This is a genomic window from Pseudomonas sp. NFACC10-1, assembly GCF_900119195.1.
Taxonomy (GTDB): Bacteria; Pseudomonadota; Gammaproteobacteria; order Pseudomonadales; family Pseudomonadaceae; genus Aquipseudomonas; species Aquipseudomonas cerasi.
This window is the reverse complement of the sequence record NZ_FPJB01000013.1, coordinates 1-50,883: the sequence shown is the minus strand read 5'-3', so window position 1 is coordinate 50,883 and position 50,883 is coordinate 1. Positions and strand designations below refer to the sequence as shown.

The 50,883-nt window shown below is 57.9% G+C and carries 49 protein-coding genes; 19 read left to right on the top strand and 30 right to left on the bottom strand.

The window, feature by feature from the left end; all coding sequences use genetic code 11:
* The 7 genes from BT119_RS25910 to BT119_RS25880 all read right to left on the bottom strand — a co-directional run.
* Positions 1–261: PAAR domain-containing protein (locus tag BT119_RS25910; RefSeq protein ID WP_072367154.1), on the bottom strand; the 261-nt coding region annotated here is incomplete at its 3' end.
* Positions 258–1,937, bottom strand: a complete 1,680-nt coding sequence (locus tag BT119_RS25905; RefSeq protein ID WP_175550611.1) for a type VI lipase adapter Tla3 domain-containing protein — start codon at positions 1,935–1,937, stop codon at positions 258–260. The genes BT119_RS25910 and BT119_RS25905, both read right to left, overlap by 4 nt.
* Entirely contained in the window at positions 1,934–3,994 is a 2,061-nt protein-coding gene (locus tag BT119_RS25900) for a T6SS effector phospholipase Tle3 domain-containing protein (protein WP_072367150.1), read from the bottom strand. The genes BT119_RS25905 and BT119_RS25900 overlap by 4 nt, the downstream gene beginning before the upstream one ends.
* Complete coding sequence (locus BT119_RS25895; protein ID WP_072367148.1) at positions 3,991–6,552, bottom strand: type VI secretion system Vgr family protein; 2,562 nt, start codon at positions 6,550–6,552, stop codon at positions 3,991–3,993. Before BT119_RS25895 ends, BT119_RS25900 begins: the two co-directional genes overlap by 4 nt.
* A 312-nt stretch (positions 6,553–6,864) precedes the next feature.
* Positions 6,865–7,197: a hypothetical protein gene (locus BT119_RS25890; protein WP_044310423.1), complete on the bottom strand. Its 333-nt coding sequence runs from the start codon at positions 7,195–7,197 to the stop codon at positions 6,865–6,867.
* Between the two features lie 28 nt (positions 7,198–7,225).
* The gene (locus BT119_RS25885; RefSeq protein WP_003363979.1) at positions 7,226–8,776 is read right to left on the bottom strand and encodes an AmpG family muropeptide MFS transporter; all 1,551 of its coding nucleotides are present in this window, start codon (positions 8,774–8,776) and stop codon (positions 7,226–7,228) included.
* Positions 8,777–8,830: 54 nt separating this feature from the next.
* The gene (locus BT119_RS25880) at positions 8,831–9,187 is read right to left on the bottom strand and encodes an MGMT family protein (RefSeq protein WP_003431434.1); all 357 of its coding nucleotides are present in this window, start codon (positions 9,185–9,187) and stop codon (positions 8,831–8,833) included.
* 159 nt (positions 9,188–9,346) lie between these two features.
* Between BT119_RS25880 and BT119_RS25875 the strand changes: the two genes are divergently transcribed.
* Complete coding sequence (locus tag BT119_RS25875; protein WP_003431433.1) at positions 9,347–10,354, top strand: DUF481 domain-containing protein; 1,008 nt, start codon at positions 9,347–9,349, stop codon at positions 10,352–10,354.
* 54 nt (positions 10,355–10,408) lie between these two features.
* Here BT119_RS25875 and BT119_RS25870 read toward each other — a convergent pair whose 3' ends face one another.
* Positions 10,409–11,167: an SDR family oxidoreductase gene (locus BT119_RS25870; protein ID WP_003413327.1), complete on the bottom strand. Its 759-nt coding sequence runs from the start codon at positions 11,165–11,167 to the stop codon at positions 10,409–10,411.
* 277 nt (positions 11,168–11,444) lie between these two features.
* Here BT119_RS25870 and BT119_RS25865 point away from each other — a divergent pair, with 277 nt between their 5' ends.
* From BT119_RS25865 to groL, 3 genes are all read left to right on the top strand, one after another.
* Positions 11,445–11,939 (top strand): FxsA family protein, encoded by a 495-nt coding sequence (locus BT119_RS25865; protein ID WP_060708239.1) that lies wholly within the window; start codon positions 11,445–11,447, stop codon positions 11,937–11,939.
* Positions 11,940–12,195: 256 nt separating this feature from the next.
* Positions 12,196–12,489: a co-chaperone GroES gene (locus BT119_RS25860; protein ID WP_003304675.1), complete on the top strand. Its 294-nt coding sequence runs from the start codon at positions 12,196–12,198 to the stop codon at positions 12,487–12,489.
* A 49-nt stretch (positions 12,490–12,538) separates the two neighbouring features.
* Complete coding sequence (gene groL / locus BT119_RS25855) at positions 12,539–14,182, top strand: chaperonin GroEL (RefSeq protein ID WP_002555022.1); 1,644 nt, start codon at positions 12,539–12,541, stop codon at positions 14,180–14,182.
* Positions 14,183–14,264: 82 nt separating this feature from the next.
* Here groL and BT119_RS25850 read toward each other — a convergent pair whose 3' ends face one another.
* On the bottom strand, positions 14,265–15,005 hold the full coding sequence (locus BT119_RS25850) for a phosphatase PAP2 family protein (protein WP_003363961.1): 741 nt from the start codon (positions 15,003–15,005) through the stop codon (positions 14,265–14,267).
* A gap of 177 nt (positions 15,006–15,182) precedes the next feature.
* Here BT119_RS25850 and colR point away from each other — a divergent pair, with 177 nt between their 5' ends.
* The 5 genes from colR to BT119_RS25825 all read left to right on the top strand — a co-directional run bounded on the left by colR (position 15,183) and on the right by BT119_RS25825 (position 18,977).
* Positions 15,183–15,866 carry a two-component system response regulator ColR gene (gene colR / locus BT119_RS25845; RefSeq protein ID WP_002555020.1) on the top strand — a complete coding sequence of 228 codons (684 nt, stop codon included), beginning with the start codon at positions 15,183–15,185 and terminating at the stop codon, positions 15,864–15,866.
* Positions 15,856–17,145 carry a sensor histidine kinase gene (locus BT119_RS25840; protein ID WP_003431432.1) on the top strand — a complete coding sequence of 430 codons (1,290 nt, stop codon included), beginning with the start codon at positions 15,856–15,858 and terminating at the stop codon, positions 17,143–17,145. The genes colR and BT119_RS25840 overlap by 11 nt, the downstream gene beginning before the upstream one ends.
* Before the next feature lie 200 nt (positions 17,146–17,345).
* Entirely contained in the window at positions 17,346–18,026 is a 681-nt protein-coding gene (locus tag BT119_RS25835; RefSeq protein ID WP_003405955.1) for a class I SAM-dependent methyltransferase, read from the top strand.
* A 4-nt stretch (positions 18,027–18,030) separates the two neighbouring features.
* Positions 18,031–18,753, top strand: coding sequence for a lipopolysaccharide kinase InaA family protein (locus BT119_RS25830; RefSeq protein ID WP_003363955.1), 723 nt, complete (start codon positions 18,031–18,033; stop codon positions 18,751–18,753).
* Entirely contained in the window at positions 18,750–18,977 is a 228-nt protein-coding gene (locus tag BT119_RS25825) for a hypothetical protein (RefSeq protein ID WP_003363953.1), read from the top strand. The genes BT119_RS25830 and BT119_RS25825 overlap by 4 nt, the downstream gene beginning before the upstream one ends.
* A 20-nt stretch (positions 18,978–18,997) precedes the next feature.
* On the opposite strand, the gene BT119_RS25820 is transcribed toward BT119_RS25825, so the two are convergent.
* From BT119_RS25820 to BT119_RS25810, 3 genes are all read right to left on the bottom strand, one after another.
* Complete coding sequence (locus BT119_RS25820; RefSeq protein ID WP_072367146.1) at positions 18,998–20,104, bottom strand: DUF1513 domain-containing protein; 1,107 nt, start codon at positions 20,102–20,104, stop codon at positions 18,998–19,000.
* A 16-nt stretch (positions 20,105–20,120) separates the two neighbouring features.
* Positions 20,121–21,185 (bottom strand): imelysin family protein, encoded by a 1,065-nt coding sequence (locus BT119_RS25815; protein WP_072367145.1) that lies wholly within the window; start codon positions 21,183–21,185, stop codon positions 20,121–20,123.
* A 61-nt stretch (positions 21,186–21,246) separates the two neighbouring features.
* Positions 21,247–22,674 carry a di-heme oxidoreductase family protein gene (locus BT119_RS25810; protein ID WP_003363947.1) on the bottom strand — a complete coding sequence of 476 codons (1,428 nt, stop codon included), beginning with the start codon at positions 22,672–22,674 and terminating at the stop codon, positions 21,247–21,249.
* 209 nt (positions 22,675–22,883) lie between these two features.
* On the opposite strand from BT119_RS25810, the gene BT119_RS25805 reads away from it, so the two are divergent.
* Positions 22,884–23,513, top strand: a complete 630-nt coding sequence (locus tag BT119_RS25805; protein ID WP_003363945.1) for a pyridoxamine 5'-phosphate oxidase family protein — start codon at positions 22,884–22,886, stop codon at positions 23,511–23,513.
* Positions 23,514–23,556: 43 nt separating this feature from the next.
* Here BT119_RS25805 and BT119_RS27620 read toward each other — a convergent pair whose 3' ends face one another.
* From BT119_RS27620 to BT119_RS25770, 7 genes are all read right to left on the bottom strand, one after another.
* Positions 23,557–24,444 carry a DUF6708 domain-containing protein gene (locus BT119_RS27620; RefSeq protein ID WP_332307438.1) on the bottom strand — a complete coding sequence of 296 codons (888 nt, stop codon included), beginning with the start codon at positions 24,442–24,444 and terminating at the stop codon, positions 23,557–23,559.
* Positions 24,445–24,595: 151 nt separating this feature from the next.
* Positions 24,596–28,066: a toxin VasX gene (locus tag BT119_RS25795; protein WP_032609158.1), complete on the bottom strand. Its 3,471-nt coding sequence runs from the start codon at positions 28,064–28,066 to the stop codon at positions 24,596–24,598.
* Positions 28,063–28,950: a DUF4123 domain-containing protein gene (locus tag BT119_RS25790; RefSeq protein WP_003431424.1), complete on the bottom strand. Its 888-nt coding sequence runs from the start codon at positions 28,948–28,950 to the stop codon at positions 28,063–28,065. Before BT119_RS25790 ends, BT119_RS25795 begins: the two co-directional genes overlap by 4 nt.
* Positions 28,951–29,142: 192 nt before the next feature.
* Entirely contained in the window at positions 29,143–30,501 is a 1,359-nt protein-coding gene (locus BT119_RS25785; RefSeq protein WP_003431423.1) for an imelysin family protein, read from the bottom strand.
* A gap of 179 nt (positions 30,502–30,680) precedes the next feature.
* Positions 30,681–32,732, bottom strand: coding sequence for a putative bifunctional diguanylate cyclase/phosphodiesterase (locus BT119_RS25780; RefSeq protein ID WP_044310414.1), 2,052 nt, complete (start codon positions 32,730–32,732; stop codon positions 30,681–30,683).
* A gap of 403 nt (positions 32,733–33,135) precedes the next feature.
* On the bottom strand, positions 33,136–33,717 hold the full coding sequence (sodB, locus tag BT119_RS25775; RefSeq protein WP_003313497.1) for a superoxide dismutase [Fe]: 582 nt from the start codon (positions 33,715–33,717) through the stop codon (positions 33,136–33,138).
* Positions 33,718–33,909: 192 nt separating this feature from the next.
* Entirely contained in the window at positions 33,910–34,512 is a 603-nt protein-coding gene (locus BT119_RS25770; RefSeq protein ID WP_072367143.1) for a LysE/ArgO family amino acid transporter, read from the bottom strand.
* A 94-nt stretch (positions 34,513–34,606) separates the two neighbouring features.
* Between BT119_RS25770 and BT119_RS25765 the strand changes: the two genes are divergently transcribed.
* The 3 genes from BT119_RS25765 to BT119_RS25755 all read left to right on the top strand — a co-directional run bounded on the left by BT119_RS25765 (position 34,607) and on the right by BT119_RS25755 (position 37,523).
* A complete protein-coding gene (locus BT119_RS25765; protein ID WP_072367142.1) occupies positions 34,607–35,506 on the top strand; it encodes a LysR family transcriptional regulator ArgP in 900 nt (299 codons plus the stop codon).
* A gap of 74 nt (positions 35,507–35,580) precedes the next feature.
* Positions 35,581–36,573, top strand: coding sequence for an NAD-dependent epimerase/dehydratase family protein (locus tag BT119_RS25760; protein WP_003363927.1), 993 nt, complete (start codon positions 35,581–35,583; stop codon positions 36,571–36,573).
* A gap of 98 nt (positions 36,574–36,671) precedes the next feature.
* On the top strand, positions 36,672–37,523 hold the full coding sequence (locus BT119_RS25755) for a hypothetical protein (protein ID WP_003363925.1): 852 nt from the start codon (positions 36,672–36,674) through the stop codon (positions 37,521–37,523).
* A gap of 126 nt (positions 37,524–37,649) precedes the next feature.
* Here the strand turns inward: BT119_RS25755 and BT119_RS25750 are convergent, their stop codons facing one another.
* Genes BT119_RS25750 through BT119_RS25740 form a run of 3 tightly spaced genes read right to left on the bottom strand, consistent with a single transcriptional unit; the run spans position 37,650 to position 40,230 of the window.
* A complete protein-coding gene (locus BT119_RS25750) occupies positions 37,650–38,699 on the bottom strand; it encodes an alkene reductase (RefSeq protein ID WP_003431417.1) in 1,050 nt (349 codons plus the stop codon).
* Positions 38,700–38,720: 21 nt separating this feature from the next.
* Positions 38,721–39,887 (bottom strand): MFS transporter, encoded by a 1,167-nt coding sequence (locus BT119_RS25745; protein WP_003431415.1) that lies wholly within the window; start codon positions 39,885–39,887, stop codon positions 38,721–38,723.
* Positions 39,888–39,915: 28 nt separating this feature from the next.
* Positions 39,916–40,230, bottom strand: coding sequence for an ArsR/SmtB family transcription factor (locus BT119_RS25740; protein ID WP_003363918.1), 315 nt, complete (start codon positions 40,228–40,230; stop codon positions 39,916–39,918).
* Positions 40,231–40,394: 164 nt separating this feature from the next.
* Here BT119_RS25740 and BT119_RS25735 point away from each other — a divergent pair, with 164 nt between their 5' ends.
* On the top strand, positions 40,395–40,994 hold the full coding sequence (locus tag BT119_RS25735; protein ID WP_003363917.1) for an acyl carrier protein phosphodiesterase: 600 nt from the start codon (positions 40,395–40,397) through the stop codon (positions 40,992–40,994).
* Here BT119_RS25735 and BT119_RS25730 read toward each other — a convergent pair.
* Together BT119_RS25730 and olsB are read right to left on the bottom strand one after the other, a co-directional pair.
* A complete protein-coding gene (locus BT119_RS25730) occupies positions 40,952–41,746 on the bottom strand; it encodes a lysophospholipid acyltransferase family protein (RefSeq protein WP_046719031.1) in 795 nt (264 codons plus the stop codon). The genes BT119_RS25735 and BT119_RS25730 overlap by 43 nt on opposite strands.
* Entirely contained in the window at positions 41,746–42,501 is a 756-nt protein-coding gene (gene olsB, locus BT119_RS25725; RefSeq protein ID WP_003363913.1) for an L-ornithine N(alpha)-acyltransferase, read from the bottom strand. The genes BT119_RS25730 and olsB overlap by 1 nt, the downstream gene beginning before the upstream one ends.
* Before the next feature lie 234 nt (positions 42,502–42,735).
* Between olsB and BT119_RS25720 the strand changes: the two genes are divergently transcribed.
* The 4 genes from BT119_RS25720 (at position 42,736) to BT119_RS25705 (ending at position 45,998) form a co-directional block, all read left to right on the top strand.
* Entirely contained in the window at positions 42,736–43,842 is a 1,107-nt protein-coding gene (locus BT119_RS25720; RefSeq protein WP_072367141.1) for a serine hydrolase domain-containing protein, read from the top strand.
* Positions 43,839–44,168 (top strand): hypothetical protein, encoded by a 330-nt coding sequence (locus BT119_RS25715; RefSeq protein ID WP_003363909.1) that lies wholly within the window; start codon positions 43,839–43,841, stop codon positions 44,166–44,168. Before BT119_RS25720 ends, BT119_RS25715 begins: the two co-directional genes overlap by 4 nt.
* A gap of 89 nt (positions 44,169–44,257) precedes the next feature.
* Positions 44,258–44,839 (top strand): YceI family protein, encoded by a 582-nt coding sequence (locus BT119_RS25710; protein WP_011268811.1) that lies wholly within the window; start codon positions 44,258–44,260, stop codon positions 44,837–44,839.
* 1 nt (position 44,840) lies between these two features.
* A complete protein-coding gene (locus tag BT119_RS25705; protein WP_003431405.1) occupies positions 44,841–45,998 on the top strand; it encodes a phospholipase D-like domain-containing protein in 1,158 nt (385 codons plus the stop codon).
* A gap of 41 nt (positions 45,999–46,039) precedes the next feature.
* Here the strand turns inward: BT119_RS25705 and BT119_RS25700 are convergent, their stop codons facing one another.
* Positions 46,040–46,273: a DUF6124 family protein gene (locus tag BT119_RS25700; RefSeq protein WP_003313478.1), complete on the bottom strand. Its 234-nt coding sequence runs from the start codon at positions 46,271–46,273 to the stop codon at positions 46,040–46,042.
* Between the two features lie 432 nt (positions 46,274–46,705).
* Here BT119_RS25700 and BT119_RS25695 point away from each other — a divergent pair, with 432 nt between their 5' ends.
* Positions 46,706–47,191 carry a hypothetical protein gene (locus BT119_RS25695; RefSeq protein WP_003431403.1) on the top strand — a complete coding sequence of 162 codons (486 nt, stop codon included), beginning with the start codon at positions 46,706–46,708 and terminating at the stop codon, positions 47,189–47,191.
* A 76-nt stretch (positions 47,192–47,267) separates the two neighbouring features.
* On the opposite strand, the gene BT119_RS25690 is transcribed toward BT119_RS25695, so the two are convergent.
* From BT119_RS25690 to BT119_RS25670, 5 genes are all read right to left on the bottom strand, one after another.
* Positions 47,268–47,708: a type VI secretion system amidase immunity protein Tai4 gene (locus BT119_RS25690; protein ID WP_046719034.1), complete on the bottom strand. Its 441-nt coding sequence runs from the start codon at positions 47,706–47,708 to the stop codon at positions 47,268–47,270.
* 28 nt (positions 47,709–47,736) lie between these two features.
* Positions 47,737–48,171, bottom strand: a complete 435-nt coding sequence (locus BT119_RS25685; RefSeq protein ID WP_004416293.1) for a type VI secretion system amidase immunity protein Tai4 — start codon at positions 48,169–48,171, stop codon at positions 47,737–47,739.
* Positions 48,168–48,671, bottom strand: a complete 504-nt coding sequence (locus BT119_RS25680) for a type VI secretion system amidase effector protein Tae4 (RefSeq protein WP_011268807.1) — start codon at positions 48,669–48,671, stop codon at positions 48,168–48,170. Before BT119_RS25680 ends, BT119_RS25685 begins: the two co-directional genes overlap by 4 nt.
* A gap of 50 nt (positions 48,672–48,721) precedes the next feature.
* Positions 48,722–49,210: an Hcp family type VI secretion system effector gene (locus BT119_RS25675; RefSeq protein WP_003313472.1), complete on the bottom strand. Its 489-nt coding sequence runs from the start codon at positions 49,208–49,210 to the stop codon at positions 48,722–48,724.
* A gap of 263 nt (positions 49,211–49,473) precedes the next feature.
* The coding region (locus tag BT119_RS25670) for an RHS repeat-associated core domain-containing protein (protein WP_139271383.1) at positions 49,474–50,883 on the bottom strand (1,410 nt) is incomplete at its 5' end.

The window sequence follows — 50,883 nt, the reverse complement described above, 5'->3', positions numbered from 1 at the left end:
TCGCACATTCATGGCGTGGCTGGCCACACCCTGACAGCCGCACGCCAGTCGGTGGCCGTGCAGGACCACCGGTATGCCGTTCAGTTTTCGGGTGGGGTGGCCTTCGATAAAGGCGAACTCTCCTGAATGAAGCGGGCAGGTGGCTTTGTCGCCCAGCACGGCCGGAGGCTTGCCGTTGAGGGTGTGGGTGCCTGCCAGTTGGCAGGACACCACTCGGCCACCACTGCTGGTGGCGTCGCCCAGGCAGACGGGATAACTCACTCCGCAGGTGCCCCGCCGGTTGGCGAGCCGAAGGTGAACGGGTCTGCGCCGCGGTTCTGGCTGTTCTTCGCTTTGCGGGCTTCATCGGGCGGGCGGACCATTTGTACGGTCAGGCTGCCATCGGTGCCGGCGTAGACCACGGCACTGACGCCGCCATCCTTGTAACTGGCGATGGTCGCCAGATTGATCTCGACCAGCGCACCACTGACCCCGGTATTGCCCAGACGGCGGCCGATGTCGTAGCCCTCTTCGACATTGCCCAGCTCAAGACCGTGGCCGTCCTTGTTCAGGTCGTGCAGGGCGTTGTTCAGGGCGATTTCCGCTTCCGGGTTGTTGGTGCTGTCGTAGAACACCCGCACAGGTTTCTGACCATCTGGCAAAGTATCCAGCGCCTGCACCCAGGCGGCTTGCAACGCTTTGGCTTGCAAGGCCGGTTTCAGACGCTTGCCGTTTTCATCCTGCATGGGCGCCTTGACCGGGCGGTGCAGATAGCCGAGTACCGGCGCAGCATCGAACTCCTTGACCTGATGCTGACCCCAACGGATTGGCAGCCAGGGGGAGGGCTCGAAGTTGCCAGGGCCGCGATTGCTGATGGTCTTCCAGAGGGTGGGGAGCTGGGATTGCCAGTAGGCGGTGGACATGGTGCTCGGGGCATCCGGTACCTTGGGATTATAGGTGCCTGCTCCTGCTTCATACAGATTCTTGTCACGCTCCCAGTAAAAAGCCCACAGCTTGCCCAGATCGCTACTTTTGTTTTGATTGTCATCTGAATCGTTAGTCGCATAGGGACGGATGTAGTGATCCACTCGATCCGATCGAGTAACCAGCAGGCCGGTCATGCTTTCAAATACCGTTGGAACTACTTGAGCGTTTTTTGGCATGCCCGGAGTACCTGCAACGCGTAATCCGTTTCGCGTGACATCACCGTCTTCACTTACTATTAGCGCTTGAGGTACTTGCAGGTTGTCCTCAAAAAAACTGAATAAACGGTTAAGTATTTTTTGAGCGTGAGTAGTGTTTTCAGCGTCTTGCCACAAGAATAACGTCACACCTAAAGTAGCGGCGTTGCGCCCGTTGAGAATGTTGTCGGCGGCACCTGTGTCTGATGGTTGTTTTGGGGGGGCAATTGCAAACGTCGGGATGGGCCAATATGGCACAGCCACATCTGCAGAATGTTGGAAGGCTACGCGTATATTGATGTCTCTAGTAGTCTCGCGTGAACTCAGACCGGGATTGTAGTCCTTTGCATCTGACGAGTATATTGAAACGAAATTGCTATTTTTTTTAACGATCTCTCGCCAGATTGACGATTGATGCCAGCCATGTACTGCCATTCCTACCCCCCGGATTTCCAAGGCGTAATTTCGTTTTTGAGTGGCCTGTTGATCTGATATCTGTGCTGCAACGTTGGATTTGTATGCCGCCAGTTCGACTTTTTCATGAGCAACGGCTTTGCCCCACCAGTGACCACTGTAGGTCAGCAGCACAGTGCCAAAAATAGCCGCAATGCCCCAGCGCGTTACCGAGTGTATGTCACGGAGTTCCATGTTGTTTTCCTGTGCGTTTAAATAGACTAGCAGGACAAATCCTATCCAGAGGGAAAGCAGTATTCCTATTATCCAGATATACGGCTTCAGCTTGGGTCGTATCAAGGCTTTCCTTGGGTACGCCGTCATTTAGAGACTCCCTTAATCTGAGAGCCTGTGAGTAAGGATGGCGGTGTTAATGGTACTAGCTCTGGCGGGGGGAATATGCCTCGTTCGTAGTAAGCATTACTGGCTTTCACCAATGCCTGAGCTTCGTCGCTAAGTTTTATCCAGCCAGGCAGTTTCTCAACAACTTCAAATTTCTTCTTGTCCATCTTCCAATCCGCAATCGCCACCAGTACATCACGCATCGCCGGGTCGTCCAGGCATTTCGCCTGACCAATCGCGATATCCATCGCCGTTACCCATTGATGGTTTTCCGGGCTTCGCAACAGGCCCGAGTGATAGCTATTGAAGTCCAGCACCTCGGTCGAATTGCTTTCATCCATGAACTCACGTATTTCGTCCGGCGTGTCCTCGCGCAGTATCTCGTAAGTATCCGAAGGCCTTGGTGCGCCGTCGCCTGTCAGTCTTCGCTTGATTATGATGCGGGTCTGTTGACCTGGCGCTTTGCCCATATTCCATTGGGCAAGCTCTCGCTCTAGGTCTATCGATCCTGTGTGGTTGCGCACAAAGTGCCATCTGAGCTTGGCCCTTGGGTTGCCCACGGCATTGGCTTTGTTAGCGTCATCGGGCCTGTCACGCCCTGATTTGTTCTGATCGCCCTTGTAATTCTCCTCCTCCCCGCCAAACATAGCGGGGGCGTGTGGTGGATACAGTTGTTCAGCGTTGATCAGTATCCTATGCCCTTCTTCTGTAGGGCCTTTCGAAAGGAGCCCTGCGAACCAACTGTCGCCGGCATAGCGAGATTCGTTTTTGGCGCGCAACAGGTCATAGCCTGGAGGCTTTCCAACCATGACCGGAGAATCGTCACGGTAGCGCTTGGTCCACATGCGTTGATAAAAGCGCACGGCCTTCAATTCAGCCATAGGGTTGCGAGTACTGTCTTTGCCATGGATGTCCCACACCCCAAACGTGCCGATGCCTCTTACGTCATCCAGTGCAACGGTGGTGTCGTCCGGGCAGAAATACAGGTATACCTTGCCGCGGTTATCACGCTCAGGGAATACCGTCAGGTTACCGACTTTGCCCTTGTCTTTGCGCGTACCTTGTGTCGGTGACCACTGCGGGCCGCTTCTTCCGCAGTAGGTTGCGGGGTTGCACAGGTCTGAAAGCGGCGGCTGGGTGTGGGGTGCCTGAGTCACCTGTGCCACGATGCGAATCAGTGTGGTTAGCGTGTCTTGATCTTTGGGGGTGACTTCCGGGAACAGGCAGTAGGGCGTGTCCACCATGATGATGGTGTCCGCGCAACGATGCCCCCCGTCCACCAGCAGTGCTTGCGCCAGCAGGGTAATCAACGTGCCTTGGCTATGCGCCATGATCGTGATGGTTTCGTCGGGAGACACCCTGCGTATCTCCTTGACCATCATCGCGAGCCGGTGAGCAGCCAGCACGTAATAACGTCGATGTGGGTTATCCCCCAGAAAATGTGTGTTGGGTAGCGTCTTTCGGGCAATCTTAAGGCGCATGGTGAGTGGCAGGCCCTTGTCATACATTTCCAGCAGGTTATTGGTGGCATTGACAAAATAACCACCGGCCTTGCCAAAATGCCGATCCAGGCGATTACCCTGTATGTCCTGATACTGGTCACGCAGTTTAGTGGGGGCGTTGTTCTTGTCCCGGCTGATTTCGCTGGGGTCGGCCCGATATCCCCAATAAAAGGGAATCAGCAGGCTGCGCGTTTTCGGGTCGTCAGTATCACGTCTGTAAAGATGGGTGTCTGGGTCGTCGAGTAGCTGTTTATCTTGATCTTCCAGTTGTTGTTTGGCTCTGAGTTTTTTTTTCGCGATGTCGTACTCAGCCCCGTATCGCCCCGGCACCAGATCCGGCCGGTCCAGTCGCTCATTCACCCCCTGACACAACCCGCTCTCCACCATGCTGTACGACGCCCCCGGGTCATTCACACCGTGCAGAAAGATCACTACGCCTGGCAAATCGCCGGGCACTTCCATTTTGCAGGTGGTGTTGAGGTTGGGGATCAGGCGTGTGTTGCCTTGGGCAACGGCGTATTCATCGGCGCCGTTCATTGCGCACCTCCTTTCGGGGTGCCGCTGCGCAGTGCCGATACTTGCGCCTGATGCATCATTTCGCGTTCCACGCGCTCGGTCAGTCCGTCTGCGTTCGTCATTCCTTTCACCAGGCTGCCATCTTCCAGTTTGATTTCATACGAGTGATCCGCTGCTGCCCGCGGGCTTTGTTCGCTGTGGCCGGGGTAGTGGAAGGTGACCTGCTGGGCGGCGGGGTCGCGGCCGAAAGAGGGGATAGCAGCGCTGTCGGTCTTGGGGCCGATCCAGTCGTGTTCGCTGGCGTGCACGGTGACTTTGCCCTGTGAGCCGATCTCGACGCCGCCGCCAATCTTGATGTAACTGCCGTCATCGGCGACCAGGCGGATGGTCGGCGCGGTGATGACCACTTCGCCTTCGACGGCCGAGACGTGCAGGTTTTTCTGGGCATTGAGGGCGATGTCGTCTTCCTGCGCTTGCACCAGCACCTTGCCGCGGTTGGCGATGGCGCTGATGCCTGCATCCTGAGCGAAGGCCGACAGCCCTTTGCCTGCTTGCAGGTGCATGGCCGCGCCGCTGGTCAATTGCAGGTTGTCCTGCGCAGTGGTGTCGTGATTTTCACCCGCATAGTGAACCTGCGAGCGTGGTGTGGCGCTGGCAATGCCGGCGGCAGCGGTCATGGCCAGTACCGGGTCGCCCAGGCCGTTATTGTCCGGCGCGGGCCATTGGTCGAGCGACTGGCGCAAGGCTTCCATACCTTTGACATCCACCGCCTGACTGCCACGTGCGGCTGCGGTTTCGCCGAGGGATTTGAACAGCTCGCCGCACTCGGCCAGCAGTTTGAGCAGCTCTTCGCGATCCAGCTGTGAGCCTTTTGCGTCGGTACGCGCATAGGTGGTCAGCAACATGCCTTGCGCGGCACGCAGGGCGATGGCGGCATCGGTGCGCAGTTCTGCGCCGTTGCCGCGTGGCTGAGCGGTGCCGTCAGTACGCGGATCGGTCAGTTTGCCCAGGTTGAGGGCAGTGGCCTGATGGGTCGTGCCCATGCGTGCGCGCAGCGAGCCCGGCGTGTCATCGAACAGCAGTTCGTTGAAGCCGCTGCCTTTGTGTTCCTGGGTGCGGATCCCCGACAGCGTGCGGTTGCCGGGCAGCCCCGAGGCCTTGCTGAAGCGTGGCGGCAGATTAATGTTGTTGTAGAGTACCGACGTCACCAGAGGCCGGTCGATATCGCCCGCCAGAAAGGTCACCAGCACTTCCTGGCCGATGCGTGGCATGAACTGATGCCCGAAGCCGCTACCGGCACTGGGCATCGCCACTCTTAACCAGGTGGTGCCTTGCGGTAGGCTGTCGCCGCGCTGCCAGTGGAACCTGACCTGTATCCGCGCCAGTTCATCAGTGAACACTTCCTCACCTTCCGGCCCGACCACGATGGCGCTCAGAGGGCCCGGAATGCTCGGGCGCGGGACGGTGATCGGATGACGGTAGGGGATTTTGTGGCGAATGCACACGAACTCGTTTGTGTAGCCCGCGCCTTCGTCCGACAGGTAATTGTTGCTGCCCTCATGCTTGACCGATATCAGCAGAAAACTGCGATCTTCAGCAGAGCCGCGGTCATGATCAAAATGTTGGGTCAGTTCAAAGGTGTGGCCAGGGTACATGGCGCGGCAGTTACTGTTGCCGGTGAATGTCTTGCCCTGAACTTCAATGGCCTCCAGACGCTGACGTACCAGGCGTTCACCGTCATTGAAGGTGCCGTGGCTGTAGTGATCGAGCACGTCATACACTTCATACGAATCGACGTTGCCCTGCTCGTTGAGACTCGGCATGCCAACCGGCAGCGAATTGCGCGGCTGCTTGTAATCGAAAGTCTGAATGGACATGCGCCCCGACTGCAGGCGTCGATGGCTGCGCCATTCGGTAATCGAATCCGCTGTCTCGGTAACGGATGCACTGTGATAACGAATGGTGGGCTGTTGCGGCAGGGGCGAGAGGTCACGCGAGTGATCAAGAATGATCAGCGTGTGCTTTTCCTGATTGTGATCGAAATAGAAGAACAACCCTTCGTGTTCCAGCAAGCGCAATACAAAGGTCAGATCGCTTTCACGGTACTGGGTGATGTAACTGTGTGTCTTGAGTGGCTGGCTGAGTTGAAACTCGAAATCGGGCAACGCGCCATAGACCGCAAATACCGTTCGGATAACGGCTTCGATGGTCTGTTCCTGAAATATGCGCGAGTCGACGCGTCGCGAGAGCATCCACAGCCAGGGGCTCAGTGTTGCGCTGTAACGTGCCAGACCGCCGTCGCTGCCTTCCAGGCTGAAGGCATTGATATAGCCATTGATGAAGCGCGACTCGCCGGTGGCCAGCTCTATTGCCAGTTGTGCAGGCTGGCCGATCTGCGATTTGAGCTCCAGGCCGGCATCGCGGCTGATCATCGACAACTCGAAACTGAACAGCTCGGACAGGCTTTCAGTGCCGGAAAAACGTTCCAGCAGGAGTTCCTGTTCGTCACGGGCAACGGTCGTCAGTTTGATCAGACGACGGTTTTGTGGCGCAAATAGCGCCGTTAGATCCTTTAACATTGTTGCTCCGTTATATAAAACCAGCCGCTCGTTCCGGGCGAGAGTGCTGATATAGAGAGGTGGGTGAGTCTATAGACTTCTTTCCGGGGGCACACAGTTAAATTGCAAAGGGCCATTACCGGGCGACATTACTCTTGATGCCGCAGTGAGGTAGTGAGGAATGGCTAGCAATGTCGTCGGCCAATTCATAAGGAGCTGTAGTGCGTTTCTTACGGCTTAATGAGAGACGCCACGAGGAAAGACTGTAAGGGGAGGGCGCGCGATACGAAAAAAGCCCTGGCGCGTGAGCGTCAGGGCTTTTTTAGTCGGCGATTACTGCAGGCTTATATTGGCCAGCGTAACGATAATGCCGATTGCCGCGACGACGGCGGCGACTGCGTTGATCGAGAACACCGTGCGTAGGGTTGTGGAGAGTCTCCACGGTTTTACGGCGAATGCATAAATCATCAGAAAGATGATCGCGAAGATTTCAACCTGCGCGAGCAACACTACGGCGCTGCCAAACGCCATTGATCCGGAGAGGGCATCAGCATCTCGCGACAGATAATATGTCAGCAGGGTGCCGATGATGGGCAGCCAGATCCCCAGGCTGATAAGGATCAGGGGGACGGGGTTGAAAGCGCGTGCTTTGTTTTCGGTGTCCAATGTTGTTCCTTGAAGGGTTAGCCAGGGCTCAGGGCTTGTCGATAACGGAAGCCTCTTGAGGCGGCTCGGTCTTCGCCGTGCGTATCTCTCGGTTCCATTGCAGGATGATCATCACCAGCGTCGGAATGCCCAGCAGCGCGGTGATCAGGAAGAAGTTGTGGTAGCCGTACTTTTCCACCACCACACCGGAATAGCCGCCCAGCAGGCGCGGTAGCAGCAGCATGATGGAGCTGAGCAAGGCGTATTGCGTGGCGGAGAACTTCAGGTTGGTGAGGCTCGACAGGTAGGCGACGAACGCCGATGTCGCCAGCCCGGAACTGAGGTTGTCCAGCGAGATGGTGAGGATCAGCATCTTCACGTTCGGGCCCATGTCCGCCAGCAACAGGAACAGGATGTTGGTCGAGGCTGAGGTCAGGCCGCCGATGAACAGGATCGGCATGATGCCGAAGCGCACGATCAGCAGTCCGCCGATACCGGCCCCCAGCAGGGTCATGATCAGGCCGAAGATTTTGCTGACGCTGGCGATCTGGTCCTTGGTAAAGCCCTGATCGATGTAGAACACGTTGGCCATGACGCCCATCACCGTGTCCGACATCCGGTAGGTCGCGATCAGGCCCAGCAACAGCAGCGCCTGCCAGCGGTAGCGCATGATGAAATCGTTGATCGGGGTGAGTACCGGTGCGAGTCCGCGGCGACCCATCGAGGACAGGCAGGCGATGGTCAGGAGCGTGTAGAGAATCGCGCGTAAAAACGCCCGGTCTTCCAGCAACAGGTCCATCCAGCTGGTGCCGTTGAACAGCACGCTGGCGAAGTCGGTATTGTAAAGTTGGGTAAACATCGCCGGTACGGAGACCAGTAGCACAATCAGCACGAACACCGAGGCCAACTGGTGCGTAAAGCCATAGCGCGCTGCCGACAGCTGGGTGCGCAGCGGCACCGGCGGCTCGCGCATGATCAGTGTGGTGACCAGGGCGGGCAGCATCAGCAGACCGAACAGCACATAAGTACCGGTCCACGCCGAATGCTTGTAGGCAAAGCCCGTCGAGCCGAAGCCCTCGGCGAAATACAGTGCACCCGCGGTCGCCAGCAGTGCAGCGACCCGGTAGCCGGACATGTAGCTGGCGGCGAGTGCAGCCTGTTGCGTGTCCTGGGCAATTTCCAGGCGATAGGCATCAATGGCGATGTCTTGCGTTGCGGAGGCGAAGGCCACCACTACGGCAATTGCGATCAGCCAGGACAAATGCTTCTGCGGATCACAGAAGCCCATGCCGATCAGGCCGAGAATCACCAGGCTCTGTGCCAGCACCAGCCAGGAGCGACGTCGCCCGAGTTTGCCGAGCAGGGGCAGACGCCATTGGTCGAGCAATGGCGACCAGACCCATTTGAAGGCGTAGGCAAGGCCGATCAGGCTCGCATAGCCGATGGTCTCGCGCGCGACACCGGCTTCGCGCAACCACACGGACAATGTCGAAAAGACCAGCATATAAGGCATGCCCGCAGCGAATCCGAGCAGCAGTAACACTAATGTCGACGGGCTGGCATATGCGGCGAGCGCGGCGCGCCAGGTTTTACGGGGCATGGGCTGGAATCTGCCTCAGGTTACGAAAACAAAGGGCGCACTCTAACCGCTGTGCTATAGGGGACGCCAGCCATGGCGCTGCATATCAACCCGATTATTCACAATGGTCACACCCTCGGCGCGTAAACGTGCCCGTTGTTCGTCACCGGAAACGCTGCCGGGCGGCAGACTGAGCCGACCACCGGCGCCCAAAACCCGGTGCCAGGGCAGGGAAGAACCGTCCGGCAACTGGCTCAACGTACGTCCCACCCAGCGTGCAGCTCGGCCCAGGCCCGCCAGTTCGGCGAGTTGCCCGTAGGCGACTACTTTGCCTTCCGGTATCTGCGCCATCGTCAGGTAGAGGGCGGTGCGTCGCGCCTCGCTCGGCGATTGTCCTGCCGGGTAAAGTAATGTTAAGTCCGGGTCTGCCACGCGATAATCCTGTATAAAAACGATATTGATTGTCGTTCAGTGAACTTTTGGTTGTCCGGGCTGTCAGTTACCACCGTGCTTGGTGGTACATGGATCGTCCCGTCACCTCCCCCGCAGGAAAATGCCCGATTCCCGCCTTACAGAGCCTAGTTATCGCTTATGTTGTCCAGAACCCTGTTGTGCCTTGCAATCACTGCTGTTTCCACTCCATTGCTTGCCGATACCGTCTGGTTGAAGAATGGCGACCGCCTGACCGGCACAATCAAGGTGTTCGACGGCGGCAAGTTGCTGCTGCAGACCGAATACGGCGGCGCTATCGCGCTGGACTGGAAACAGGTCAAGACCCTGAAAAGCGATCAGCCATTGCTGGTCAAGCAGGATGAGCATGGCGGCGAAGTCTCCAATTCGCTGCAGGCTGCGGATGACGGCAAGGTCGTGCTGGCCAATGGCGATGCGCCCAAGACCGTCGATCTGGCAAGTATCCATCAGATCATCAAGCCCAAGCCGGTTATCACTGATCTTGTCTGGAAAGGCAACATCGATGCGGCGCTGGATTTCCAGCAGGCCGAAAACGATACCAATGATTACAACGTGGCCTTCAAGACCTCGGCTCGCCATGGCGACTGGCGTCACAACGCCAAGGGCGATTACAACCGCGAGACCACCGACGATGTGGTTGGCACTGACAACTGGAGCGCCGAGTACTCGCTGGACCGCTTCCTGACCGAGAAATTCTTCTGGGACGGCCGCGTCAGCTACAAACGCGACAAGGTCGAGGATCTGTCTCGTCAGCGCGTCGTAGGTACCGGTCCAGGTTACCAGCTGTGGGATGACGAACTGGGTGCATTCAAGGTCGGTGCGCTGCTTAACCGTACCGATTTCGAGTTCTCCAACGACGAGAAGGAAAACTTCTATTCCGTTGCCGGCACCTGGGATTACAACCGCTACCTGATTGGCAAAAAGGTCGAATTCTTCACCAACGGCGAGCTGGGCAAGCCGCTGAGCTCCGTTGCCGATTACTCGCTGGATGTCGAGGCGGGGCTGCGCTACAAGGTGACCGACTGGGCGTCGCTTAACCTGAAAGCCGAGAAGAACGTCATCAGTGGTTCGAGCAATGGCGATGTCGACAAGACGCGCTACACCGCTGGCTTCGGCGTAAGCTGGTAAGCGAAGGGCGGGCAGCGCACACCCTGTGCGTCGCCCGCTGCTTTTACGCGCTGACTAGATTCGCATTGCGCCATCCAGCTCAAGGATGCGTCCGCTGAAATAATCATTCTCCAGAATATAAGCCACCGAGTGTGCAATCTCGTCGGGCCTGCCCATGCGCTTGAGCGGGATGGCCGAGGTCATTTTCTCAAGCGCTTCGGGGCGCATGCTGCCGGTCATTTCGGTTTCAATGAACCCCGGCGCCACACCTGCCACACGGATACCGTAGCGGGCCAGTTCCCTTGCCCAGGTAACCGTCGCAGCCGCCACGCCAGCCTTGGCTGCCGAGTAGTTGGTCTGTCCGATATTGCCCGCACGTGAAATCGACGAGATATTGATGATCGCGCCCTGACTCTTCTGCTCGATCATTTTCGCCGCCACTTCGCGGGTGCAGAGGAAGACGCCGGTCAGGTTGACGTCAATCACCGCCTGCCATTGCGCAAGGCTCAGTTTGGTCATCTCGCCATCCTTGACCTTGACCAGCAGGCCGTCACGCAGAATACCGGCGTTGTTGACCAGGCCATGAATGGCGCCGAAATCCTCGGCGACCTTGCTGACCGTGTCGACGACCTGTTCTTCATTGGCAACATTGCACAGATAAGCGCGAGCCTTGACCCCGAGTGCCTCACAGGCGGCGACAGCCTGATCGAGTTTCTCCTGATTGAGGTCCAACAGCGCCAGATTGGCGCCTTTGCCGGCCAGGTATTCGGCCATGGCTCTGCCCAGCCCCTGGCAGCCGCCGGTGATGATTATCAGCTTGTCTTTCAATTCCATATGCGTGCCCAATCACAGTTGATCGTTTCCATGGCATCACTGGCGGGTTGCGAGTGCTTATGCCATAGCCAGAGCACGTTATAGGCTGTTTTTGCGCGTTCGTCTCGGGTGGGCCGCCAGCCCTGAAATACACCGATACACGTTTGTGAAGGCCTGGTTCAGCTCACTTGTGCGCATAATTTAGCGGTAAGCCAGATGCAGGGAGCTTGAATTAACGACCTTCTGACATCACATACGGTCTACTCGGAAGGCATTCTTCCCTTGAGGAACTCATTTGATGCGTGTTTTTTTGCTGCTGTTTCTATTATTCCCGGTACTTGAGCTGTTTCTGCTGGTTCGTGTCGGGATGTCCATCGGCTTTCTCTGGACGTTCCTGCTGGTCGTCGCGACGTCGATGCTCGGCTTGTTCGTGATGCGCGTGGCCGGTTTCGCGACGGCGCTGCGAGCCCGCGAAAGCCTGGCGCGTGGCGAGTTGCCTGCGCAGGAAATGCTCGAAGGCCTGATGGTTGCCGTGGGCGGCGGCCTGCTGCTGTTGCCTGGTTTCATCAGCGACATTCTGGGTGTGATCTGCCTGCTGCCGATCACCCGTCGTCTGCTGATCAACAAGGTCCGCCAGCGCGCCCAGGATCAGGCCATGCGTCAGCGTGCCTTCGCCGATGATTTGCAGACACCTGCCAATCAGGGTGCTTCGAGTCATCGCCCGACGGCGATTCACAAGCCTACCCGCGAGCCCGACGTCATCGAAGGCGAGTTCGAGCATCGCGACAAGTAATCTTCCACACCCCCCGGCAGCGCGGCACCTCAGGGTGCCGCGTTCGTTTTGACCAGCCGGTTCGGGCGTAAAAAATTTCTACCCAAGACTTGTAATCACTTTGCTCGCCCTTATGTATGGGTCACCGCAAGGTTTCTGGCCTGAAGGCCAGACCGTATTCTGCGGTTCGCGCGTCGAACCGTAACCGGCAAGTCCGGATTTAAACCGGCCGGTGCACTCACCGGACGATCAAACAAACATAATCAGGAGATCGACAATGAAGCTTCGTCCTCTGCATGACCGCGTCGTCATCCGTCGCAGTGAAGAAGAAACGAAAACTGCCGGCGGTATCGTTCTGCCAGGTTCGGCTGCTGAAAAGCCTAACCGCGGCGAGATCGTTGCTGTGGGTACCGGCCGCGTGCTGGACAACGGCGAAGTACGTGCGCTGGCTGTGAAAGTGGGTGACAAGGTTGTGTTCGGCCCTTATTCCGGCAGCAACACAGTGAAAGTAGACGGCGAAGACCTGCTGGTGATGAGCGAGAACGAGATTCTTGCTGTCGTCGAAGGCTGAGTGCTCCCGCTGACTTCCGTTACTACTAAGTATTCAAGGAATAATGATCATGGCTGCTAAAGAAGTTAAATTCGGCGATTCTGGCCGCAAAAAAATGCTCGCCGGTGTAAACGTCCTGGCTGACGCAGTTAAAGCGACCCTGGGCCCTAAAGGCCGCAACGTTATCATCGAGAAAAGCTTTGGCGCTCCGCTGATCACCAAAGACGGTGTTTCGGTTGCCAAGGAAATCGAGCTTAAAGACCGTTTCGAAAACATGGGTGCGCAGCTGGTCAAAGACGTTGCCTCCCGTGCCAACGATGATGCAGGCGACGGTACCACTACCGCTACCGTTCTGGCTCAAGCCATCGTCAACGAAGGCCTGAAGGCCGTCGCTGCCGGCATGAACCCGATGGACCTCAAGCGCGGCATCGACAAGGCGACCATCGCCATTGTTGCCGAGCTGAAGAAGCTGTCCAAGCCATGCACCGACACCAAGGCTATTGCCCAGGTCGGCACCATCTCGGCCAACTCCGATCACTCCATCGGCGACATCATTGCTGAAGCCATGGAAAAAGTGACCAAAGACGGCGTTATCACCGTTGAAGAAGGTTCGGGTCTGGAAAACGAGCTGTCTGTTGTAGAAGGCATGCAGTTTGACCGTGGTTACCTGTCCCCGTACTTCATCAACAAGCCGGACACCATGGTTGCCGAGCTGGACAGCCCGCTGCTGTTGCTGGTCGACAAGAAGATCTCCAACATTCGCGAAATGCTGCCGGTTCTGGAAGCAGTCGCCAAGGCTGGCCGTCCTCTGCTGATCGTTGCCGAAGACGTTGAAGGCGAAGCGCTGGCCACCCTGGTTGTCAACAACATGCGCGGTATCGTGAAAGTTGCAGCCGTCAAGGCTCCAGGTTTCGGCGATCGTCGCAAGGCCATGCTGCAGGACATCGCTGTTCTGACTGGCGGTACCGTTATCTCCGAAGAGATCGGCCTGAGCCTGGAAACCACTACCCTGGAACACCTGGGTAATGCCAAGCGCGTCATCCTGAACAAGGAAAACACCACCATCATCGATGGTGCTGGCGTGAAAACCGATATCGACTCGCGTATCTCCCAGATCCGTCAGCAAATCGGCGACACCAGCTCGGACTACGATAAGGAAAAACTGCAAGAGCGCCTGGCCAAGCTGTCTGGCGGCGTTGCAGTGATCAAGGTCGGTGCCGGTTCCGAAGTCGAGATGAAAGAGAAGAAAGCCCGCGTTGAAGACGCCCTGCACGCAACCCGCGCAGCCGTTGAAGAAGGCGTGGTACCTGGCGGTGGCGTGGCACTGGTTCGCTCCCTGCAGGCTATCGAAGGTCTGAAAGGCGACAACGCTGATCAGGACGTCGGTATCGCTCTGCTGCGTCGTGCAGTCGAAGCGCCTCTGCGCCAGATCGTTGCCAACTCCGGTGACGAGCCAAGCGTTGTTGTTGACAAGGTCAAGCAGGGTTCGGGTAACTTCGGTTACAACGCTGCTTCCGGCGAATACGGCGACATGATCGAAATGGGTATCCTTGACCCGGCCAAAGTGACTCGCTCTGCTCTGCAGGCCGCGTCCTCCATCGCCAGCTTGATGATCACCACCGAAGCGATGATCGCTGACGTGCCTGAAGACAAGCCAGCAGGCGGCGGCATGCCGGACATGGGCGGCATGGGTGGTATGGGCGGCATGATGTAAGCCGGCTTTACCCCTTAAGCTACACCCATAAAGAACCCCGCCTTGTGCGGGGTTTTTTTATGACCTTTCTGTGCCGGACCAATCAGTGCGTCGGTTGTATGTTGCTGTTCGCGAGGCCCTTGGGTTCGGGACGATAAAGCACGAAGTAATAAACCCCCAGGCAGATCAGCCAGCAGAACACTGCGGTCCAGATGTTATGGGAAAAGAAGTGCGCACCTTGCAGCATTCGCCCGACAGAGAAAACAGTTCCCAGGCCAAACGCCAGAGCCAGACCCATCTTCGCCATCCGTGGGCGACGGTCGCGAAGGGCGAAGAACAGTGCGAACAGGGTAAAGCCGGTCGCCGCATGCCCGCCCGGCCAGCAGCGTCCCGGTTTATCGGTCGCAGGGCGTGGGCTCAACAGTTCGCTGTAGGTTTCCTGACCACCGAATTCTTTCAGGCTCCAGGGGCATTGCACTGAAGTCACCACTTTCACCGGGGTAACGAAGGCGGTGGAAAGCGCCATGGACAGCACCAGGCAACCCAACTCTCTGCGCCACGGGATCAGGCGTTCTACCTTGAAGGACGCCGCGAAGCCGATCATGGCCAAAGCGCCGAATACCATGACCAGCTGTTTGGCGCGGTCGTGGAGAACGTCTTCGAGAAAATAACTGTGCCTGCCGATGAACTGCCCGCTGACGGGATCGAAGGCCAGCTTGGCGATGTCCATGTCCAGTGACGTCAGTTCCAGCAGCATGAGGATCAGCGCCACGGCAATGGGGATACCCAGGTAAATCCACGGGTTGATCGAACGGGAGTAGGGTGGGGCGACGGTTTTCGACATATCGAATCCAGATCGGTGAAAGGCATGCCGCGATCATTGTGTGCGACGGTTTGTCTCAAAGTGTGTCATGTGCTTTGTAAATCATAGGTGAAAAAATCGTCATGCCATATCGGCGCTGGCCCTGACGCTCACTTCGTCTTAAGCTGCGCCAGCCCAAACTGCATATGAGAGTGCGTTATGCGAATTCTTCTGGTTGAAGACAACCGCGACATCCTGGCGAACATGGCCGATTACCTGGGCATGAAAGGCTATACCGTCGACTGCGCTCAGGATGGCCTCTCAGGACTGCACCTGGCAGCCACCGAGCATTACGACCTGATTGTCCTCGACATCATGCTGCCGGGCATCGACGGCTACACGCTGTGCAAGCGTCTGCGCGAAGATGCCCGTCGCGATACCCCGGTCATCATGCTGACCGCACGTGACCAGCTGGACGACCGTCTGCAAGGCTTCCGCTCCGGCGCTGATGACTACCTGCTCAAGCCGTTCGCCTTGTCCGAGCTGGCCGCGCGCATCGAAGCGGTGTTGCGCCGTGCCCAGGGCGGCGGACGGCGTACCTTGCAGGTCGCCGATCTGGTCTATGACCTTGACACCCTCGAGGTGACACGTGAGGGGCGCATGCTCAAGCTCAACCCGGTCGGGCTCAAGCTGCTCGCCGTGCTGATGCAGAAGAGCCCGCATGTACTGCGCCGCGAGATTCTGGAAGAAGCCCTGTGGGGCGACGATTGCCCGGACAGCGACAGCCTGCGCAGCCATGTGCACCAGTTGCGTCAGGTGATCGACAAACCGTTTGGCAAACCGCTGTTGCAGACCGTGCATGGCGTGGGCTATCGCTTGGCCGAGGGCCGGGATGGAGTTTAAACAGAGTCTTGCCCAACGGATCATCATTGCCTTTGCATTGATGAGTGCACTGGTCGCCGGGTCGTTCGCCATCGGAATCATTTCCACCGTTCACCTGGTCGAAGAAAAGCTGATTTCCGCCGGCCTCGGGGGTGACCTCAACCGCCTGATGCTGATGGACAGTGTCAGCGACTGGAGCCACCGGCCCAAGCCCGACCAGTTGTTCTACTTCAGCAATGGTCCGGGTGACTTCGACCTGCCCAAGGACATTCGTCACCTCGAGCCAGGCTTCCACGAGGTGTTCCGTGGGCCGTTGTCCTACCACGCCATGATCGAGGTGGTGGATGGCCGGCATTACGCCCTGTTGCAGGATCAGAGCGATTTTGAAGAGCGTGAGCGGGTGCTGTTCGCCGTCGTGCTGGTCGGTTTCGTTCTGGCCTTGGCGCTGGCGGTGTTTCTGGGTTGGGTGCTGGCGCGCCGGGTCATGGCGCCTGTCGTACGTCTGGCCCGGCAGGTTCGCCACCGTGACCAGCTGCTTGGGCTGGCACCGCCATTGGCGCCCGACTATGCCGCTGACGAAGTCGGCGAGTTGGCGGTGGCCTTCGATGCAACATTGGGTCGCTTGCGGCAGGCGCTGATTCGTGAGCGTATGTTTACCAGCGACGTGAGTCATGAACTGCGTACGCCGTTGATGGTGCTGGCCAGCTCTTGTGAGCTGCTGCTGGAAAACCCTGCGCTCGATCTGCGCGGCCGTCGTCAGGTCGAGCGTATCGGCCGCGCCTGCGAAGAAATGCGTGATCTGGTGCAAACCTTCCTCATGCTCGCGCGCACCCAGCGCGAAGACCCGGCCATGACGCCCAAGGCCACGCTGGTCGGGGTGGCCGAGCAATTGATCTCCCAGTGGCGTGACCCGATAGAGAGCAAGGGGCTGCAGTTGACCTACACGCCGCCTGCCGATGACCAGCTGTCCGATATTCGTTACAACGCGACCTTCCTGCATGCCGTGATGGGCAACCTGCTGCGCAACGCGCTGCATTACACCGATCACGGATTCATTGCGCTGACCCTGCACGCTGAAAGCTTCACCGTGGAGGACAGTGGCGTGGGCATTCCCGAGGAAAAACGCGAGGCGATGTTCGAGCCTTTCGTACGCGGCAACGAGCAGCGCGGAGAGGGGCTGGGCCTCGGGCTGTCACTGGTGCAGCGCATTTGCACCAATCAGGGATGGAGCGTCGATCTCACGCCTATGGAACCCCATGGTTGCCGGTTCAAGGTGACGCTCAACGTGGTCAAACCCTGACCTTCCTCTCGAGTAGACCGGCCTTATTGGGTAGCGGCCAATTGACTGCACTTCGTCGATTGGCCACACACTGCCTCTAACTCTCTGTAAAATCTCGAAACACCTGACGTTAAAAGGTAACATTTTTTTCACATTCAGATGACCTGACGGTGACGGCGGTGCCTTTAGTTTGGCCCCCATCAACATCAGGAGCTGCTCTCATGAGCGATCGCATCGAACTCGAGTTTTCCCGAAAGTACGACAAGACACATGCCCGCCAGTACCTGGAAAAGCATCAGGACGGTATCTGGCGCAAGCTGTCGCATCATCGCGATGAACAGCTGGCGAGAAAGGCTCTGCACATGGCCGGGGACCCGGGCCTGGTGCTGGACCTGCCTTGTGGTGCGGGACGCTTCTGGCCATTGTTGGCCGAGAAGCCGAACCGCTCGATCATCGGTGCCGATAACTCCGCAGACATGCTCAGTACCGCCTGTGCCTCGCAGCCGGCAGACGTTGTAAAAAGGGTACAACCTTTGCAGACATCTGCCTTTGCCATCGACCTGCCTGATAACGCAGTAGACAGCATCTTCTGCATGCGCTTGTTGCACCATGTTGGTCAGTCCAGCGACCGGATGGCTCTACTGCGCGAGTTTCAACGCGTAACCCGTGACAGCGTGATCGTCTCCCTCTGGGTGGATGGCAATTTCAAGGCATGGAAGCGTGCGCGTCTGGAGAACAAGCGTCAGCAGAAAACTGGGCGGGAAAGTTACCAGAATCGTTTTGTGTTACCTGTTGTTACCGCAGAAACCGAATTTGAGCAGGCAGGATTTCGCATTCAGAACCGAATGGATTTCCTGCCCATGTACGCCATGTGGCGAGTCTATGTCCTACGTAAAAGGTAAAAAGATGGGTTTGCAGTCCGTGAAAGAACCAGTTGTGAACCCGATCCAGAATGAGTTCGATCAGTTCTGGAGCCAGCGTGGCGAATGGGTTGAAGAACCCAATGTGCGTCGCGGTGGAGAGAGTGGTGTGCAGCGGCTGGTCATGGACGATGGGCAGACCCTCTATGCCAAACGTCAGACAGGTCACATCTACCGTAGCCTGCTGCACCCGCTGGGCCGACCTACCGTGCTGCGTGAGCGCGAGGCGCTTGAGGGGCTTCGCAAGCTTGGCGTCGTCGTCCCCGAAGTGGTGTTTTGCGGTGCCGAGCGGGGCGAGGACAATGCCTGGCGGGCGTTGCTGGTGACGGTGGCGCTGGAGGGCTTCGAGGAAATTGAAAAATGGCAGGCTGCCGGAGGGCGCGAGCGCCATGGCGAGCTGTTCTATGAGCGCGTGCTCAAGGAAGTGGCAGACACTCTGGCCCGCATGCACCTTGGCCGCTGGCAGCACAGCTGTCTGTACATCAAGCACATTTTCGTGCGGGTGACAGGGGACGGGCCGGACGCCAACGTCGAGGTCGCCTTGCTCGATCTCGAAAAGGGCCGTCGTCGCCTTACCGCGCAAGGCGCAGCCCAACACGATATGAAACAGCTACGACGCCATTCGTCATTCAGCGCTGCAGACTGGCAGAAGTTGATCTACTTTTATCAAGCAGCGTTTGGCAGCTCTATCAAAGGTTTAGAGTCATGAAGCTAGAAATGGCAAGAGGTCTGTTTATCTTCGGTGCGCTGGCAGTTGCCACCGTCGCCGTGGCGGCGCTTGAACAACCGTCCACCCGCATACTTACCACGCAGCATGGCGAGGGCTACTGCCCACTGCCACGCGTGGCGAAGAGTCTGGTGAACGTACAGCCGGACCACGACCTTTTGCTGTTCATGTACAGCCTGGCGCAGGGTACCGGGGTTAAAAACTGAAGCCCTCACAGGCCCGGTATCTAACCCACCTCAGCCAGGTGAAGATGGTTGTCCCACAGCCCGGCCGGCAGGTCCAATGGCTGGGCCAGCAGCTGCGCCTTGCGGCAATCATAAAATCGGCAGCGTCCCTGGCCTGAGGTCACGACAAAGCCATCGGTCACAGCCCCCACGCCCGCGCAGTCCGGCAAGGGCGCATCCAGTTTCAATGCGCCACTGTCCAGATCCCAGATAAAGAAGCGGTTGCCGCGGGGTGCCGTCAGGGCCACCAGTCGCAGCTCGCTGTGTACTGCGACGCTGGCGGTGTAGTGGGCCATCGCGCGCAATTGCTCCTCTGCCACCGGAAACGCCTGGAATGGCTGGCCTGGACGCTTGATTGCCAGCAGCTCGGCCAACTCGTGGCTGTCGCCCATGAACTGCTGACCCGCGACGATGGTGCCATCGCTGGCGATGCCCATGTGGCGTACGCTGTTCATCTGTTGGGAAAGCGCTTCCTTGCTGAGCAAGGTGCCGTCACGCTGCATGATGACCAGGCTGGGTTGCATGGCATCGAGGTTCATCTCTACCCGACTTTCCGCTTCGGTGCGAATGCCGCCATTGGCGATCACCAGCGTTTCACCGTCCGGCATCCACGAGACCTGGTGCGGACCGATGCCATGCGTGGGGATCTCGGCCCAGTGCACCAGGCGCTCGTCAACGAAGCGGTAGACGCCCAATAAGCCGCGGCCTGGGTCACGGGTGTCGTTTTCCGTCGCATACAGCCATTCGCCGTCGCGATGGATCACCGCATGGCCGTAGAAGTGGCGGTCAGGCTGCGAAACGATGGTTTGCAGCAAGCGGCCATCGCGCAGATCGATCAGGTAGCTTTCAGTGCCAGGACGACGGGCGATGAACACCGCGAGTGGCAGGTCGGGATGATTGATGATGTCGTGGCAGCGCTGGCCCACCTGGGTCGCGAATACCTGCGTCCCGTCGAGCCTGAAACCCACCGCATAGTGCTTGCCGTCGCCATCGTCGCGAGCGGAAAGCAACAAGGGGCGTGTGTTCTTTTGCCGGAACAGTGTCCAGCCACCCAGCGTGCAGGCGCTGCGCAGAAGACTGCCGAGCGCCATGGCCTGACGTCGCAACATCACATGTACCTCTTGATCAATCGCCGTCGTTGGCGTTGAAACCCAACTGAATGCCGAGTGCCTTGGCCAGCTCGCCTTCGTGCAGGCGGTGCACGGCGTTCAGGCTGTCGTAAAACGCATTGAGTTGCTGGCGTCCTCCATCCGTGGCCAGCAGGTCGGCCAGTGGCGGCTTGAGTTCCGACAGCAATTTTCGGCTGTTAGCGTAGGCGGCGTCGATTTTGTCGGCCAGCGGTTTCTGCTCGGCGGGCAGCAGGCTGCGCAATCCCTTGTTGTCGACACCGGTCCACACCGTTTCGGCGCTGATCAGGCTGGCTTCCAGGCTGCTGAGCGACGACTTGCTGCGCCACGCATCTGCCTGGAATGGCTGCGGCTGCCCCTTGCTCTGACGACCCAGTGGCGTGCCAAGTTTCTTCTTCAGGCTGTCGAGCGCGGTGACCTGAACCCGCAGCAATTCGGCAATCGCCTCGTGGGAGTCGGCGTAGCGCTGATTGGGGAACTTGCTCAGTTGCGCGAGCATGCCGTCGGTGCTGTTCCAGCTGTTGAAGATTTCTTCGGCAAGCAGCTTTTGGCGCTCACCGATGGCCATCAGCAGCGGGCAGTAGCGCGCTTTCTGCTCGGCATTGGCCATGTCGATGTCAGCGTCGAAGAGGATGTATTCGTAGGCGGACAAACCCTGCACCACGACACTGGCCTTGGACAGTTCCTGAGCGGTGATCTGTGGCTGTGCAGTCACCAGTTGCTCGACCTGACGGCCCACCAGGTTTTTCTTGTCCGGCCAGAACTGTATTTGCCAGGCGCGGTTGCCTTCGGCCAGAGGACCGATCAACAGCGGTTGCAACTCTGCCCAGGTCTTCTGTGCTTTCAGAAAGTCGGCGCGAGCTGTGGCCAGATCAGTCTTGCCCTGGCAGAACGCCAATGCGCTGGCTGCCAACTGACGATCAGCCTCCACCCAACGGCTGTAAGTCGGCAGGATGACCTGTTTGGCAATCGCTGCGGACGTCACGGCCTGAGGATCGGATGGCGAGCAGGCACCCAAGGCAAGTGCCGCAAGGCTGGTCAGCAACAACTTGGGTCGGAACATGTCCGGCTCCTTATTTTTGAAAGGGCGATGTTTGAACAGGAAGATTCTGCAAAGGGCGCAATCATAACGAATTCAGGAAGGCCAGCAGCGCTTCACGTTGCTGTGCGTCAAAAGCCAGAACCTGGCGCTTTGCCGCCTGGGCTTCGCCGCCGTGCCAGAGTATCGCCTCAAGCACATTACGTGCGCGACCGTCGTGCAACAGTTGGGTGTGTCCGCTTACCGTGCCGGTCAGGCCCAGCCCCCACAAGGGCGGGGTGCGCCACTCACTTCCGCTGGCCTGGAACTCGGTACGGTTATCGGCCAGCCCTTCGCCCATGTCGTGCAGCAGCAAGTCGCTGTACGGGCGAATCTCCTGATTGGCCAGCTCAGGCTCGGCGGCGTCGCTACGGGTTTTGAAAGAGGGGGTGTGGCATTGCTGGCAGCCCGCCTGGAAAAACAGGTTCTTGCCTGCCAGCACCTGCGGGTCGTCGACCTTGCGACGTGCTGGAACAGCCAGGTTGCGGGTGTAGAACTCCACCAGACGCAGGATGTTGTCGCTGACTTCCGGTTCGCCATCCGGACCATTGCCATTGGGCGCGGCCAGGCAATCGGTCTGGGCCGGCGTGCAGTCATCGAAAGGCCGCAGGCTGGTGGTCAGCCCCATGTCGCCGGAAAACGCGTGCACGTTCTGCTGGTTGAGGTTCGGCTGTCCGGCTTTCCAGCCAAACCTGCCCATCACTACTTTTTGCCGAGCATCATCCCAGACCCAGTTGGGACGTCCCGAGATGCCATCGGCGTTCTTGTCATCGGGGTCGGCATTGGCAAGGATGGCCTCATCGGCAATGGCCTCGAGCAAGCCCAGGCCGATCATCGGCGGAGCTACGCGTGCCGAGATGTGCGTATCGGGGTGCATGGGGCCGTAGCCCAGCTGGGTAATCCTGAGGGTCGGCTGGCGCAGCTCGACTGAGGTGCCATCGCGAAATTCGACCGTTAGCGCATCGTACTCGACCCGCACCTTGCCCTCGGGCGCTACGCCGGGGTTCGACATGTCCTGCAATTGCCCGCCGTAAACCGGTTCGGGCAGCACACCGTTGCGCTTTATAAGGTCGGCATAGGCCGGGTCATCAGGAATCGACAGCCTGACCAGCATCGACACGGCATTGCTGTCGCCAGCTTCCGGCGGATGGCCGCGACCGTCCTTGATATGGCAGTTCTGGCAGGCATTGGTGTTGAACAACGGCCCAAGCCCGTCGCGAGCCGTGGTAGTCGAGGGCGCAATCACCCACGGGCTGCGGAAAAAGCTGTTGCCGACACTGAAGTCCAGCCGCCGCACGGGGGACAGATTGGCCGAGGGCATGGAGAAAGCGTTCTGATCGCTCTTCCTGACGGTGGCGCTGCCAGCGGACAAGGCTTCTCCCGGCTCGGCGTGCGTGAAACGCGGGGCGTCATCGCATGCGCTCAGGACCAGGGTCGTGAGCAAGGCAAGGGATAGACGGAGCCGCGTAATCATAGACATCCTGCAACGGGGCGAAAAATCGGGGCGTGCAAGCTTAGCAGCCTCGTGCGGTTTGAATAAGAGGGATTATCGTTTGCCTGCTCTGACGTAATGCGTTGTTACGAATCTCTGAGGCTGGTCTGGTCCCGGCATTTTTGCCTATGCTGAACATGTCGAAGTTGACAGCACACACGCAGATAAAACACCCAGCAGAGACCACATCAATGGATAACCCGGAAAACAGCGCGTTCGTGACCACCACCGAGGCACTGGAAGCGCTCTATGGCCCGATTGCTCCTCCTTCCATGACCAAGGAAGTCGACCATATTCACGCGGTTTACCGGCCCTTCATCGAGTCGGCACCCTTTGTTGTGCTGGCCTCTGCCGGGCCTGACGGCCTTGATGCGTCCCCGCGTGGTGATCAGGCGGGCTTCGTGCATATCGAGGACAACAAGACGCTTTATCTGCCTGACCGGCGCGGCAACAACCGCATCGACACCTTGCGCAATATCATCAGCGACCCACGTGTCGCGTTGCTGTTCCTCATCCCTGGCGTGGGCGAGACCTTGCGGGTCAACGGAACAGCGCAGATATCGGTTCAGCCCGAACTGTTGTCGCGTTTCGAGGTGAACGGCCAACTGCCCAAGTCGGTGCTGCGCATCTCCGTGACCAGCGTGTACTTCCAATGCAGCAGGGCAACCATCAGGTCCGGTTTATGGGATGCAGCCCGGCACATCGAACGCAGCGCGCTGCCGACTGCCGGGCAAATACTAAAAGCGGTTTCGGCCGAGCAGATCGATGGTGACGCCTATGACAAGGCTTTGCCGGGACGCATTGCGGATACGTTGTATTGATCATGGCTGATACCGTATTGCGCCTCTTGTGGTCATGTCTTGATCAGACACCGGTTTTGCTCTGATTTTTTTCCTTCTCAAGAAAGTAGTCGAAGATACTCATACCCTTGCGAAGACTTTTGCGGACTTCTTCACTTTCCTTGATCAGCTCGGCGCTAGGAGATTGCCATTGTTCGCGGGGCAGGGGTTTGGACCAGTCCTGTACTGCTTTGGGAAATGCCGTTTTCGGCAGTTGCTTGACCCAGCTGGCGACGTGGCAGGGCAACGTCCAGCCGCTGAAAAACTGGATCAGCAGAAAGCCGAACAGGTAGCGCAAGCAGCCGTGGTCAAGCAGATAGTCACGGCGACACATGTGGAAAAACGCCACAGTGCCTTCCTCCAGGTCAGTGCCCATCATGGGCTTTCGCAGGGCGCTCGGGCCTTCTTCCATGTAGGCGCGGATCGCTTCCCACTCGCTGACTGCCATACCAAGCGTGGAAGTAGGCAACGTGAGCCACATCACCTGGCCGTCCGAGGCGTCTATGAAGCCGATCATCAGAGCGAATTTCTGCTGAGTGCCGTATTGCGTTGCAACTGTGCTGCTGCTGACGCAGGCAATAACTTCTTCCCACGGGATGAACCGGGGTGGCTGGCCGCGCTTGGCGACATAGGCCACCTCGCGACGCTGGCGATTGAAGCGGATTGGGGGAGTGGAGATTTGGTGAATAGCTTGAAGTAAAAATAAGCTGTAGCTGCTTATCAAAAATGAAAAGAACCCCCAGATAGGCCAATTAGGTGAAAAGGCGGTGACTACGATTTCGAACACCGGGCGCCCAGTGTTTATATGATCAAGGGCTCCGAGCCCAAGACATATCGTGAAAATGAACAAAGCGATGCCCACGATAACGCCTAGGTAACAGCGAACTGAAAATTCTATTTTTGGAACGCCCATCGCAAAGTCAAGATAAATTTCATTGGTGGCTTGATGGAGTTGTTGCGGGCTAGTAACCGCCACCCCCGTTATTAAAGGAAGTGGTGCAAGATAAAAAATACTTGTGCTGGATTGATGTTCGGTATCGCCAGCTTGACGGGAGCGATTATAGTTATAATTGGTCATCCAGAAACTCTCTTTTGATCTGAACGGTCGGCAATGCAATTTTCTCCGTCTGGTAGGTTGGTACCGCTTTTATTGGTTTGTTTAGCACATCCATACCTAGTGCTATGCGGTAAGTTAGATATCCTCTGTCTGCGTTTAAGTAAGTTGATGCTAATGCTGGCTTAACAGCCAAGTGTAATGCCAACATGGCATTGTGTCCCTGCCAGCCTATTGGGATTTCCAGCGCCAATGTTAAAGGTGAAACAGAAAAAACAGACAGCTTATTGCGAAGCATCTCGCTAACATTCTGTTTATGAGATGAGTGTTGAAGCTCAGCTTCCCACCGTAGTGAAGTGTCTTCAAAGCTGGCTTGGGTCAAGCCTGGCAATACCAGGTGCAAACTACGTACAGATTCACCCTCTGTAAGTCCATGAGTAATACCGTTATCAAAAATAGTAGGCAGCAGGTTGATCTCTGCAAGTCGTTGTGAATGAGTGCTCCAATCCCAGGCTTGGGGCTCGTTACCCCACATACAGTAGAGCAACCACTGTTGCTGTTCCTCCAGGTTGGAGTAGTTGAATAGGGCCTCGCCGCCCAGCTGAAGTGCGGTGAAGGCGAGTCCCCAAGGTGTGAGCTGAATCGAAAGTCTTAGGAATCTTGGTCCTCTGGTAGACCACGCTATGCTTGCCACTTCTTTTTTAGAGTAAGTGGTATCAAGGTAAATATCCTTCAATATGCCTATCAGTTCTTTGCCGGTCTGTAGCGTCAAGGCAGCGTTCACGCCGGTAGCGCCAACGTCACCTGTCAGCGCCATGAGCGCTCCTATTTTTTCACCCGATGTGCTGTACATCAGCGCTGTTTGCCATTTTTCCCAATTATTCCATGCCGTACCTGCTCCGCCCAATAAACTCAGCGGAGCAATAAATGCTCCCAACCCCAATCCTATTTTTCCGAGACGAGCAGTGAGCAGCTTTCCTCCCGTTTCAGAACTTTCGACCGCTAGGGCTCGGAGAGCATTATCGATCATTGCAACGTACACCGCTTGAAAGACTGATAACGCTGCCGAAGCCACACTACTGAACCCACCGATAGCTATTACAATTTCTTTAATGGTTCTACGATTGTCAGAGCCACTCCAAACACTCCAAACCTCCCCCAGATTCCCAACCTGCAGACACACCGCCAGTAACGGAAAGAAACTCCCCTTCAACGCAGCCGCAGCTGCCCCTTGAGTCGCGTACCCCTTAAATGCTCCCGCCCGCAGCTTTTTAATTTCGTCATTGAGCGCTTGCAGTTGCGGGTCAGTGATGTCCAGTCGCACGCCAATCGCGCCGTTGCGCGGATTGCCGGTCGGGGTGATGGCTGCTTCCAGGTCTCGGCGCAGCGCGTTGCGCGTGTTGCGGGTCTGCAGCAGTCGTTGGTTGGTGTATTGCCTTTCGTAAAGCAGACCTTGATGTTGATCCGCTGTGAGTGTGCGGCGGTTGATGAGTTTGGTAAGGCGGTTGCGTTCTCTGATGAGGTCGTCTTCGCTGGCAAGCAGCTGATTCAAGCGCGCGAAGTTGTCGCGAAATTTTGTCACGTCGGCTTCGTCGGCAATTCGCAGGGTGACGGCTTCCTGCTGCAGCGCCACCAGCATGCCCAGTCGTTGGGCTCGATTGCTTGCTCTGCCGAAGTTGTCCAGATGCTGGCGTAGTTGCGGGCTGTTCAGCTTCTGTTGCATCTCAATCAGCCAACGCTCCAGATGCAGGGCGACGGCAGGGATGTAGCTGGCATTGACGGCTTGGTGCAACGGTAGTGCGGCGGGGTCCAGGTTCAGGCTGTTGGTCCAGTGATTACCCATGATGTGGCTGATATCAGCGATGCGCCTTTGCGCATCGGCCAATCCGTCGCTGAAGTTGCGAATATCATCCAGCCACTTGAGCAGGTTGCCTGATTTGGCGCGCAGAAAGTCCATGTCCAGACGCCCATAGAACACCGGCAGAACGTAGTGGGGGTTATCGTGAAAGTAGTCGCTGACCTTCCGCAGGCTTTCGTCGGTGCGGCACAGGTCGCGGGTGCAGTTGAGCTCCATCGCCAAGGCGCTTTTCAACTGGTCGGGATGGTCTGGATCGAAGTACCAGGCACTTCGATAGAGTTCCCCCTGAGTGAACAGGCTCACGCGATCGTGGGTAATATCGTCGAGTCGTTGCGTCCAGCGTTGAAGGTGCGAGCGCTCCTGGGACAGATAAGCGTGCATTTCTTGGTGGCGAACGAGATCGTAAATACCTCGTGAGCCGAGTCCGACGCCGTTCAGCGTGCCCTGGCTGTTCTTTTCCAGCGCTTCAATGTCGTCTTCCAGTTGTTCATGGAGTGGTTGGCCAAGCGCGAGCAGCATCTGTGAGTGCTTGTTTTCCATGTTCAGTCTGGCAAATCTGGCTTGCGGCCGTTCGGTGTAGGCGCCCCCGCGCATGGCGGAATACTGCCCCGCTGAAGTAGTCGCTGGCACAGGTCCCTGATGGTGTTCCTGGTGCCAGTCATTGCGCGCATTGAGGTAATCATAAATGCGGCTGCGTTGTTCAGGCGTGGTGTTCTTCAGCAGTTTCGAGTCCGGGTTTGTCTGCCGGGCAGTGTTGTCGCCAACGCTCATCAGTGTGTCAATGTAGCTGGCCGTTATGTAACGCATTTCATTGTCGTTACGCTCACGCCACTGGTTGAGCCAACCCACCACCTCGTCCTGTTCCTGCGCAAGGTCGCGCAGCATGCCGATGCTGTCGTCGAGTACCAGATACAGGTGATTCAGTTCGTAGAACGGGTTGAGTGTGTTTTTCAACTCGCCGATATGCGCCTCGCGAAACAGCGGCAGATGCTCCCAGACATAGTCCTGTTGTTCCTCCTCTGGCATATCGGGTGTAGTGCATTGTTGTGCCGGCAACTCGGCGAGTTCGGCAAGCTGCTCTCTGACTTGCTGTTCGACGCGAAGGTGGACGCCGCCTTGCTGGCAATCGGCTTCAGCCAGATTCACTTTCTGCATGAAATAGAAACGGTCTGCTGCGCTGTCCAGCACGCGGGTGCATTTGGCTGCTGTCCATTGCAGTTCGGCATAGGCAACATGCAACGTCGTATCGCGGGCAAAGATCAGGGTGTGCTCGCCAATCGTGGTCTGCCTGACATCCTGAGCGACTTCCCGGTCCTGCCAGAGCAGTTTGGTCGGTACGCCGCTTTCAAGGCGATACTCATGCAGATAGCCGCTGCTTTCATCAATCACATACAGATAGCCGTCACGTACCAGACGCAAGCCGAGCGGTCGTTTCAAGTCTCGGTAGCCGTCGGTATCCGACGGGTTGTGAAGCCGTTCCACGCGACCGTAACGCAATGGCAATAGCTGGACTTTGGTGCCCATCAAAGGGCAGTTACTCGTACTGTTGCGGGCATCAATATGGGTTCTTGCTCTGGCCTCCCAATAGGCTTTGTCTACAGGCGAAAGTGTTTTGCGACTCATGGCCGGGTTGCTCCGTGCTGTTCGCGACTGCGTTTCACTGCCAGCCAGTTGGCCTGTTGAATACGCTGAGATGGCGTCAGAGAGGACTTTTCATCCATCAGCGTTCTGATATCAGGATGCGAGTCGTCCGGCTGGGTAGCCAGAAAGCAGATGACGTTGGCGTAATGGAAAATATCCGCTTCGCTGTTGAAGCCTGCTTCATAGGCTGTGAAGGCCAGTGCATGCACATGGCCGTATCGCGACTTCAGACCTGTGGATGTGAGGTAGGCCGGAAAAAATGTGCGCAGGTGCAGGTCAAGACTGATCACGATCAGGCGAAACGCAACGTCACTGATGGCCTCCATCTGCCGATCGCTCATCCGATACAGGATCGTGTTGTCATGAATGGCTGACTCACCATGACGCTCGTGCTTTATCCAGTGTTCAGTGATGACATCTGCTGCATAAACACTGTCGATAGGGCCGAACAACCGATTATCGGTATGTGCCGGATGAAGCCCGAGCAGCGCGTTTGCGACGGGCGGGTCTGAAAGGTTCAAATAGCAGGCCTCGCCTGCTGGTTTGTCAACGAACACCAGCCAGCGCAGATGGTCAGCCACCGTCTTGTGGCTGGCATCACTGAATAGCAGCAGACCCCATTCTTCGCGCGCGTGAGTCAGGAAACTTGAAAATGTCGGGTCGTATGGGCCATCGATCTGAATCAGGGCGGGCGAGATATCCAGCAATTCGCTGAAGCGGGTTTGCAGGAACAGCAGTGTGCAGACAGGGGAGGGGTTCCACTCGAAAAGCTTTCTTCTCAGATCGGGAAGATTGATGGCGTTGAGCAGCAGATAGGCGTTTTTCGCCCATGGCAGATCATCAGGGCCGGATTCAAATTCAAACATGAGCGCGCTTTGAAGGGGAACGAGGCGCGGATACTCGGTGGTGTGGTGTCTGCCTTCAATACCCGAAAACCAGTTTAGGAAAGGCCCTACAAAGATCACTGAAAGATCTTTGGCCTACGGGTCGATCAGACACAAAAAATGCCGGTCAGCGAACTGACCGGCATCGATGGTTATCGCAACAAACGCGGTTGATCAGAACTCGTGATCGGCGTTGTCCGGGTTCAGGTCAGTGATGCCCAGCTTGCCAGCCGCCTGTTCGATGGCGCCTGTCTGTTTGACCAGCGCGGCGATGGCGTCACGCACCACCTGATTGCCTGCGGTGTTGCCGGCAGCGATCAACTGGTCGAAATGCTCGCCCTTGTTCGCATGATCGACGATGACCTGCAACTTGGCCTGCGTGTCGTCCAGGTCGGCGCGCAAGGTGGCGTCGGTGGCGGGATCTACCTTGGCGACCAGAGACGAAAGGCTCGGCCCGCTGACCTTGCTGCCGTCGGTGCGGGTGTACTCGCCCAGATAAACGTTGCGGATGCCCTTGCCGTTGTAGAAGTGCGAGTTGTGCGTGTTGTCGCTGAAGCAGTCGTGTTCGTCTTCGCTGGAGTTGGCTTCCAGTGCGACTTTCATGCGCTCGCCCGCCAGTTCACCCAGCGACAGGCTGCCCATGCCGAAGAGCATCTTGCGCAGGCCGCTTTCACCGGGTTCGGCTTCCAGCGTGGCGCGGTAGTTGTCGGGCACGCCGGCCTTCCAGTTACCGGACATTTCTTCGAGGTCGCTGACCAGCAGGTCGGTGACGGCCTTGAGGTAGGCACGGCGGCGATCATTGTGGCCGCCGGTCGCGCCAGCGCCTTCCAGGTAATCGCTGGCCGGACGTGCGCCGGCACCAGGGCCGGTGCCGTTCAGATCCTGGCCCCAGAGCAGGAATTCGATGGCGTGGTAGCCGGTGGCGACGTTGGCCTCGGAACCCCCCAGCTCGTTCAGGCTGGCGAGTTTTTCGGAGGTGATTTCCTTCACGTCGACCTTGTCTTCGCCGACCTGAATTTCGGTGTTGGCGATGATGTTGGCAGTGGCACCCGGGTTGCCCAGCGCGTGCTGGTAATCCTTGGCCACATAGTCGATCAGGCCTTCGTCCAGGGGCCAGGCGTTAACCTGTCCTTCCCAGTCATCGATGATGGTGTTGCCGAAGCGGAAGACTTCGCTCTGCATGTAAGGCACACGCGCAGCGATCCACGCTTCGCGGGCAGCTTTCAGGGTTTCATCGTTGGGCTTGGCCAGGAAGGCGTCGACGGCAGTGCTGAGTTTTTTCGCGCCGGCCTCGGCATCGTCGAACACGGCGGACACCATGTTGGCGTAGTTCGCGACCACAGCCTTGGCCGCCGCGTCGTCAGTCTGGGCAGCGGCTGCCGGAGCAGGGGCCGCAGGCGTCACAGCCGGCGTCGCCGGAGCAGCGGCTGGCGCGGGTGCCGGGGCGGCAGCCTTGTCCTTGCCTTCGCCACAACCGGCGAGAGAGATAGCGATGGCCAACAGACTAGCGGTTGCCAGAGGCATACGAATCATGACGGAATCCTGCGTCGATAAAGGTGATGGCGGGGTGCGCCCATAAAATCTGCGACATAATGCGAAAGATTTGCATTCGGTGTAAAGGCAAAAAGCCTGTGTCGGCGTATTCGGACATCCGGCAGGTTGTAACAGTCGGTTTCAAGATGACGTGAATGGCCGGAAGTGTGCAGGTCGGCTCACAGGCTGGTGGCGTGGTCCTGACGCGACTGCTTGAGGTAGGCCAGCAACTCCCGACCCTGCAACGGCTTGCTGTACAGATAGCCCTGGCCTTCATGACAGCCCTCGGTCACCACGTAGGCCTCCTGCTCGACGGTCTCCACGCCTTCGGCAATGACTTGCATGCCCAGGCTTTTGCCCAACTGGATAATGGCTCGCACGATGGTGGCGTCATCGTCGTCGTCAATCAGGTCCTGCACGAAGCTGCGGTCAATCTTGATCTTGTCCAGCGGCAGACTTTTCAGGTAGCTCAGCGATGAGTAGCCGGTGCCGAAGTCATCAATGGCAATCAAGGCGCCGGAGCGTCGCAAGCTCAACAGGTGCTGGGCGGCGGTGTTGATATCTTCCATCAGCCCGGTTTCGGTCACTTCCAGTTCCAGGCTGCGCGGTGGCAAGCGATAGATCTGCAGCAGGTTGTTGACCACACGCGGCAACTCCGCGTGATGCAACTGCACAGTCGACAGGTTGACTGCCATGCGCAAGTCGGTAAAACCCTGGTCGAGCCATTCGCGCAGTTGGCGGCAGGCCTGATCCAGCACCCATTCCCCGATGGCGATGATGCTGCCGTTCTGTTCGGCCAGCGGGATGAATACGTCCGGCGGCACCAGGCCATGTTCCGGATGCTGCCAGCGGATCAGCGCTTCCACGCCGACGATACGGTGATCGCGATAGCTGATCTGCGGTTGATAGACCAGATACAACTGATTGAGTGGCAGGGCTTCGCGCAGGTCTTTTTCAAGTTCGCGGCGGCGGCGCATTTCGCTGTCTACGCTGGCGATGTAGAACTGATAACGGTTACGCGAGCGGGCCTTGGCCAGCGTCATGGTCTGCTCGGCTTTTTGCAGCAGCTTCTCGGTGCTGTCGCCGTCTTCGGGAAACAGGGTGATGCCGATGGTTGCCCGCAGTCGAATCTGTTGATCACCGACGATGAACGGCGCTTCCAGCTCATCCAGAATATTTTGCGCCAGCTCTGCCGCCTCGTAGGGCTGCTCGATGTTGGATTGCACCAGCGCAAACTGGTCGCCGCCCAGGCGCGCCAGTGCCCCGAGTCGCACGCTGTGCGCGCGCAGACGGTCAGCGAGTGCGAGCAGCAATTGATCGCCGGACTGGTAGCTGAACTGTTCGTTGATGCCTTTGAAGTCATCCAGACCCACGCACAACACCGCCACTCGGTGTTGCTGGCGTCCTGCATCTTCCAGAATCCTGTCCAGCCCGGTCTGCAACTGAAGTCGGTTGGGCAGACCGGTGAGGAAATCGTATTGCGCCATGCGCTGCAGATTGTTTTCGGCCTCATGGCGCAGGTAAGTGTGGCGTTCGATGGAGGCCAGCAACTGGTTGGCGGTGTTGACCCAGATCCCCAATTCGTTTTTCTCGTGGCCTTTAAGCAACGGCAATTGGTGTTCGCTGGGGCGGTCGGGGTTGATCGCGATCAGGTGCTCGATGATCTTCGACAGCGGCTTGGTCAGCAGCCAGTGATAGACCAGATACAGCACCAGCCCCATTGCCAGCGCACGCAGCACGCCCGCGACAAAGATGATTCCGGCATTGACCAGAAAGCTTTCACCGTAATTGGCCGTGTCCAGCGTGATGCGCAGGTCGCCGTAATACTCGCTGTAGGGGCTGCGGCCTACCAGTTGAGTGGTGAAGCTGCGTTCCTGGCCAAGGATGAGGTCTGTCAGCCACCGCGTAGGGGACGTCTTCAGCGGCCGGTCTTTCTCGGCGAGCAGGCTTTCGTTAGGGTGCCCGATGGACGCCATGCGCACCGAGTCATCCTGGAACAGGCCTTCGATGACCTGCATGCCCATCTCGCGGTCCAGGCTGTAGACGGCCTGTGTCGACGGATCGCGGAACATGCCGAGAATCCGCTCGGCGTCGCTCGCCACAGCCTGACGTGTCTTGTAGGCGTCGAAGACGATTTGCGCACAGCTGAGCAGGACGCCTACCAGAAGCGCCGAAAGCAGCACAACGCGCAGCAACTTTACCGACAGGCTGTTCTTGAGTTCCAGCTTCAATGGCCGTTCCTTAGTTAGTGTCGGAGGGCATATCGCCTCATGACCCTCGAAAAACCAGACCCGCACGCCGTGACCTTGTCACAACCGGTGCGCCTGGCTGATCTTCGCGTTCCTTGCACCTGCTGGCCAAAGCCACCTCAATGCGTCGGGTGGCCAGGTAGGTAACTAGAGCAGAACACTGTAAAGAATTACGTCATAGAGAATTAAGTTGTATTACGAGTCAGCGAGCGTTTTCCGACAATACACAAAGTACGAGCGGCAGGCGAAAAAAGATTTGCGATTCGCCTGACCGGCAGGCAGGCGGTTGACGCTATATGTGAAACAAACGTCTGGCAGGCGGCCCTTACAGGCCGGGAAACATAAAAAACCCGACGCGAGGCCGGGTTTTTCGATGAGGCTGGAATCAGGCTGCGAATTGCTTGGCCACGAAGTCCCAGTTCACCAGGTTCCAGAACGCTTCTACGTACTTCGGACGCAGATTGCGGTAGTCGATGTAGTAGGCGTGTTCCCACACATCGCAGGTCAGCAGCGGGGTGTCGCCGCTGGTCAGCGGGTTGCCGGCACCGATGGTGCTGGCCAATGCCAGGGATCCATCAGCCTTCTTCACCAGCCAGCCCCAGCCGGAGCCGAAAGTGCCGATGGAAGTCTTGCTGAACTCTTCCTTGAACTTGTCGAAGGAACCGAACGCCTTGTTGATGGCTTCGGCCAGAGCGCCGGTAGGCTCGCCGCCAGCGTTAGGAGCCAGGCAGTTCCAGTAGAACGTGTGGTTCCAGACCTGAGCGGCGTTGTTGAAGATACCGCCCGAGGAGGTCTTGATGATCTCTTCCAGGGTCTTGCCTTCGAACTCGGTGCCAGGCACCAGGTTGTTCAGGTTCACGACGTAGGTGTTGTGGTGCTTGTCGTGGTGATATTCCAGAGTCTCCGCAGAAATGTGCGGCACCAGAGCGTCTTTGGCGTAGGGCAGTGGCGGCAATTCAAAAGCCATGGTTTATCTCCTTTCAGGTCAATTGCGGTAGTCGCACGGCCGATCACGGGCGGCCAGATACAGCATGCACCGGGAGTTTTACTCTTTTGCGGCGCAGACCCCGGATCATAGCACCGGGTCTGCGCCTTAACCACGCAACAACTGTGTGGGATAGAGGTTCCCACGGGTTTGACTCTGCGGTCATGAAATCCGTCAGGCCGAGCGGATCAACTGCACGGCCACGCTGAACATCATCACTGCGATCATCAGGTCCAGCATCCGCCAGGTGGCAGGTCGGGCCAGCCAGGGAGCCAGCCATGCCGCGCCCAGGGCGAGGCTCGAGAACCACAGCAGCGAAGCGCTGGCTGCACCGGCGACATACGCGCCAGGCACGCCCTGTTGTGCGCCCAGCGAGCCAATCAGCAACACGGTGTCCAGATAGACGTGCGGGTTGAGCAAGGTAACGGCCAATGCGCTGAGCAACACGGTGCGCAGTGATTTTCTGCCAACCGCTGCGCTGTGTTCCAGGCTCTGCCGCGAGCAGGCGCGGCGTAATGCCTGCAGGCCATACCAGCTCAGGAATATCACGCCGCCCCAGCGCGCCACCGCCAGCAGCGTCGGATTCTGCGCCAGCACGTTGGCCAGACCGAACACGCCTGCAGCCACCAGGATGGCGTCGCAGAAAATGCACAGCATCGCCACGGCCACATGATGTTCACGACGCAGGCCCTGAGCCAGCACAAAAGCATTTTGAGTACCGATCGCCATGATCAGGCCTGCCGCGATCAGCAGCCCATTGAGGTAGCTTTGCCACATGAGGATGTTCCATTGAGCGGATTCAGGTAGCCATTCTCAGAGGGTGAGGGTTATAAGGAAAACCAATAATCTTCATCGCTCATTAGGAAAACTGATGTTCGACTACAAATTGCTGTCGGCGCTGGCGGCCGTGATCGAGCAGGCCGGGTTCGATCGCGCCGCTCAGGTGCTTGGGCTTTCTCAGTCAGCAGTCTCGCAACGCATCAAATTGCTGGAGGCGCGCATTGGCCTGCCGGTGCTGGTACGCGCCACGCCGCCGAGCCCGACCGACATCGGCCGGCGCCTGCTCAATCACGTGCAGCAGGTCCGCCTGCTGGAGCGCGATCTGCAAAGTCAGGTACCGGCACTGGACGAGGAGGGCATGCCCGAGCGTTTGCGAATCGCCTTGAATGCCGACAGTCTGGCAACCTGGTGGGCGCCGGCCATTGGCGCGTTTTGTACGCAACACCGTTTGCTGCTGGATCTGGTTGTCGAAGATCAGGACGTAGGCCTCAAGCGCATGCGCGCCGGTGAGGTGGCGGCCTGCCTGTGTGGCAGCGAGCGTCCGGTGGCGGGGGCACGCAGCCAGTTGCTGGGGGCCATGCGCTATCGGGCGCTGGCCAGTCCCGCGTTCATCGCCCGCCATTTCCCGGACGGTGTCAGCCCAGAGACGCTCGCCAGATCCGCTGCCTTGGTATACGGCCCGGACGATCTTCTGCAGCATCGGTATCTGGCTATGTTGGGTGTTCAGGACGGCTTCGAGCATCATTTGTGTCCTTCCTCCGAAGGTTTCATCCGTATGATCGAGGCGGGCATGGGCTGGGGGCTGGCGCCCGAGTTGCAGGTGCGCGACCAGTTGCGCAACGGCACGCTGCTCGAATTACTGCCGGACCGTTGCATCGATGTGCCGCTCTACTGGCATCATTGGCGCAATGGTGGGCAGCTTCTGACGCGCCTCACCGAACATCTTGCGCAACATTCGGCTCACTGGCTGGTGCCGCTGAGCGAAGACTGATCGTCAACAGGATCATGTGTAATCCATGCAGGCAGGGTTTTGCCTTTCCTGCAGACGCGTTAACGGAGCGGTAAATGAAGATTCTGGTCACCGGCGCGAGCGGCTTCATCGGCGGACGCTTTGCGCGTTTTGCCCTTGAGCAGGGCATGAGCGTGCGGATCAATGGCCGTCGTGCCGAAGGTGTCGAGCACCTGGTCAGGCGCGGTGCCGAGTTTATTCAGGGCGACCTCGCCGATCCTTATCTGGTGCGCGCACTGTGCGATGACGTGGAAGCGGTCGTGCATTGCGCGGGCTCGGTCGGTACGTGGGGACGTCGCCAGGATTTCATGCAGGGCAACGTGCAGCTCACGGAAAACATCGTCGAGGGCTGCCTGAAACAGAGGGTGCGAAGGCTGGTTCATCTATCTTCGCCGTCGATCTACTTTGATGGCCACTCGCACCGTGGCATCAAGGAAGAGCAGGTGCCCAAGCGCTTTCACAATCACTACGCGGCCACCAAGTATCTGGCCGAGCAAAAGGTCTTCGGTGCCGAAGAGTTCGGGCTTGAAGTCATTGCCCTGCGGCCACGCTTTGTCACCGGCGCGGGCGATAACAGCATTTTCCCGCGTCTGCTGCACATGCAGCGCAAGAGGCGCCTGGCGATTGTCGGCAACGGCTTGAACGTGGTGGATTTCACCAGCATGCAGAACCTCAACGAAGCCCTGCTGAGCAGCTTGCTGGCAACGGGTTCTGCACTGGGCAAGGCCTACAACATCAGCAATGGCACGCCGGTCCCGCTGTGGGACGCGATCAATTATGTGATGCGGCAGATGCACTTGCCTCAGGCCACCCGTTATCGTTCATACGGGCTGGCCTACAGCGCTGCGGCGATCAATGAGGCCGCCTGTATGCTGTGGCCGGGCAGACCTGAACCTACCCTGTCGAGAGTGGGCATGCAGGTCATGAACAGGGATTTCACGCTTGATATCAGCCGCGCCAGGCATTATCTGGATTATCAGCCCCAGGTCAGCCTGTGGACGGCGCTGGATGAATTCTGTGGCTGGTGGCAGGCACAGCACGCGATCTGAATGCGGTAGTGGCACAGTGAGATTGATTCTGCGCTGTTGTTATACTGCCCAACTTTGATCTACGAACTTTGATTTAACAGCTTCCTGAAGGGTTATTCATGCGCAACGATCCCTACGACGACGTCGATGACGTTCCCAGCCTGAGCGCCAAGGACGATGATGACGACTTCGCGCCGAGCAATAGCGCACGCGAGCGCACCACCGTCTATTCGCGCACCACGCCTGTTGTCAAGGTCAAGGCGCCGAGCACCGGGCCTTTGTGGGCATTGGTCGGTGCGTTGTTCATTGCTTTCTGCGGTCTGGGTTGGTGGAGCTTTCAGCAGGTTTCCCTGATGGAGCAGCAGTTGGTGGCGACTCAGGAAAGCTTTGCGCGCATCAGCGAAGAAGCGGCGGGGCGCTTGCAGGATATTTCCGGCAAGGTGGTCGCGACCGAAGCGCTTTCCAGTGATGGAGAGGCGCTCAAGCAGCGTATCAAGTTGCTGGAAGCGCAACTGGAAGATCAGGACAAACAACGCGAAGGCGTTGAAGGTCAGCAGGGCAGTCTCGACAAACGTCTGGAGCAGATGGCCGCGCAAACCGCCCAGCAGCAGAGTGAAAACGCGCAGTTGCAGGAACAGCTCAAAAGCGTTGTCGCTGAACTGACCACGCTCAAGGCCGCGTTGCCTGACCTGAAGACCGCTCAGGCGGATCAGGGCAAGCTGGATGCGCAGATCAAAAGCGTGGCGGCCGATGTCGCCACGTTGAAAAAGCAGGGCAACCCGTCTGCCGCTGTCGAACGCCTGGAACAGGACCTGATGGTGCTGAAAAGCGAACAGGAAAACCGCCCGGCGCCTTCGGCAGAAGCCAATACGGCCGAGTTCGATGCGTTTCGTGCTCAGGTGACTCGTAACATCAATACCCTGAACAGCCAGATCCAGAATTTGTCGCAACAGCTCAACGCACGCCGTTGATCTTGGCATCCTCTGCCGCCTTCAGCGCGGCAGTTCGCCGAGGGAGCGCTGGCCAGTAAATCCAGGTGCAGATACGAAGAAACCCCGATTCCTGCGAATCGGGGTTTCTGGTCTTACGACAGCGGTTTACATCCGTGGGTAGTCGATGTAGCCGACTGGCCCTTTGCCGTAGAACGTTTCCGGATGGGCTTCATTCAGAGGCGCATCGCTGGCCAGACGCTCGGGCAGGTCCGGGTTGGCGATGTAAGGCACGCCAAAGGCAATGGCGTCGGCCTTGCCTTCTGCCAGCCAGGCGTTGGCAGTGTCCTTGGTGAATTTCTCGTTGGCGATGTAGACTCCGCCGAAATCCTTCTTCAACTGTGGGCCGAGGCTGTCTTCAGCATCACGCTCACGGGCACAGATGAACGCGATACCGCGCTTGCCGAGCTCTTTAGCCACGTAGCTGAAGGTTTCGGCGCGGTTTGCATCGCTCATGTCGTGCATGTCGAAGCGAGGCGAGAGGTGAACGCCTACACGGCCAGCGCCCCAGACTTCGATGACGGCATCCGTGACTTCCAGCAGCAGACGCGCACGATTTTCCACCGAACCGCCGTACTCGTCGGTGCGCTGGTTGGTGCCGGTCAGCAGGAACTGTTCAAGCAGATAGCCGTTGGCGCCATGCACTTCCACGCCGTCGAAGCCCGCCGCCTTGGCGTTTTCCGCACCGACGCGATAGGCCTCGACGATGTCACCGATTTCCGCCAGTTCCAGCGCCCGCGGGGTTGGCAATGGGGTGATCGGGCGCATCAGGCTGACATGGCCTTCGGCTGCGATTGCACTTGGCGCGACCGGGGTTTCGCCGTTCAGGTAGGCAGGGTGGGAAATACGGCCCACGTGCCACAACTGCAGGGCAATGCGGCCACCGGCGTTATGCACTGCCTTGGTGATGTTGCTCCAGCCACGCACCTGATCGTTGGACCAGATGCCCGGGGTGTCGGGGTAGCCCACGCCCATTGGCGTCACAGAGGTGGCTTCGGTCAGGATCAGGCCCGCCGAGGCACGCTGAACGTAATACTCGGCCATCATCGCGTTCGGTACACGGCCTTCATCGGCACGGCAGCGCGTCAGTGGGGCCATGATGATGCGGTTGGGCAGTTGCAGATCGCCCAGGGTGATCGGGTCAAAGATAGTCGTCATGTGTCGAATCCTCGTAATTGATCAATGCGTAGCAGGTGCCAGCTCGGGGTTGCCGGTCTGGCGAAAGGTAATCAGGGTAATCAGCAGCGCCAGCACGGCCAGGATGGCGGCGGCCAGCGGTACGCTGGTCAGGCCCAGACCGTGGGCGATGACGCTGCCACCGACCCAGGCGCCCAGCGCGTTGCCGACGTTGAAGGCGCCGATGTTCAGGGTTGACACCAGGTTCGGTGCGGCTTTGCCGAACGTCACCACGTTGATCTGCAGGGCCGGGACGGCGGCGAAGGCCGCGACTGCCCAGAGGAACAGCGTGATTTCAGCCGGGATCAGCGCGGTGCTGGTCCAGCTGAGTACGGTGGAGATCACCGCCATCGAGACGAATACGCCAATCAGCGTGGACGCCAGGCGGCGGTCGGCCATCTTGCCGCCAATCACGTTGCCGGCGGTCAGGCCCAGGCCGATCAACAGCAGGGTCCAGGTCACGCCGTTGGGCGATACGCCGGTGACTTCGCCGAGCAGTGGGGCGATGTAGGTGAACAGGGTGAACATGGACGCTGAAAACAGCGCAGTCATGGTCAGCGACAGCCAGATGCCGGCCCCTCTGAGGGCGCCGAGTTCAGCGCGCATGTCGAGCTTTTCTTCGTTGCGGTTGGTCGGCAGGAAGCGGATCAGGCCGATCAGCGCAATCACCCCGATGACCGTGACGGCCCAGAAGGTCGAGCGCCAGCCCGCGTATTGACCCAGCGCAGTACCCAGCGGCACGCCCAGTACGTTGGCCAGTGTCAGGCCGGTGAACATCAAGGCCACCGCTGAGGCACGCCGGTTGGCGGGCACCAGACCTGCGGCAACCACCGAGCCGATGCCGAAGAACGCACCGTGACACAGTGCAGTCACCACGCGGGCGAACATCAGGACGTTGTAGTCACTGGCCAGCGCACAGAGCAGATTGCCGATGATGAAAATCCCCATCAGCGTGACCAGCGCGGCCTTGCGCGGCAGTTTTGCCGTGGCCATGGCCATGAACGGTGCACCGACAGCGACGCCCAGCGCATAGCCGGTCACCAGCCAGCCTGCACCGGGGATCGATACGCCGAGGTCGGCTGCCACATCGGGCAGCAGGCCCATGATGACGAATTCGGTGGTGCCGATGGCGAAGGCGCTCAGAGCCAGAATGAGTAGCGAAAGAGGCACGGGGCAACTCCTGGTAAACGTTGGAAAATCAGGTCGGGTTGTTCAGTTCTTCAACCAGCGCCTGAACGAATGCCTGTATGACTTCTTCGTTGCGTCTGAAGAAATGCCATTGGCCGACCTTCTTGCTGCTGATCAGACCAGCGCGTTGCAAGGTCGCCAGATGGGCCGAGACAGTGGATTGTGACAATCCCGCACGCTGATCGATCTGTCCGGCGCACACGCCGTGTTCGATCGAGTACTCCTGGGCGGGAAAGCTCGCACGCGGGTCTTTCAGCCAAGTCAGGATTTCTCGGCGGACCGGGTGGGCCAGGGCTTTTATTATGTCGTCGAGGTCGATCTGCATGTCGTTCTCACAGGCGGTGTAGCGATATATCGCGATAGAACGAACCTTATATCTATATTTCGCGATATACAAATATGATTATGTGCTTAGGATCAGCCAAATCGCTATATCGGGTTATAACGATATATGGACAGCGGGCCCGAAAGCGGCCTAGGCTTGCAGCCATGAACTACTTGGCACATCTTCACCTTGGCGGGCACCGGCCCGCCCAATTGCTTGGCAGCCTGTATGGCGATTTCGTCAAAGGTCCGCTGCCGGGACGTTTTCCTGCGGAACTGGAGGCGGCGATTCGTCTGCACCGCAGTATCGACGCCTTCACTGACAGTCATCCGCTGATCAAGGCCTCCATTGCCCGCTTTCCGCTCCAGAGACGGCGCTATGCCGGCATCATGCTCGATGTTTTTTTCGATCACTGCCTGGCGCGCGACTGGCATCGTTATGCCGACCTGCCGTTGGACGCATTCACCCGCAAGGTCTATGGCACGCTGGCTGCCGAGCCACAATTGCCCGAGCGGCTGGCGCTGATCGCACCGCGCATGGCGGCGCAGGACTGGCTGGGGTCGTATCGGGATTTCGGAGTGCTGGAGCAGGTGTTGAGCGGGATATCCCGACGCCTGTCAAAACCCGAAGGGCTGGCCGGCGGCATGCAGGAACTGCAGGCGCTGTACCAGCCCTTGAGTGCGGATTTCGCCGAGTTCTATCCGCTACTTGAGGATTTCGCTCAGGCCGCTCGGGCCGGACGCGAAACCACGTCGCTCGGCTGAACCGGCGGCTCGCCAAACAACGCCACCTGAACGGCCTGCTGGGCCTTGAAGGCCAGTGCGGCGCGTTCCTGGTCAGCGGTCGGAATCGGTGTCAGCAGGTGAATATGCACATCGCTCTGCTCGTTGGCGAACAGTCGGCGCAAGTGCGACAGCAAGTCATCGTCGCCAATGAACGGGGCGATCGGGTCCGGCTTGCCGTCACGCGAGTAACCAATGGCCACCGGCTGGATCGGCACGCCAGCGTCGATGGCGCTGGACAGCAGACGACCGTGAAAGGTGCGCAGGCTTTTGCCGTCCGTGGTGGTGCCTTCGGGGAAGATCAGCAGCGCGTTGCCTTGCTGCAGATGGTTGCACATCTGCTTCTGGATCAGACGGCTGTCGCCCGATCCGCGACGAATGAACAGCGTACCGGCCTTCAGCGCCAGCCAGCCCGCTACCGGCCAGGTCCGCACTTCGGCCTTCGACAGAAACGACAGCGGCGCGAGCATGCCGAGCAGGGCGATGTCGGTCCATGACACATGGTTGCTGACCCACAGCATGGGTTGGGTTGGCAGTTGACCTGTCACGGTGACGCGAAACGGCAGGGCGTTGGTCAGGCGTGCCATGAACCAGCGGCTCCAGCGCTGCCTGCGCTCCATCGAACCTCCGATCCTGGTGCGTTCCAGGACCGCGAACGCGCTGGCAATCGTCAATCCGAGCGCTACGACCAGTAGCACCCGGACTACGCGGGCATAGCCGCGCAACCGGCTCATCACACGGCCGCCTTGAAGTGGCGGGCATAGCGCGGGCACAAGTCGTCGCGCTTGAGCAGGATGAACACGTCGGCCACCTGGAAGTCTTCGTCCCAGCACGGTTCGCCGCAGATCTTGGCCCCCAGACGCATGTAGGCCTTGAGCAGCGGTGGCATCTCGCAGATCACATTGCTCGGGATGTCGAGGGTCGGCAGCGGATTCTTCGGCTCGGCGCGCAGGTGCTCGTTGCACAGGTAGCGTTCGCGCAGGCGTTGCATGATCGCATGGGCCTGAATACCGCCGTCCTGCATCGGGATGCTCGCGCAGCCCATCAGGTAGCTGTAACCGCCTTCGTTGAGCACCTCGGCCAGTTCGCTCCACAACACCGCGATGGTGCCGCCGTTGCGATAGGCCGGATCGACGCAGGTGCGACCCAGTTCGAGGATCGGCCCTTGCAGATTGACCAGCCCGTGCAGGCTGAATTCCTCTTCGCTGTAGAAGCGTCCCAGCGTGTTGGCGGCCTGATGGTCGAGCAGCCGGGTCGTGGCAACCAGACGCCCGGTGTTCAGGTCGCGTACCCCGATATGCGAGCAGTGAACATCGTAATCGTCGATGTCCAGGCCTTGTTCAGCGCCGTTGAGACGGGCGTTGAACTCTTCGCTGAACACACTGAAACGCAACGCCTGTGCTTCCTGCAAGGCGCACGCTCCAATCAGGCGCTCGGCCTGAAGACGACGTTCAGAAGTGTTGTCACGAATGCGGGCGATCTGGGTCATACGAATCTCCATGAGCCAGCCTTGCAGATGCAGAGAGGGCTGGTTGACTGATTTGTCCAGGCGCTTTGCCGTACTTGCAGGCTAGGGAGATGGCGTGTCATGCCTGTGAAGCTTTGGTGATGGTTGTGTGACGGGAAACGCTGTGGCCATTTCCTCTGCGTCTGCTCTTGGGTTGATAGCTGACTGTCATGAAACGCTGATACGGTGTGCGGATCATTCTGTAGAGGCCTTGTCATGCCGCGTGGATTTGTCCGTCTGTGTCTGGTTCTGATCCTGGGCTTCAGTGCCCAGGGCGTCGTTGCTCAAACATGGCCGACAGAGCAATGGCCTTCTCAGTCTGTGCCGCGATCTGTGGCCATCGAAGAGCTCGAGACCTACGCCTTCCCGCCCCGTGACGACGCCACGCGCAAGGGCATTCGCACCGATGCGCTGCTGGTGGTTCGTGATGGCGAAGTCGTGTACGAGCGCTACGGCGGTGTGACCACCGCGCAAACGCCGCACCTGACCTGGTCGATCAGCAAAAGCATCATGGCGACGGTGCTGGGGGTGGCGTTTGCAGAAGGACGCTTTCAACTGAATGATCCGGTGGCGAAGTTCTACCCGCCGTTCAAGGCGCACCCCGATATCGCCATCAAAGACCTGATGCACTGGGCTTCGGGTCTGGATTGGCAGGAAGACTACGAATACGCACCGCTCAACTCCTCGGTGGTCGCCATGCTCTACACCCGCGGGCGCGACGACATGGCGCGCTTCACCGCCGATCACCGCGCTGCCCACCCCCCCGGCAAGACTTACCTCTACTCCAGCGGCGATAGCACCGTTCTGGCGGCGGCCTTGAAAAAGATGGTCGGCGATGAGGCTTATCCGGGTTACCCATGGACCGCGCTGTTCGACACGCTCGGCATCCGCAGTGCGGTCTGGGAAACCGATGGCGCGGGTACATTTGTAGGCTCTTCCTATGCCTACATGACCGCTCGCGATCTGGCCCGCATCGGCCTGCTGATGCAGCGCGGCGGGCAATGGCAGGATCGGCAGTTGCTCAATAAGCAGTGGATGGACTTCGTGCTGACGCCGTTTGCCGGTGAGGGCGTGGATGCCAGTGTTGAAGTGCCCGCTGGCCAATGGTGGCTCAACCGCACTGCCGATGGCGGCAAAGGACCGTGGCCGGACGCTCCCCCTGACACCTTCGCGGCATTGGGGCATTGGGGGCAGGCGCTGTATGTGATTCCCGATCAGAAGCTGGTGATCGTGCGCTATGCCGATGACCGCGACGCTACCTACAACCACAATGAGATGCTCAAGCGCGTACAGGCCGCGTTTGGTAAGGAGGGCGGTCAATGAGCACGCGCCGAATGTTCATCCTGCGCCGTCCCTTCAGCAGCCTGCTGTTGCTGATGGTTGCCGCACTTGCCGTGCTCGCCTGGCAGTACCGTGTGAACCTGCAGGCGTTCCCGACCATCATCAGTGCCTACACCGCCAAGGAATACTGCTCGTGCAGGTACGTCATGAATAATTCCGAAGCGTATTGCCAGGGCTACATCAAGCAGTATCTGCCCAGCACGCTGGTCGACGACAGCAGTCAAAAACGGGTCATTGCCAGCGGCCTGGGACGCACCAGCAGCGCGTCCTGGCAGGGTGAGCGACAGGGCTGTCGCCTGCTGCCATGAGGGCCTGATGAATTGCCGCCGAACGCGGGCGTTTGCCAGCGGTCAGACAGGCGGATAAGGTGGCCCTCAATTGCACGTCTGGAGTCTGCATGCTCACTATGAATCGCCTGCTGCTGGTCATGCTGGCCGCAGTGGCGTTACCTGCCCATGCGAACTGGTACCTGGATAACGAGTCGTCGCGACTCTCGTTTACCTCGACTAAAAATGCCGATATTGCCGAAGTGCATCGCTTTCTGGTGCTGCACGGCAAAGTCGACGCCAAGGGGCTGGCTGAAGTGGAAGTTGAAACCGATTCAGTCAGCACCGGCATTCCGCTGCGCGACGAGCGCCTTCGAGAGCAGGTGTTTCAGGTGCGCAAGTTTCCGGCTGCTCAGATCAATGCGCAGTTAGACATGCGCCCGATCAATAACCTCGCGCCCGGCGCACAACTGGAACTGCGTTTACCGCTGACCGTCAGCCTGCGCGGCAAGACCCACAGCTATAACGCCGAGCTGCTGGCGACGCGTCTCGACGAGCGGCGATTTCAGGTCGTGACGCTCGAGCCGCTGGTGATCCATGCCCAGGATTTCGATATGGCCCCGGACTTCAAGGCCTTGCGCAACGCCGCAGGATTGTCGGCGGTGAGCCTCTCGGTCCCGGTCGGGGCTGTCCTGATCTTCACGGCGCGCTGATATGAACGGTGCGATTTTTCCGTGGCGTGAAAACAACCGCTTTCAATTGCTGATCGACGGCCCTGCGTTCTTTCCGCGCATGATCGCAGCCATCGATCGCGCCGAGCAGCAGGTCGATCTGGAGTTGTACCTGGTCGAAGCCGGGGCCTGCGCCGACGCCATCGTGCGCGCGCTGGTCGAGGCGGGCAGGCGTGGCGTGATCGTGCGCTGCCTGTTCGATGACTTCGGCTCAAAAGCCTTCGACGCTGGCCTGCGCAAGCAACTGACCGATGCCGGTGTGATTCTGCGTTTCTACAATCCGATCCACTGGCGGCGGGGCGTGCGTAACTTCTACCGCGACCATCGCAAACTGCTGGTGGTGGACAAGGCCTTGGCCGTGGTGGGCGGCACCGGTGTGACTGACGAGTTCTGGGAGCCGGACAAGGACGCCAGCCAGTGGCACGAAGTGATGGTCGAAATCACCGGGCCGTTGGTGATCGACTGGCAGGCGCTGTTCAACCGGCAGTTCCACGCCAACGCCCGGCGTTTCGCCTGGCGTCCGAAAGAAAACTTCGGCCTTGATCATCTGCCCAAGGCCCCGATAACCGGCGAGGGCCTGGGTCGTGTCGCGTATGCTGATTCCCGCCAGCACCGCGACATCCTGCAGTCGCTGGTACGTGCGCTGAACACCGGGCAAAAGCGGATCTGGCTGGCCACCCCTTACTTTCTGCCCACCTGGAAAGTTCGCCGCGCCTTGCGTCGGGCGGCGGCACGTGGCGTTGATGTGCGTTTGCTGCTGACCGGGCCGCGCACCGATCACCCGTCCGTACGCTACGCCGGTCACCGCTACTACCCGCGCCTGTTGCGTGCCGGGGTCAAGGTGTTCGAATACCAGCCGTGCTTTCTGCACCTGAAAATGGTCCTGATCGACGACTGGGTGAGTCTCGGCTCGTGCAATTTCGATCACTGGAATCTGCGCTTCAACCTGGAAGCCAACCTCGAAGCCCTCGACCCAGGGCTGACCCGCGACGTGGTCGCCAGCTTTGAAAAAGACTTCGCCCTGAGCGCCGAGACCACGCTGGCAGACTGGAAGGCCAGACCGCTGTGGCGACGGGTCAAGCAGCGCTTGTGGGGCTGGATCGACCGGCTGGTGGTGAACTTGCTGGATCAGCGTAACTGAGGTTTGCGCGGGGCCGAGCGTGGCCCCGGGTTGTCATCCGGTCAAACGATGCATTCCAGTGAGCGATCAACCATGGCTTTGGCCATCTCGGCCATGTGCAACACCGAAAACGCCAGATCACGGCTGGTGCCCTGAGTGCTGTCGCCGGACTCATAGGCCGTCGTGATGATGCAGCGCAGCAGATCCGAAGCGTAGTTGAGCGCTTCTTCCTGGCTGACGGATGCGTTGACGGTGAACAGGGCGGTGGGCGGGTCGGGGACGATTTTATCGGGCATGTTTGCAACTCCAGCAGAACTTGTGGGAGCCGTCACTGATCGCTACCAAACGATAAGGTGGCGGCCGTGTGCAAGTTGGTAGACCGGCTGCTGGCACCCGGTGCATCCGAAGATGCCATGCGCACGGCCACCATGAAAACGGGACGAAAGAGATCGCCTCGCGGAGGTGGCACATTGCGCCAGCAAAAGCAGGTCTACCAAACCTGATCGCTGATTGGGCAGCGATCAATGAAGGCTAGAGACCTGAATAGCCAAGCGCAAGAGGCCGGGATTTTCTCGGAAATTTCCTTCAATTGGAAGGGAGGCGTCCTGCGGTTAATTCTTACAAGAGTTATCGAAAAAGGTTTTCTGAGGATGTTTCGTTGCCTGCCTTGTAAACGTGGGTACACTCTTTTCTACGTCACAAAGACGTGTTCAGCGCTAAGGACAGGAATGGATAATATAGGGAACGATGGGCAACAGCCGGAAAGCCTCAATCTGAAATTCAACTATAAATTCTTCTTCTGGCTGCTGTTCTCGATAGTGGTTTTGAAACTCACACTGTTCGACTATCTGGACAGCCCTTCGGGCGCGGACGAAGTAGTCATGAAGCGCGAGCTGCCACAGGGTGACTGGCTCTACATCACTCGCTACGGCGCACCCGCAACAGATCAGGACACCTTGCGTTTTTACATCAGTAAACGTCTGGATGGCAGCGACTCGCAAGTGCTGAAGCAGTTGAACGACTCTAATCTTTTTCTGCTGACTGACAGCGCTCTGAGTGATGTGAAGATTTTCGACACGCCAAATGGTGTTGGTGTAGAAGTGACTGGCGCTGTTTATCAGTATTTCAGCAAGCAGTACATCACCGAGGGGGTGACGTTAAAAAGCTATCGGATCACATTGAATCAGCATGATGTGTCTCCGCCCTACAGATAATGTGCGGGGTAGAGTGCTTGCAATGAAAATAGCCTGTGCAGCGTTTGCTGGACAGGCTTGTTGCTGAAGGAAGTAGTTAAGGCTTTTTGATATTCTGCATGTAGGTATGATTTGGTTCTGTAACGACTTTCTTCGTCAACGCGTCCAGTTCCTTGCTGTGATACATGTCCAGGCATTTCAGCAGGTCGAATTTTATACCCTTGATCTGGGATTCGGCCAAAGGGTTTGTGTAGTCGCGCGCGAGGTATTTTTTTACCAGGGCCTTGACGGCAAGAGGACTTTTTTCCATGTCATAGTAGGTCCAGTCACGCATCGCACTGACACTGCTGCCCGCGTCAATTCCGACGTTTACGTCATATTTATAAGCGGTGGTTATGCAGGTGGCGAGCGCCATGTCCTTGTAGTTTTTTTCAAAGGTTCTGTACATCCCTTCGGGCGATGAGGTGGGGGTGTAGGCAAAACAGTTGGATGGTGCCAAGACTAGAGATGCTGTAAGGGCCGCAAGACGTGATTTCATTCTACGAACCTCCCTGTGAATATGAATTTTATTTGTAGTCTTGCATGTAGGTGTGTGTTGGATTTACGACAGTCTTTTTTGTCAAGTCATTCAGATCCTTACTGTGGTAAAGATCCAGGCACTTTAAAAGGTCAAATTTTACACCTTTTATCTCGGACTCGGTTAAGGGGTTTGTATAATCTCTGGTCAGATACTTCTTTACGAGTGCTCGTATTTCATCAGGTCCCACTTCCCAGTCGTAATTTGCCCAGTCCTCAATGGCGGTGACGCTACTTCCAGCGTCAATTCCGACCTTTACGTCATATGCGTAAGCGTTTGCTATACAGGTAGCGAGTACCAGGTCCTTGAAGTTTTTTTCATAGCTTCGGTGCATGCCCTCTGGTGATGAAGGTTTTGTATGTGCGAAGCTCTCGGTTGCCACGAGTGCGAGACAGCCTGTGAAGGCTGTGAAGAGAAACTTCATGAGGTTAGGCTCCAAAAGTTTGCCGTATCCGTACGGTAGTTGACGTCGGGCTCGTTAAAATAGCAATGGTCATAGCAAAGATTGCCGTCAAACAACGTTGCATGGCCTTTTGCGTCTGTCCAGCCCGATATTTCAAATAATATAATTCCTTTTTTTCTTGCAAGCGCTCCGCCGTCAGAAGGTGGGTATTTGACGACCTCAGGCTTGCCCCAGTGCGTTTCCAAAAAGCTTTTCAGGTTCGATACACGGAAAAAGTACTGGTGCTGATCTGCGCCGGAGACTGTCTGTTTAGATACTTTAGGTATTTTCAGTCCTGAGTAGTTCAGGATGTAACTTAATCGAACAGCACAGGTGTTCCTCCATTTTGTAGAAGGATCAGGGTTGTTTATGTTCTTCGCGACGAACCCCCCAATCACCTCTGCCACTCGTTTTTCCGGTGCCACCGGATCATAAATATGTTGCGAAGCCGCCCAGGCAGCAGTAAAAAATGGCCGTGCCATAGTCCTTCCTTGATCATGTCGTGACGTTTGATACATGCGCTTTCAAGACGTCAGGAATAGACCTTGTTGTTGATACGGTTCCAGCCACCCGAGACATTCCCTCCACCGGCACCGTCAGATCTTTTCTGCTGGGTGTAGGTGGTTTTTATTTTTCCGTAGTTGAGGCTGATGGTCTCACTGGGGATGCCATCATTGGCATGCTGGGTGTAGTTGGAAATGATCACTTCTTCCAGCAGCACTTCAAAGTATTTGACCTTGTCTCCGCCTGCACGATGCAATGACAAGACGACTTCCTTCAGGTGCCTGCCCGCGCACAACGTTTCCATGAGTTTGCAGCTCGACTTGTCGAGTGATTTGGTGAACGTGAAATCACTCAAGGACGTCCGACCCGACGAGGCGCCTCCTGAAGAACTCGCCGTGGCGGAGGTACTTTGGTGCATGCCGAAACCATACCCGGTGATCTCGATACAGTCCTTGTAGCGATCATCCAGCGCTTCGCCTGGAATGCCTTCGATTTTGATGTACGCATCAAATGCCATGTTTCAAATCTCCACGTTCGATCGGTCTTACGTTGCATACAGGTATCCATATGTTTCGGCAGCATAATCTTTGTTTTTATCGAACGTGAGATCAGCATGCCTTCGATGTTGACTGAAATATCTCTACTTTTTGTCAGAATAGTCGTACAGACTCTTTCGGCCTCTGTGCATTATCAGGGGGGGTGTAAGTGAAGAAGGCATTGCTTTGAGTTGCGGTTGCAAATGCCAAGTTTTATTAATATTGGGGGGGCGGTGGCGCGAGTCTACAGTTTAAAATGATTGATGGGTTTCACTCCGAGCGTAAAATGGCTGATCGGATCCAGTACGGGGTCTATTTGGCGCTGCACCCACATTGCCTCCATTTGAAATTCGGTCAGTGAAATACTTGTCCCTTTACCGATCGGCGTTTCATTGAGGTAGAGATCTAACAGGTGAGGAGTGCTGGATTCCAGCCCAGAGGTGATGCTGAGGGTTTTTGTGTTCATAACGTATTGGTTTTCTACAAGGGAAGGTAACACTCCAAAGAAACCTAATGATTTTGACACGGTCTCATATTGATATCGAATAACATCGCTCGCATGGTAGTCATTCGATTTGCTGACTTTAAAATTGGATTGAATCATCCATTTCTCGGGTGTGTAAGTGTTCGTGAATTCATCAACGTTATTCCAGTGTCTGGATGTTATTTCGTAGGGTTTTTTGACAGGGTCATGATCATGGTTGAATAGTGTTGTAACGATGCCGTGGCTCATCCATGAGCGCTCATTCAACAAGTCTATACGTTGCTGCAGGTTGGCATTGTAGTACCAGGCAGGTGCGTATGCGTAGCCAGCCCCCAGGAGCCAGGGAGGGTCATTCCACAGCGCTCCGGCTCTGGCGTCCGCAGTCATTTGATCGTGAGAGGCTTCGGATAAGTAGGTGGCTTTAAAGTATGAAGGAAGGGCGGGTTCGTTTGGTGCGTATGCTGCGGCGATTCGCTCGCCTACTCTCCCATCCTTGTCTATTAACATGACGGGGTTGTTCGATACGAAATTATAGGCGTTCAAGCTATCCATATCCCCCGCCGGATCCGGATTGATCCACCGCTGCAACCACGGCGCGTAATACCTGAACCCGTAATAATAAAGCCCGCTGGCGTCTCGCTCCTTGCCTGAATACCGCACGGTTTTGTACTTGGCTTCCACTGCACTGCGCGCCGCCCACCAAGCCGTACCGCCAAAGGGGTAATAACTTTCCTGGCTGATCAGGCCACCTTGTTGATCCAGTTTCAGCGTGCTCGAGCCCAGATGATCACCCAGGCTGTAACGCACCTGATCGTTCGCAATGGCGCCTGGTTTTCCAGCTTCCCAGTGCAATACCCGCACGCTGTTGCGACCCGCCTGAGCGATAACGACGTGAAGGATTTCTCCATCCGCCGTGGTCCGGATTTCCAGTCCCGGCAGGTAGCGCACTTCGTTGATCAGCGTGCGACCTGATGCCTGCGCAGTACTGATCTTACGACGACGCTGACCCTGGCCATCGTAGATATAACGCTCTTCATCGTTCGGCTCGTCTTCACGTTGCACGGTGGTGATGTACTGCAACTGATTACGCGCATCCCAGCCCATGACCTGACCGCGCGCCAGTTGCAGCAGATTGCCGTTGGCATCAAAACCCGTAGCGAAATCCACATC

Excerpts from the sequence above, each read along its gene's own strand:
- BT119_RS25905 (WP_175550611.1), bottom strand. The coding sequence starts at position 1,937 with ATGACGGCGTACCCAAGGAAAGCCTTGATACGACCCAAGCTGAAGCCG.
- BT119_RS25900 (WP_072367150.1), bottom strand. The coding sequence starts at position 3,994 with ATGAACGGCGCCGATGAATACGCCGTTGCCCAAGGCAACACACGCCTG.
- BT119_RS25895 (WP_072367148.1), bottom strand. The coding sequence starts at position 6,552 with ATGTTAAAGGATCTAACGGCGCTATTTGCGCCACAAAACCGTCGTCTG.
- BT119_RS25885 (WP_003363979.1), bottom strand. The coding sequence starts at position 8,776 with ATGCCCCGTAAAACCTGGCGCGCCGCGCTCGCCGCATATGCCAGCCCG.
- BT119_RS25875 (WP_003431433.1), top strand. The coding sequence starts at position 9,347 with ATGTTGTCCAGAACCCTGTTGTGCCTTGCAATCACTGCTGTTTCCACT.
- BT119_RS25870 (WP_003413327.1), bottom strand. The coding sequence starts at position 11,167 with ATGGAATTGAAAGACAAGCTGATAATCATCACCGGCGGCTGCCAGGGG.
- BT119_RS25865 (WP_060708239.1), top strand. The coding sequence starts at position 11,445 with ATGCGTGTTTTTTTGCTGCTGTTTCTATTATTCCCGGTACTTGAGCTG.
- BT119_RS25860 (WP_003304675.1), top strand. The coding sequence starts at position 12,196 with ATGAAGCTTCGTCCTCTGCATGACCGCGTCGTCATCCGTCGCAGTGAA.
- groL (WP_002555022.1), top strand. The coding sequence starts at position 12,539 with ATGGCTGCTAAAGAAGTTAAATTCGGCGATTCTGGCCGCAAAAAAATG.
- BT119_RS25850 (WP_003363961.1), bottom strand. The coding sequence starts at position 15,005 with ATGTCGAAAACCGTCGCCCCACCCTACTCCCGTTCGATCAACCCGTGG.
- colR (WP_002555020.1), top strand. The coding sequence starts at position 15,183 with ATGCGAATTCTTCTGGTTGAAGACAACCGCGACATCCTGGCGAACATG.
- BT119_RS25840 (WP_003431432.1), top strand. The coding sequence starts at position 15,856 with ATGGAGTTTAAACAGAGTCTTGCCCAACGGATCATCATTGCCTTTGCA.
- BT119_RS25835 (WP_003405955.1), top strand. The coding sequence starts at position 17,346 with ATGAGCGATCGCATCGAACTCGAGTTTTCCCGAAAGTACGACAAGACA.
- BT119_RS25830 (WP_003363955.1), top strand. The coding sequence starts at position 18,031 with ATGGGTTTGCAGTCCGTGAAAGAACCAGTTGTGAACCCGATCCAGAAT.
- BT119_RS25825 (WP_003363953.1), top strand. The coding sequence starts at position 18,750 with ATGAAGCTAGAAATGGCAAGAGGTCTGTTTATCTTCGGTGCGCTGGCA.
- BT119_RS25820 (WP_072367146.1), bottom strand. The coding sequence starts at position 20,104 with ATGTTGCGACGTCAGGCCATGGCGCTCGGCAGTCTTCTGCGCAGCGCC.
- BT119_RS25815 (WP_072367145.1), bottom strand. The coding sequence starts at position 21,185 with ATGTTCCGACCCAAGTTGTTGCTGACCAGCCTTGCGGCACTTGCCTTG.
- BT119_RS25810 (WP_003363947.1), bottom strand. The coding sequence starts at position 22,674 with ATGATTACGCGGCTCCGTCTATCCCTTGCCTTGCTCACGACCCTGGTC.
- BT119_RS25805 (WP_003363945.1), top strand. The coding sequence starts at position 22,884 with ATGGATAACCCGGAAAACAGCGCGTTCGTGACCACCACCGAGGCACTG.
- BT119_RS27620 (WP_332307438.1), bottom strand. The coding sequence starts at position 24,444 with ATGGGCGTTCCAAAAATAGAATTTTCAGTTCGCTGTTACCTAGGCGTT.
- BT119_RS25795 (WP_032609158.1), bottom strand. The coding sequence starts at position 28,066 with ATGAGTCGCAAAACACTTTCGCCTGTAGACAAAGCCTATTGGGAGGCC.
- BT119_RS25790 (WP_003431424.1), bottom strand. The coding sequence starts at position 28,950 with ATGTTTGAATTTGAATCCGGCCCTGATGATCTGCCATGGGCGAAAAAC.
- BT119_RS25785 (WP_003431423.1), bottom strand. The coding sequence starts at position 30,501 with ATGATTCGTATGCCTCTGGCAACCGCTAGTCTGTTGGCCATCGCTATC.
- sodB (WP_003313497.1), bottom strand. The coding sequence starts at position 33,717 with ATGGCTTTTGAATTGCCGCCACTGCCCTACGCCAAAGACGCTCTGGTG.
- BT119_RS25770 (WP_072367143.1), bottom strand. The coding sequence starts at position 34,512 with ATGTGGCAAAGCTACCTCAATGGGCTGCTGATCGCGGCAGGCCTGATC.
- BT119_RS25765 (WP_072367142.1), top strand. The coding sequence starts at position 34,607 with ATGTTCGACTACAAATTGCTGTCGGCGCTGGCGGCCGTGATCGAGCAG.
- BT119_RS25760 (WP_003363927.1), top strand. The coding sequence starts at position 35,581 with ATGAAGATTCTGGTCACCGGCGCGAGCGGCTTCATCGGCGGACGCTTT.
- BT119_RS25755 (WP_003363925.1), top strand. The coding sequence starts at position 36,672 with ATGCGCAACGATCCCTACGACGACGTCGATGACGTTCCCAGCCTGAGC.
- BT119_RS25750 (WP_003431417.1), bottom strand. The coding sequence starts at position 38,699 with ATGACGACTATCTTTGACCCGATCACCCTGGGCGATCTGCAACTGCCC.
- BT119_RS25740 (WP_003363918.1), bottom strand. The coding sequence starts at position 40,230 with ATGCAGATCGACCTCGACGACATAATAAAAGCCCTGGCCCACCCGGTC.
- BT119_RS25735 (WP_003363917.1), top strand. The coding sequence starts at position 40,395 with ATGAACTACTTGGCACATCTTCACCTTGGCGGGCACCGGCCCGCCCAA.
- BT119_RS25730 (WP_046719031.1), bottom strand. The coding sequence starts at position 41,746 with ATGAGCCGGTTGCGCGGCTATGCCCGCGTAGTCCGGGTGCTACTGGTC.
- olsB (WP_003363913.1), bottom strand. The coding sequence starts at position 42,501 with ATGACCCAGATCGCCCGCATTCGTGACAACACTTCTGAACGTCGTCTT.
- BT119_RS25720 (WP_072367141.1), top strand. The coding sequence starts at position 42,736 with ATGCCGCGTGGATTTGTCCGTCTGTGTCTGGTTCTGATCCTGGGCTTC.
- BT119_RS25715 (WP_003363909.1), top strand. The coding sequence starts at position 43,839 with ATGAGCACGCGCCGAATGTTCATCCTGCGCCGTCCCTTCAGCAGCCTG.
- BT119_RS25710 (WP_011268811.1), top strand. The coding sequence starts at position 44,258 with ATGCTCACTATGAATCGCCTGCTGCTGGTCATGCTGGCCGCAGTGGCG.
- BT119_RS25705 (WP_003431405.1), top strand. The coding sequence starts at position 44,841 with ATGAACGGTGCGATTTTTCCGTGGCGTGAAAACAACCGCTTTCAATTG.
- BT119_RS25700 (WP_003313478.1), bottom strand. The coding sequence starts at position 46,273 with ATGCCCGATAAAATCGTCCCCGACCCGCCCACCGCCCTGTTCACCGTC.
- BT119_RS25695 (WP_003431403.1), top strand. The coding sequence starts at position 46,706 with ATGGATAATATAGGGAACGATGGGCAACAGCCGGAAAGCCTCAATCTG.
- BT119_RS25690 (WP_046719034.1), bottom strand. The coding sequence starts at position 47,708 with ATGAAATCACGTCTTGCGGCCCTTACAGCATCTCTAGTCTTGGCACCA.
- BT119_RS25685 (WP_004416293.1), bottom strand. The coding sequence starts at position 48,171 with ATGAAGTTTCTCTTCACAGCCTTCACAGGCTGTCTCGCACTCGTGGCA.
- BT119_RS25680 (WP_011268807.1), bottom strand. The coding sequence starts at position 48,671 with ATGGCACGGCCATTTTTTACTGCTGCCTGGGCGGCTTCGCAACATATT.
- BT119_RS25675 (WP_003313472.1), bottom strand. The coding sequence starts at position 49,210 with ATGGCATTTGATGCGTACATCAAAATCGAAGGCATTCCAGGCGAAGCG.